This is a genomic window from Brucella cytisi (assembly GCF_038433355.1).
Taxonomy (GTDB): domain Bacteria; phylum Pseudomonadota; class Alphaproteobacteria; order Rhizobiales; family Rhizobiaceae; genus Brucella; species Brucella cytisi.
The window spans coordinates 57,672-115,342 of the sequence record NZ_JBCAUP010000010.1 but is presented as its reverse complement, the minus strand read 5'-3'; the positions used below and the strand labels follow the sequence as shown (position 1 = coordinate 115,342).

Sequence of the window (57,671 nt, the reverse complement as noted above, 5' to 3'; positions counted from 1 at the left end):
CAAGGAGTTTCTGCGGCGCGGCATTCACGTCATCTGCGACAAGCCGCTGACCTCGACGCTTGCCGATGCGAAGAAGTTGAAAAAGGTCGCTGATGAAAGCGGCGCCTTGTTCGTTCTGACGCATAATTACACCGGCTATCCGATGGTGCGGCAGGCGCGCGAGATGATCGCCAATGGTGACCTTGGTGATCTTCGTGTCGTGCAGGTGGAATATGCACAGGACTGGCTGACAGAAGCGGTGGAAGCGACAGGTGCCAAGGGCGCTGTCTGGCGCACCGATCCGGCGCAATCAGGGTTAGGCGGCGCGACCGGTGATATTGGCACGCACGCGTTCAATCTCGCCTCCTTCGTGACCGGCCTGACGCTTGACAGTCTTGCCGCTGATCTCGATAGTTTTGTCGAAGGGCGTCGCCTCGACGACAATGCGCACGTGATGCTGCGTTTTGCGGGCGGTGCCAAGGGCATGCTCTGGTGCAGTCAGGTTGCGCCCGGCAATGAAAATGCGCTGCGCCTGCGTGTCTATGGCACAAAGGGCGGCATTGAATGGGCGCAGGAAGATCCGAACTATCTCTGGTTCACGCCTTTCGGCGAGCAAAAGCGGCTCATCACGCGGGGCGGTGCCGGTGTTGGCTCTGCGAGCGCCCGCGTGACCCGCGTACCGGCTGGGCATCCTGAAGGTTATCTGGAAGCTTTTGCTACGATCTATTCGGAAGCGGCCAATGCCATCGAAGCTCATCGCAACGGCAAAAAGCCGGATAGCGCCGTGATTTATCCAACCGTCGATGACGGCTTGAAGGGCGTTGCTTTCATCGATGCCTGCGTGCGCTCGTCACAGAAAAACGGCGGCTGGGTCAAGCTTTAAAAACTGACATGGATTAAAGGAAAGGGCGCCACTGGCGCCCTTTTTGTTCACGCCGGTTTGCTGATTCAAACGTAGCGATTGACGACGTTTTCGAGATACTCCTGGCGGCCGGATTTCGGCTGCGGATTGATGTCCTTCGTTTCGACTTCAGCCGTGATCTGGTCCAGCGAGAGGCCAGTCAAAAGCTTCTTGCCGAAATCGCTGTTCCAGCCTGCATAACGCTCATCGAGCGGCTTGGACAATGCGCCGTCTTCAAGCATTGCGGCGGCTGCTTTCAGCCCGCGTGCACAGCAATCCATGCCACCGATGTGGCCGATCAGCAGGTCCTGCGGATCGAGTGACTGACGGCGCAGCTTGGCGTCGAAATTCGTGCCACCGGTGGTGAAGCCGCCTGCAAGCAGGACCTGATAATAGGCGAGCGCCATTTCGGGCACATTGTTCGGGAACTGGTCCGTATCCCAGCCTGACTGATAGTCATTGCGGTTCATGTCGATGGAACCGAAAATGCCAAGCGCACGGGCAAGCGCCAGTTCATGCTCGAACGAGTGACCGGCCAGAATGGCGTGGCCCTGCTCGATATTGACCTTTACTTCGTTTTCGAGGCCGTAACGCTTCAGGAAGCCATAGACCGTCGCGACGTCGTAATCATATTGATGCTTGGTCGGCTCCTGCGGCTTCGGTTCGATCAGGATCGTGCCCTTGAAACCGATCTTATGCTTGTATTCGACTACCAGATTGAGGAACCGCCCCATCTGGTCGAGTTCGCGTCCAAGATCGGTGTTGAGCAGCGTTTCATAGCCTTCGCGACCACCCCAGAGCACGTAGTTCTCACCACCGAGCCGTTTCGTCGCGTCGATGCAGCTTTTTACGGTCGCTGCGGCAAAGGCGAACACATCGGGATCTGGATTGGTTGCGGCCCCGCCCATATAGCGGCGGTTGGAAAAGAGATTGGCTGTGCCCCAGAGAAGCTTTACGCCGGTTTCGGCCTGCTTTTTCTCGAAGATATCGACAATTTCATTGAGATATCGCGTGTTTTCCGCAAAGTTGCGCCCTTCGGGCCGCACATCTGCATCATGGAAGCAATAATAGGGCGCGCCAAGCAGGGAAAAGAACTCGAAGGCCACGTCAGCCTTGAGCTTTGCCGCATCCAGCTCGTTGGAATACCAGGGACGGTCGAAGGTGCGTCCGCCGAACGGGTCGCCACCCTCCCAGGCAAAGCTGTGCCAGTAGGCGACCGCAAAGCGCAGATGGTCTTCCATACGCTTGCCCAGCACGATTTCATCCGGATTATAGTGGCGGAATGCCAGCGGGTTGTCGCTGTCCGGTCCCTCATATTTAACCTTCTGAATGTCGCCGAAAAATCCGGTGCTCATTGTGTCCTCCCGTTCGAATGTCGTCATGTCTAATTGTTTGCGGCAGCGTCACTAACCGGCGAGGGCGTGAAGTGCCGGATAAAGGGCGTGGTAGCGCTGATAGGCTTCCTCATAAGCCGGGAGCAGGGCGGCTTCCGGCTCTATCGTGCGCTCGGTGCGCGGCGGTGTGCAGATGGCAAACGGATCGGCACCGGTTGCCGCAATGAGGCCCAGTCGCGCGGCACCAAAAGCCCCACCGAAGTCGCCTTCTTCCGGCAAGGCAATCGGTACATTCAATGCGGTCGCGATTGCCTTCAGCCAATAGGTGGAACGCGAGCCACCGCCGACGGCGGTCAGCGACTTGATATCGGTGCCAGCCGATTGCAGCGCGGCGAGATTGTCGCGGATCGCGAAGGCGACGCCTTCCAAAACGGCTTGCGTTAATGCGCGCTGATCGGATTCATGCTCAAGGCCTGAAAATACGCCGCGTATTTTCGCATCGTTATACGGGGTGCGTTCGCCCGAGAGATAGGGCAGGAATGTCGCGCTGCCCGGTGCATTCAGCGTGTCGCCGAGTGCCTTGTCGAGTTCATGTGCCGTTTTGCCGACAAGCCGTGCATACCAGTCAAACGCGCTCGCTGCGGACAGGATGACACCCATCTGGTGCCATGTGTCGGGCAAGGCATGACAGAAGGCATGAACCGCACTTTCAGGCTTCGGCTGATAGGCACCATTTGCAGCAAAGAGTACGCCTGATGTGCCGAGCGAAACGAAGGCATGGCCGGGCTTGACCGTACCCATGCCGCAGGCCGAGGCCGCATTGTCGCCAGCGCCGCCCGCCACGACCGGTTGACCGGCAATACCCCATTCGGCGGCAAGTTCGGCCCGCAGCCGTCCGGTTGCGTCCGTGCCTTCGGCAAGGCGCGGCATCTGGCTCTCATCGAGGTTGGTCTTGTCCAGAAGCTCGCGCGACCAATGGCGTGCACCTGTATCGAGCCAGCTTGTACCTGCCGAATCCGACATGTCGGAGACGTATTCCCCGGTCAGCCAGAGGCGCAGGTAGTCCTTCGGCAGCAGCACCTTACGGATGCGCGCGAAAATCTCCGGTTCGTTATTGGCAACCCAAACCAGCTTCGGTGCGGTAAAACCGGGAAAGACAATATTGCCTGTGATGGCGCGAAACGCCGGATCGGCATCGAGTTTGGCCGCTTCGCGATAGCTGCGCGTATCGTTCCAGAGGATGCAGGGACGCAATACCTGATCCTGTTCGTCCAGCAGGGTAGCGCCATGCATCTGGCCGGAAAGGCCGATACCGGCAATCGCCGAAAACTCTTTCAGATGGGCCGCGCGCAGGCCATCAATTGCAGTGCGGCAGGCCTTGATCCACTGTGCCGGGTCCTGTTCGCTCCAGCCCGGATGGGGGCGGGACACGTCCAGTTCGCCATGGGCCGAAGCGATCACCGTCTGCGCGTCGTTGATCAACAGCGCCTTGACACCGGATGTTCCTAGATCGAGCCCGAGATACATATTTGCTCCTGTTGGAAAGGCGTTGTGGCCCGCGCGTCAGTCGAAATGCGGCAGGTTGTCTTTAAGGAAAATTTCGATGCGGATGTGTTCCTGTCCCGGAACGATCGCCAGACGATCCGCAGATGCTTTCAGAACTCGGATGGCGCTGCGGATTTCATGGCCCGCATCCTGCGCCAGCACCGCATGGATAATGCCATCTGTCAGCGCTTTCGAGGTCACGCTGTCGCGTTCATGCGCGATGACGAGCGGTCGATTGGATGTATGCTCAGCCAACGCCTTCACAAGACCGCTGTTGCCAGCGCCGAGGCTATAGATCCCGTCAATGTCGCTGCGCTCGTCAAGCAGCTTGCCGACAAGCTGTTCCACACGCGATCCTTCATCGAAACCTTCCAGAACGGGCAATATCTCGCGGCCCGGAAAGTCAGCTTTCATGGCTGCCGTAAAACCGTCGAAACGTTCCTGATGATCGCGGACTTTCAACGAACCGGCGACCACCGCAAGAGCCCCCTCCGTTCCGTTGGCAAAGAGCCCCAGAAGCCGCGCTGCTGTGCGTCCGGCTGCGCCGTTATCGACGCCAACATAATGCGTTCGCGTGGAATGCCCAAGGTCGGATACGAGCGTGACGGCATGAATGTCTTGCTCACCCAATCGGGCGCAGGCTTCACGCACGGGATCGGTATCGACTGCCACGAATGCAACGCCGTCGGGCTTGCGCGAGGCACATTCGTCCAGTGCTGCGACAAGTGCTGCTTCATCGAAGGCCGGAACGAGTACGACATTGACCAGCACACGCTCAGCCAAAGCCCGTTCTGTCGCGGATTGCAGTTCCGCGCGCAGGCTCAGCATGAAGGTATTTTCATTGTCCGGCAAAATAAAATCGAACTGATAAAGCCTGCCGCGTGCGAGGTTGGCAGCACCCACATCGCGCACATAGCCGAGCGTATTCATCGCCTCCATAACCCGGTCGCGCGTCTTCGCTCTCACACCTGGACGTTCGTTCAGCACACGGTCGACCGTGGCAAGGCTGACGCCCGCTGTTCTGGCTATATCATGGACTGTAGGTTTCATCCTCGCTCCTCGATGCGGACCATAAGATCAATAATGAGGTACGTAAATCAAAAAATACTTGCTAATCATTTTTCTTCACGTATCAATGGTTCCCGAGGATGGGGCGGTGTGTCTTTTGCATGCTGTCCCGATGGAGTGATCTTGGCGCACAGCGCCTTTGGGAGGATCAACCTTTCAAGGAATAAGCAGCTCTGAAGAGGGCTGTTTTGTTGTGCCGAACTCCGGGGGCGGAACACGTTCGGGGACGCGGTTTGGTATCAGCCGGTAGCACGCCGGTGTTGTTTGGAGGAGATGTGCATGAAACGTCGTTATTTTCTGACCGGCGCGCTGGTTGCCGCGGCTTTGGGTATTGGCGCTATGGCGTCCACGCCAGTCTATGCTTCGCCGGAAAACCCGGTCATTGGCTTTTCCATCGACGATCTTCGCGTCGAGCGCTGGGCGCGTGACCGCGACTATTTCATTGAAGCGGCAGAAAAGCTGGGTGCCAAGGTCAATGTACAGTCGGCTGACGGCAACGAGGAAAAGCAGGTCAAGCAGGTTGAAAACCTGATTGCGCAGGGTGTTGACGCCATCGTCATCGTGCCCATGAACTCCAAGGTTTTCGATGCGGTTGTGGCTGACGCCAAGGCATCCGGCATCAAGGTTCTGTCCTATGATCGTCTGATCCTCAATGCGGATATCGATGCCTATATCTCTTTCGACAATGAGCGCGTCGGCTTCATGCAGGCTGAAGCTGTCCTGAAGGCCAAGCCGGAAGGCAATTATTATCTCCTTGGCGGTTCGCCGACCGATAATAACGCCAAGCTTCTCCGTGCCGGCCAGGAAAAGGCTCTGAAAGAAGCTATCGATTCCGGCAAGGTGAAGGTCATCGGCTCGCAGTGGGTGAAAGAATGGAGCCCGACGGAAGCGCTCTCCATCATGGAAAACGCCCTGACGGCCGCGCAGAACAAGATCGACGCTGTTGTCGCTTCAAACGACGGCACCGCCGGTGGCGCCATTCAGGCACTTGCAGCACAGGGGCTGGCTGGTAAGACAGCCGTTTCCGGACAGGACAGCGACCTTGCCGCCGTCAAGCGTTTGATCGACGGTACACAGACCGTAACGGTCTACAAGCCGCTGAAGCTCATCGCGTCGGAAGCTGCCAAGCTGACCGTCCAGATGGTCAAGGGCGAAACGCCTGAGTTCAATTCCAAGCTCGACAACGGTGGCAAGCAGGTCGACACGCTTCTGCTGACGCCGACTGCCGTGACCAAGGACAATATCGACATCTACGTTCAGGACGGCTTCTACACCAAGGAACAGATTGAAGGGAAGTAAGTTTTTCCGGCGACTTATCCTTGAGAGAATAGTGGGGCCGGAAGTCTGGAAATCATGATCCAGCTTCTGGCCTCACCAACTTGTCGATGCTGTCTGTGACAGCGTTGTCCGGAGCATTTCCGCCAGGCGATGGTGTGGTTTGAAACCGGACGGCTCATTCTGCTGCGTTACTGCAAGGTCATATGCGATGTCCGAATATCTTCTAGAGATGCGCAATATCGGTAAGGACTTCAACGGCGTGAAAGCGCTTGACGGCATTTACCTGAAAGTGCGCGCGGGCGAGTGTGTCGGCCTTTGCGGTGAGAACGGCGCGGGCAAATCCACACTGATGAAAGTGCTTTCCGGCGTTTATCCCCATGGCACCTGGAGCGGGGAAATTTTCTGGGAAGGCCAGGAACTGAAGGCGACGGGCATCCGCGATACGGAAGCCGCGGGTATCGTCATCATCCATCAGGAACTCATGATGGTGCCGCATCTCTCGGTTGCGGAAAACATCTTTCTGGGATCGGAGCCGACAAGCGGAGGCTTCATCGATTATGACCAGATGAATGCGCGCGCGACGGAACTTCTGGCGCGCCTCAAGATCCACGACATCAATGTCGCGCTTCCGGTCTATCATTATCCGGGTGGCAAGCAGCAGTTGATCGAGATCGCAAAGGCGATCAACAAGAATGCGAAGCTGCTCATTCTGGATGAGCCGACATCGGCGCTGACGGCATCCGAAACATGCGTCCTTCTCGATCTCATCAAGGACTTCAAGGCGCAAGGCATGGCCTGTGTCTACATCTCCCACAAGCTGGATGAAGTGGCCGAAATTTCCGACAAGGTGACGGTCATTCGCGACGGAACGCATATCGCGACGAAGCCGATGGCGGAACTCACCACGCCAGCCATCATCACCATGATGGTGGGGCGCGAGATGAAAAACCTGTTTCCGCGTGAGCCGCACGATATCGGCGAGGTTGTTTTCGAAGCAAGCAATATCAACTGCTGGGATGTGACCAATCCAGATCGCAAGGTGGTCGACAATGTTTCATTCGCGCTGCGACGCGGTGAAATTCTCGGTATTGCCGGGCTGGTGGGCGCGGGGCGCACGGAACTGGTGTCCAGCCTGTTCGGTGTCTGGCCCGGAGCGCATGACGGGCAAGTCTTTCTGGAAGGCGAGGAGCTGAAAATCCGCACGCCGCGTGATGCGGTTCGACAGGGCATCTGCATGGTGCCGGAGGACCGAAAGAAGGATGGCATCCTGCCGATCATGCCTGTGGGCTATAATATGACGGTTTCCGTGCTGGATCGCTTTTCCTTGCGCGGATTGCTCGACAAGGAAGCGGAACTGGCCACGATCCAGCGCGAAATTCTGCGCCTCAAGGTGAAGACTGCCGATCCGATGCTGGAAATTGCGTCCCTGTCCGGTGGCAACCAGCAGAAGGCGGTGCTGTCGAAGATGATGCTGCCAGACCCCAAGGTGCTCATTCTCGATGAGCCGACGCGGGGCGTCGATGTTGGTGCGAAATATGAAATCTACAAACTGATCTTCGCACTCGCGAAACAGGGTGTCGCGGTGCTGATGGTCTCTTCCGAAATGCCGGAAGTTCTTGGCATCAGCGACCGTGTTCTCGTGATCGGCGAGGGCAGGCTGCGTGGCGATTTCCTCAATGAAAATCTTACCCAGGAGAAGGTGCTTGCCGCTGCAATCGGCAAACCTATGACCAATGCGGCCTGATCCTCGAATAACTCTTTGTTTTCACGCATTTTCCTTATGCAAAATCGTTTCACATCTTTGCTGGAAATGCTCAAATTTGACCGGTGCATAATATGACATTGACGGGCAAAAGCCTTCGAAGGTTTCTGGCGGATTATAAGATCGTCGCGCTGCTGATCGTGGTTGCGCTCATCTGGGCATTGTTTGCAGTCCTTACCTACGATCCCGAAATGGGACGTTCGCAGTTCCTGACGGCACGCAACTTTTCCAATCTTCTACGCCAGATGGCCATAACCGGAATGCTCGCATCGGCGATGGTTTTCGTCATTGTTGCCGGTGAAATCGATCTGTCGGTTGGCGCGCTTTTGGGGCTTTTGGGCGGCATCGCCGCCGTTCTCGACGTGGTCTACGGATGGCCATTATGGGCGACGATCAGCACGGTTCTGGTTCTCGGTGTGGCGCTTGGCGCTTTTAACGGCTGGCTGACTGCCTATCTCGGCATACCGTCTTTCATCGTCACGCTCGGCGGCCAGCTTGTGTTTCGCGGCATCGTGCTCGGCATCATGGGTGGCGTCACCATTGCGCCAATCTCGCCGGAGTTCAAATATATCGGGCAGGGCTATCTGCCAGGCTGGCTTGGCAATCTCTGTGCTATTGCCCTGTTCGGCGTGCTGATCCTGATGACGCTGCGCACGCGGGCCAGCAAGCGTAAGCACAATCTCCAGACACTTTCATCAGGGATGGAAGTCGCAAGGCTTCTCGGTATCGGTATCTTGATCCTCGGTTTCATCCTAATCCTCAACAGCTATCAGGGTGTGCCGGTTCCCGTCCTAATCCTGCTGGTGATCCTCGGTGTCTTCACCGTGACCGCAAAACAGACCGTGTTCGGTCGTCACATCTATGCGGTCGGCTCGAACACCGAAGCGACGCGCTTTTCCGGCGTGAACGTCAATTTCGTCAAGATGGCGGTCTTCGCTCTGATGGGGCTGATGGCGGCGGTGGCTGGTCTGACGACAACCTCGCGCCTCGCGGCAGGAACGCCATCTGCAGGCATGGGCGGCGAACTTGACGCCATTGCCTCCTGTTTCATCGGCGGCACCTCCATGCGCGGCGGCGTTGGTTCCGTGCTGGGCGCACTGGTCGGCGCGCTCATCATGTCGAGCCTCGACAACGGCATGTCCATGCTCGGCGTCGATACGTTCTGGCAGCAGATCATCAAGGGGAGCATTCTTGTTCTGGCCGTCTATCTCGACATCGTATCTTCCGGCACTCGGCGTGGATAAGTGCAGGTCTATATACTAGGCAAATAAAATATGTTGAGCCCTACCAATCAGCTGGCTAAACTGCGGCCATGACTATGCTCAAGGATATCGGCGGTCTGCTCGCTCTGACAGCCCGTCTTCTGGCACGGTTTTGGCCCCAGCTGCTGCTTATTGGCGCGCTGGGCTATATTGCGCGCGACTTGCTGCTCGATGCCGCGGTGAGTGCGGGTGGGTACTTTCCGCTCGCCGGAATGGTCGTTCTTTCGCTTGTCGTACTTGTGAAGCTGCTCGTCGTGGTGGCGATGTTCGCCACGCTGCGCCCCGGATTGCCAGCGCTTGCTTCGTTGCGCCAAACCGCTACGGTAGAAACCGCGCAGTTGCCCGACAATCGCAAGGCCGACCGAATGCTGATGGTGACGGCGGCTGTTATTCTACCTTTCTTCGCATATTACGCTGCATGGGGCTTTCTTGGCGACACAGTGCGCGAATATTCGCGGCTTGCTTTCGAGCGCACGGCCTTTGGCGAGAAGATGCACATATTCGATCTTGTGCGTTCCGGTAGCCTGGTCGCGGCAATTTTCGTCTGCTGGCTGATCCGCTGGGTTGCCAAGCGGGCGAATGAAAAAATCCATTCACCTTGGTTGCGGCTGTTGATTGTCGCCGCAGACGCAAGCTGGATATTCATCGGTCTGTTTGCACTCGATAAGTGGAAGGACGATCTGATTCGCTGGATCGGGGCCGGGTCGCTGCTCGACGGTTTCGATGACAGTGCTGCATGGTTTTCGATGAGCGCTTACGCCGCCGAAAATTTCGTACCGGTAGAGTTCCAGCAGCCGAGCTTCTGGGTACAGGTGCAGAATCTATTCTTCTATGCACTCCTGCCGATGGTCTGGTTGGTGATGGCCGCAATCATCTACGGCTATGATCTGTCGGCCAAGAAAGCACCGGTTCCGCCAGCCCCGACTCGCGGAACGACCTTCCGGAAGTGGTTGAGCGACTTCGCAGCACATTATCTGGGTGGTTATCGCAGCCGCTATCGACCGGTATGGACTTGCCTGAAACTGGTCGTCGGGGCCGGGCTTGGAACCCTGCTGTCGTTTATCGTTCTCTACCGCGCTATAAGTTGGATCGGTGCGTGGATCTGGTACAGCACGACCCATTATCTTGGACCATACGATATTGAAATCTGGCAGCGTATTGCCAGTGTTCTGGTTATTTTTATCGGCAGCCCCTCGGAGCTTGATGGCGGCATTCTGCTTGATGCAACACGTATTGCACTTCTGGCGGCGGTCCTCGAATATGCGTTGGTGAACCGGAAGAACAGAGCTATTTCAGAACCAGATGCTCAGGCTGTTTCCCAAGCATAGTAAGCAATAGCGAAAGGTTTCCGGCATTTGCGGGAACAAGGAAACTCTCGACAAGACGCACTGGGCCGCTGCCGTGCTCATTGGCGAGATCGTAACATTTTGGCTTGTCGGCAGCCTCGGGTTTCAGCTTCCGGATAGTTTGCGTCGATACATACAGGGTCGACCAGCGACGGCCCTCAGTGTCCGTCACGGTCATAAAACAGGGGATCAACTGTTTCAATTGATCGGCGTCCTGAATAGTCACGTCGACTTCAGCAAGCACAATATTTGTCTCCGGCAATGTGCCTGGAAACCTTTCCAGCGCAACCATTTTCCAGTTGCCGCCCCCATAAGCCTGCACATTGCCGCGCGGCACGACCATCGGCTCTTGCAGGTTCTGCTCGATCCATCTCAACAGACCACCATCGGAACCAACAAAAGCGGCAAGGGGTAGGGCGATAATCAGGAGGGCAAAGCATATCCAGAAGGATTTCCGCTCGCTAGAGGAGGTCGTTTCGCTCATTGGCTGACCTCCAATTGCCAAGGCATGATGGTCCCCATGCGTTTGATCGCGATTGATCGGCTGACATTGTCCTCTGCCGTGGAATTCATGCTGATCTGCATCTGTTCTGAGAGGGGAGTCAGTGAAGATTCGGCAATGAGCAGCTTTCCCCCTGCGATCTGGTCACGCGGCAATTCAAACACCATCAGGATGGGACGTGGTATCCCCGGCTCCAGCCGTTCGGAGCCCACTATGCCGGGTGCAAGGGTCGGACGACTGCTCATGGCATAACGGATACCGTTCGGCCCAAGCCATTCGACAGACCCAAGCCCAAGGCTTTCGATCTTTGCTTTCGCTGCGGCCTCGATGATCAGCCATTCGCCGTCCGTATCATAAGTGCGGGTGCTTCCGATGCCGGGTGTCGTCACTTGTCGAGTCCGATAGGAGTTCACAATGCCAACCACGAAACGGCTGGTTTCGACAGGCTTTCCCTGCTTTCCCTCAACGGTGACCGGGGAAAAAATATTGCTGTAATAAGGGGTGGAATGCTGCATGCCGTAAAGTGCTGCTATTGCTACACACAGCATGACGGCGCATTTGAGCCACCCCATCATCCTTCGCCCCAGGCGGATGACATATGTACCGGCAATTGAATGACGGCGATCGGGTCCCGATCGAGCCATGTAGAAGCCCCATAGAGATTATCCCGCTTCTTGTAGATTTCGCTGCCAATGAGGAGACGGATTTCCTGTGGCGGAGCTTCGCCTTTTGGCCATTCCCACACTACCGTAAGCTTTTCGGGCATGCCCGGATTGACCCGACCCGCAATCCACTTGTCTTTTACGATGTAAACGGTCGGATCTTTCAAGGCCGAATTTGGCGGGGCGAGGGTCAGAAGCCCTCGCGATGCATGGGCTGAAGATGCCGAACGATTATCTAAACTGATGTCGACCATGAGATAGTTTGTAGGCTCGTAAGGTTTCACACCGGTCGGTGGAACAGAGCCAAAGCGCGCGTCAGTTACCGCCACATGCCAGCGCCCGGTGTCGACCGTTTCGCCGGGGCTGAGTTCCCGCATGGGCTCGGGATTGGCTGCTTCATAGATTGCTGCTGCATAGGAGAATACGCTTGCGGCGGCCGTGCCGATACCCGCAATGACGATGGCAGCCAGTCGCTGCCGGAAGCTTCGACGCTGTTCGTCCGCCATGACACCTCCCTTTGTGCTGGCGATTCAAACGACAATACAGGCCCCCAGTTTCTTTAGCATATCAATGCTCCATCGTCATCTTTTAGCTTAATCTATGTTAGCTCTCTTCGACGAACACCTCGTCGCGCTTCTTGCGTACCGATGGAAGCAGCACGACGACGAGAACGACCGCAGCTATGGCGAGCAGGATGGCGCTGATCGGGCGGGTGAAAAAGGTTGCCGGGTCGCCGCGTGACAGGATCATGGCGCGACGCAGATGTTCCTCGAGCAACGGGCCGAGAACGAAGCCGAGCAGCAGAGGAGCCGGTTCGCAACGCAGTTTGGCCAGCAGATAGCCGATGAAGCCGAAGAAGGCGACTGCATAAAGATCGTACACATTCGAATTGACGCTATAAACGCCGATTGAACAGAAAGTCATGATAATCGGAAAAAGCACATAGTAGGGCACTGTCAGAAGCTTTACCCACAGGCCGATCAGTGGCAGGTTCAGGATGATGAGCATGAGATTGCCGATCCACATCGACGCAATCACGCCCCAGAACAAGGCGGGTTGTTCCGTTGCAACATTCGGGCCTGGCACGATGCCCTGAATAATCATGGCGCCGATCATCAAAGCCATGACTGGATTGGCAGGAATGCCAAGCGTGAGCATCGGAATGAAGGATGTCTGCGCACCGGCATTATTGGCGGATTCCGGTCCTGCAACGCCTGCAATTGCGCCCTTTCCAAATTCTTCCGGCGTATCGGAAATGCGCTTTTCCACCGTGTAGGAAGCAAAAGACGCGAGAATAGCGCCTCCGCCGGGCAGGATGCCGAGGGCTGAGCCGATGGCCGTTCCGCGAAGGATTGGCGCTGCCATGCGCTTGAAATCGTCGCGTGTCGGCATCAGTCCCGTGACCTTTGCCATCAGCACTTCGCGTGCATGTTCGTTTTCGAGATTGCGCAGAATTTCAGCGATGCCGAACACGCCGACCGCGACGGCAACGAAATTGAGGCCATCCGCATATTCTGTAATGCCCAGCGTGAAACGTGGTGTGCCGGTGTATATGTCAGTGCCGATGAGACCGAGCAGCAGCCCCAGTACAACCATCGCCAGAGCCTTAATGATCGAACCGTGCGCCAATGCCACGGACGACACCAGCCCGACGACCATCAGCGAGAAATACTCAGCCGAGCCGAATTTCAGGGCGATTTCTGTGAGTGGCGGAGCGAAGATCGCCACCAGAAAGGTGGAGACAGTACCGGCGAAAAATGAACCGATTGCCGCAATGGCAAGTGCTGCGCCGGCGCGCCCGCGGCGCGCCATCTGGTAACCGTCGATGGCGGTCACGGCGGACGAGGATTCTCCCGGCATGTTGATGAGAATTGCGGTTGTTGATCCGCCATATTGGGCACCGTAATAGATGCCAGCAAGCATGATCAGAGCGGAAACCGGATCGCCAATCTGGAACGTGATCGGAAGAAGCATGGCAATGGTCGCGGTGGCGCCGATGCCAGGCAGAACGCCGATCAACGTGCCAAGCAATACGCCGATAAGACAAAAGCCGAGATTGGCCAGCGTCGATGCTGTCGAGAAGCCAAGCGCGAGATTGTTGAAAAGCTCCATGCTTGTGCCCCCTTTAGAACGGCCACCAGGGCCCGAAACGCTGATAAGGCAGCGCGAGCGCGTAGCTGAAGACAATGACAGAAAAGACCGTGATCGCAGCGGCAAGAATGATTGCTGCGAGTGGTTTCATGCGCATCGAGGCGAAAGAGGCAATGAGACAGGTCAGGAACAGCGAGGGTACGAAACCGAGACCGCGCACTGTCAGACCGAAGAATATCGGTGCAGGCAAAATAAAGAACAGGCCGCGCCAAGCGATCGGGCCGATTGGCTCGCCGGAGACACGTGTAGCCTGGATAAGGATGACCAGTCCAAGAAGGATCAGGACACCAGAAAGGACAAGCGGGAAATACCCCGGTCCCATACGCAGCGAAGTGCCGAGGTCCAGACTAAGCGACTGATAGGCAAAAAAGGCGCCTGTCAGTGCGAGCAGCGCACCGCACAATCCGTTGGTCGGATCTATCGAAAATTTCCTTGAGGGCTCGTTCATGGCCAATCGTCTTTCGGATTTGCCGTTGAAAGGGCTATGCCGGAAGATCGGCATATGACATCGGTCGCGTATCCCGTAGACTGCAATTCTGATGTGCTGCAGCAGGGGAAACGACAATCAAGGCGCGTCAAATGACACGCCTTGATTGTTTCCTGTATGATCAGTCCGCGTATTGTCCGGCGGCTTCGATAATCGGCTTCCAGCGCGCGATTTCGGATTCGAGCTTGGCCTTCAACGCGGCCGGTGTTGCATCGGCTTCCGGTGACGGCTTTGTGCCGAGTTCGGCAAAACGGGCAACTACGTTCTGGTCTTTCAAGGCCACCTGAAGTGACTTCGACAGACGTTCGGTGATTTCAGCCGAAGTTCCCTTGGGCGCATAGATGCCGTGCCAGATGCCAACTTCCATGCCGTCCAGACCGGCTTCCTTGGTCGTCGGAAGGTCTTTCAACACGTCCAGACGTTCGGGCGAGGTAACGGCGTAAGCCTTGATCGTGCCGGCCTGAATCTGCTTCGTCGTGTTGGTGGTCTGATCACACATGATGTCGACCTGTCCGCCGAGAAGATCTGTCATGGCCGGGCCGGTTCCCTTGTAGGGAACTGTGACGAGCGGCGTTTCAATCGCGCTCATGAACAGCATGCCGCAAAGATGCGATGCTGCGCCTATACCGGCATTGGCGACCGTCGCTGTATCCTTGTTGGCCTTGGCATATTCGATCAGCCCCTTAAGATCGGTTGGCTCAAGGTCCTTGCGCGCAACAATCGTCATCGGAACTTCCGTGACAAGGCCGACATATTCGAACGCATTCAGCGTGTCATAGGCAAGCTTGCGGTAGAGCGTAGCGCTTGTGGCCATGCCGATATGGTGAAGCAGAAGCGTATAGCCATCTGGATCGGCGGTTGCGACCCGCCCGGCACCGAGTGTGCCACCTGCGCCGCCGACATTCTCGACGATAACCTGTTGTCCGAGATCCTTGGACATGGATTCTGCCACAAGTCGCGTGACAGTGTCGGTAGGCCCACCGGCTGAGAAAGGCACGACCATGGTGATCGTCCGTTCTGGATAATTCTGTGCTTGTGCGGTGAAAGCAGCGGTGGAAATAGCAAGTGTCGTCGCCAGAGCGGCGATAGCTTTCATCATAGCGTCCTCCCAGACTATGTTGCGACGGGGCAAGCCCGTGTTCTGAATTTAGTTCCCCACGTCTCTTTGGACGCTTCGGGCAATTAGATGCGATACTATCCAATGACTGCAATAGAATGCGTCTGCACCGTTGTTGCTCTTGAAGCGGCAGGATTATTCGGTACGCTTTAAAAAGAATGTAGATGTATCCCGTCGGCTTGCCAATGCCTGACCTTCAATGAAAGCGCTTGTACTACCAAAGTCTGGGTAGCTCGCTTGTCATGTTTTCGTTGTGCGCTGGCGTATCGTCTTGAAGATCCTTTCTGATCGAGGCTAAGCTTTTGCAGTTTTGATTGCGGGAAGTTCTGCATTCAAGACGAGGTGATCGACGAGGCTCCTGGCCGGTGCGGTTAGTTCTGCTATAGATTGCACTGCTATTACCAGATTTCTTTTTGCCCAAGCATCGGAAATAGAAATCGTTGCAATGGGGAGTGTGTTCCTAAGACGTCGGGCGGCAGCCTGCGGAATGATCGCAATGCCTACACTAGCAGCGACCATATTGCCAACCCCTTCAAAGGTGCGGAGTTTCGTCCTGATTTTAATCCTGCCGCCCAGCCGGGTTGCCTGAATTTCGACGTGCTCCTGCAGCGCGCCTGCTGACAGACCGATGAACTGTTCCTGCAGGATGTCCGAGAAACTCACGCGTTTATGTTCAGCGAGCGGATGATCTCTGGCAGTGATCAGTACCAACTGATCTCTAGCAAAAGGAACCAGTTCCAAACCCGTAGTTTCCACCGCATCCGATAGAATGCCGATTTCAACGAAGCCGCGCGAAATGGCGCGGGCGATATCGGTGCTTTGCCGTTCTTTCAGCTCCACATCGATGCGAGGATTTTCTGCCATCCATGCGGCGAGTTTTGCCGGAAGATATTCAGTGGCGGCAGCCGTATTCGCCGCGACGCGAATAGCGGTGCGTATAGCTTTGGCATACAAGCCCAGTTCACTATGCATGTCGGCCATCTGCCGCATGACCGCTCTTGCATGATGTACAAGGGCTTCGCCTGCTTCGGTAAGGCCAACACCGCGCCTTCCCCGCTCCAGAAGCAAAACTTGCCCTATTGCTTCCATGTCGCGCAGGCGTTCACTTGCTGCTGGAAGCGACAGGCCAATTTCAGCCGCACCGTGAGTGATGCTGCCCGTATCGGCTACCGCGAGGAACAGGCGAAGGTCGGTAAGATCAAAACGCATAAGTGATATTAGCGAGAATTCTGCCTATGGCAAATCCGAAGGCTGAATTAGGAGCTTCCGCATTTCGCCCGGCGCGCATGTTGCTATGACTGGGACATGATTTATTCATTACCCTTGATCCTGACGATTGCGGTAACGTTCCTCGGTGCTGGCTTTGTCAAAGGCGTGACAGGAATGGGGCTGCCCACAGTCGCCATGGGTATATTGGGCGCACTGATCTCTCCGCTCGCAGCTGCGAGCCTGCTGATTATTCCGTCCTTCATCACCAATCTTTGGCAGCTTCTGGCGGGGCCTAGCTTCGGGCAACTTATGCTTCGTCTCTGGAGCATGATGCTTGCCATTGCAGTCGGCACTATTGTGGGAACTGCGGTTCTGGTTGGCGGAAACATTGCAGTCACCACATCGATGCTGGGTTCCTCGCTTGTTATCTACGCAGCCTATACGTTGTTTTCCCGCCAGTTGCAGGTGCCAGAACAGCTTGAGCTTCTGCTGTCTCCTATCATCGGCCTGTTGACTGGCTTGATTGCTGGTGCGACAGGGATATTCGTCATCCCGGCTGTGCCCTATCTGCAATCGGTAGGGTTCAGAAAAGACGATCTTGTACAGTCGCTCGGACTTTCCTTTACTGTTTCGACCGCCGCACTTGCGGTCGGGCTTTCTAGCAGACAGGCCTATTCGTGCGATCTCCTGCTTGCATCCGTTGTGGCGGTCGTTCCTTCATTGGTCGGCATGTTTCTGGGGCAGGCTTGCCGCCGCAAAATCCGACCGGAAAACTTCCGTCGATGGTTTCTGATCGGCCTTATGATCCTCGGGCTTGAAATGGCATTGAGACCATTGTTCTCGTTCAGTTGATGAACTAAGAATGATTTTTCCGTTCCGCCACGCGGATACGGATTTGCTTTCTTGTTCGAATCCGGCAAGGGCAGGATATTGTCTCACCCCCAAAGAGAATAATCTTTTGCTTCATCGGGTTTTCGCTGAAGCGTCCCTATCATCGGCCTGATTGACGGAATGACCCAGAGAGATCCTGAACAACGCCAGTCGCTCGCGCTCCGACTGTTCAAACCGGTTCTTGCCGGTGCAACGCTGCGAGAACGTTCGATTGCTTGCCTCGGTGCCTTGATTGGTATCGCGCTGACCGGATTCATATCGAGCTTGTTGCTGGGAAACGGTCCGCATCTGCCTTTGATTGTAGCGCCAATCGGTGCTTCGGCGGTTCTGCTTTTCGCAGTTCCAACAAGCCCGCTTGCTCAGCCTTGGTCGATCATCGGGGGCAACACAATTTCAGCCTTTGTGGGGCTGGCCGTCGCTCAGTTTGTTGATGATCCAGCTTTGGCGGTCGGCCTTGGTGTGGCGCTTGCCATCGCGGCGATGTCCGTTACCCGTAGCCTCCATCCGCCCGGTGGTGCAGCGGCGCTGACTGCAGTTTTGGGTGGTTCGGCGGTTGCCAAATGGGGATTCCTGTTTCCGCTTGTGCCGGTTGCACTGAATTCGTGCCTTCTCGTTGGCCTGGGTGTCCTGTTTCATAAACTGTCGCGCAGGAAATATCCGCACGTGGCGGCCGCCGCACCGGTAAACAAGCACAGTACGGAAGATCTGCCACCTTCGGTTCGCATGGGTATCCGCGAGGAAGATATCGACCGCGCCTTACTTGCCTTGGATGAAAGCTTCGATATCGATCGCAACGATCTCGGACGTCTGCTGCGGCAGGTGGAGCTTGAAGTATCAGTTCGTTCCCACGGCGACTTGACCTGCGCCGATATTATGTCTCGCGATGTCGTCAGTATCGATGAAGATGCAACCGCCAGTCAGGCACGCGATCTTATCCTGCGGCATAATCTCATGACATTGCCAGTGTGTGGGACCGATGGGCGTTTGAAAGGCGTGGTCGGCTTGCGCGAATTGATGCATCCGGGCGACGATTTCAAAAACTATATCGTGGAAGCTCCCACCGCTGCGCAAGCCGATCCGGTGATGAGCCTTTTGCCAAGTCTTACCGATGGACTGGCGCATGCTGTCGTGGTCGTTGATGAAATGCGCCGCATTATCGGTTTGGTGTCGCAAAGTGATCTTCTGAGCACGCTTGCCCGTTCTCTTCCCAATGAAAAACTGGTGCCGTTAAAAGCGGCGTAAGTTGTCAGGTCGAGGCTTCTCTATTGAATTGGAATGGTTTTCCGGGCAGGGTTTCCTGACCCGGAAATCTGTAGCAGGTGATTATGTCCGTCCAGCGCGCGAGCTTTTATATTCTACTGGCACTGGTCACCATCGCCTTTGCATGGCTGCTGCTGCCTTATTATTCGGCGGTTCTCTGGGCAGTTATTCTCGCCGTGGTGTTCTCGCCAGTACAGCAGCGCCTGGAACGTCAGCTCGGCGGCAGAAAGAACATTGCCGCTCTGCTTTCCGTGCTGATGTGCATCTGCCTGGTTATCATTCCAATGCTCGCGATTTTCGGCTCGCTGGTACAGGAGGGAAACTCTCTCTATCAACGCCTGAGCAGTCGCGAGTTTGATCTGAACAGCTATATCTCACGCATTCTGGGCGCCTTGCCAGATTCTCTCGAAGAGTGGCTGACCCGGTTTGAGCTGGGCGATTTCGCGGAATGGCGTGCGCGCATATCGTCTGCGATCATGCAGGGCAGTCAGCTTTTTGCCGGAAAACTGGTTAGCTTCGGCCAGAATACGCTGCAATTCTTTATCGGCTTCGGCATCATGCTCTATCTGCTGTTCTTCCTGTTTCGCGACGGTGCTGACCTTGGACGGAAGATCAGGCAGGCCATTCCGCTCAACGACGATTACACGCGGCAGTTTCTGGAAAAGTTCATCGCTGTCATCCGTGCGACGGTGAAGGGCAACATCATCATTGCCATCATTCAGGGCACGATCGGCGGCGTGACTTTCTGGTCTTTGGGCGTCGAGGCAGCTCTGCTCTGGGGCGTATTGATGACGTTTCTCTCCATGTTGCCAGCGGTCGGCGCTGCACTTGTCTGGGTGCCGGCAGCGGCCTGGTTCTTTGCAAGTGGAGAATGGATCAGCGGAGGCATTCTGGTTTTTGTCGGTGTATTCGTGATCGGACTGGTCGATAATCTCCTGCGTCCGCCTCTCGTCGGCAAAGGCACCCGCATGCCTGATTATGTCGTCCTCATATCCACTGTCGGCGGTATTTCACTGATCGGGATCAACGGATTTGTGGTCGGGCCGCTGATTGCCGCGATGTTCATTGCTGCATGGTCGCTTCTGGCAGAGGAGCAGAAGGGCAATAGCTCCGCTCAACTGCCAAAGAACTAAATCTTACGCGACCTTCAACTCCGCGATGGGCAGTCCAGTTTCGGTCATCTTGTTGTCGATACCGTTTTCATCGAGAAACTGCTTCATCTCGGCATAGGTCTCGAACCATGCCCGGTTATATTTGTCGAACAACGACTGATCCCAATAGTCTTCCAGCCGGAAAGGCTTGTCGCTAAAGACGTCATAACTCGGTATCTTGTAGGTTTCGGCAAATTCGGCTGTACGGCTGTCATAAGTGAAGTAGATGGACGGCACGCCATTGGCCAGCGCCATCAGATTACCATGCAGGCGATAGCCAAGGACGAGCTGTTGCCTGCGCACCAGTTCCTCGTAATCGGCAACGACATCCGAATAGAACATACGATGGCGATAGAGGTTTTCTATTGTCTCGTCGAAATACCAGTCCGCTGTCCAGCGATGGTTCTTGAGCGCTGCAATGGCCTCCTCCTTCTGCTCCGCGTTACCGAAGACCATCTTCTTTTCATCGATCTCGCCTTGCGCCATCAAAGTTACGTCGAAGCGTCCGGCCATGGATTTGATAAGGTCGCGGTGACGCGTCAGATATTGCTCGATATCCTGCGCATAGGCTGGTGAAACTTCGCGGCGAACCGTGACGCCGACCTGTGCCACGTTTTCCAGTGGTGGCAACTTGATACGCAAATGCTGGTTGTTGCGGCGAAACGCAGTCGGGCAACCGACGATGCGCACGTTACGGATGCCGATATCGTTCAGCACCTGCGCCGTGTAAGCGCCACGCACACCGATGGACGTCGTGGATTCTGCAATGATGCGCAGGACCGCTTTGGTCTCTTCGGAAAGCTGTATTTCCCCTCTGACCGGCGCTTGTGCTCCGATACCGAACGCTATGACCGGCAGTTTAAGCCGTTGCAATACCGGGATCGTATCGCGCCAGTTCATATCCTTGTTGATATAATTCGAGCCGCGCAGGATCACATAATCAAATTCCTCACGCAGCTGGTCAATTTTCTCCGGTGAGAAATTGGTGATCGGAAGTTCTGAAGCCTTCTCATAATTCATCAGCTTCAGCGATGACTCGAACACGAAGGCATCGCCAATATTGTGATAGTGATTGATGCTGCCCTGCACATCGGTATGACGATACCAGCGGACATTGTCGTGATCGTACACTTCTCCCGCAGGGATCATGACGAGGGCGCGTGCCATACGTTCTTCCTTCTATTTCAATAAGGTCAAGCCAGGCTCAGCTTGCCTGAGAAAGAGCAGTTTGCGTAACTGCCGGTTTCTGTCTGCGGGGTTTTGACTCACGCAGACGATTATAAAGGTCTAGATGTTCCTTCGCGCAGTCGACATAGTGGACCGGATTGCGGATGGAATGATGCAGTCTGTCCCATATGCTCGGATCGCTGAGCACCTCTGTAAAGCGGTCGGCCAGATCCTCGGCGCTGCGAACACGGAAATGCAGGCCGTCTTGGCCATCGCGGATCTTTTCAGCCATACCGCCAATATTCGAGCAGATAACCGGACGGCGATGGTGCAATGCCTCCTGAATGACGATGGGTGAATTTTCCCACCAGATCGAGGGCATGATCACCCAATCTACCGACTGCATGAGGCGTGGCATTTCAGCATTCTGGTACGCGCCATAGAAACGCACGCGTGGGCCTGCCTCTTCAATCAGTTTCTGCATGCGCTCCTGAAAGGCGGGGGGTTGTTTTTCCAGATTGCCGCCGAAGATCATCAGGCGGGAATCCTCGCCCCAGACCTGTTCCGGTACACGCGATATGGCATCAACCAGAACGTCGATGCCCTTGAACGGGTTGATCTGGCCGAAAAAGGCAAAGCGGCTGCGTCGAGGGTTCGGGCCAGTCAGTTCTCGCGGAGGGGTAACATCGCGGATGGCGATGCCGTTCTCGATGACTGCCATCTTGTCGGGGTTGAGGCCCCATTCCAGATAGCGATTAGCCAGGAATTCACTCGGTGATACGAAAGCGTCCGCCAGTTCCAGCATGCCGCGCACAAAACGTTCGCGCTTGAGGAAACGCGCCGGCGGTATCTGCGGAAAACAGGCGTGGCAATCGATGGGGGACGCCTCGTTGCAGAGTTTGGATGTTCCAGCTTTGACCATCTGACCGTCATTGTTGCAGATCGACAGGAACTCATGAAACGTTACCAGAATGATGCGATCCGGCAGTGCCTCGCGGATGGCATAGAGCGTTTCGAGCCCTAGGCCGAGAACATGATGGAAATGCACGACGTCCGGGTCGAAGTCGCGGACAAAGCGCAGCAGGTCACGACGGATTTCATCGGTGTTCTTGTTCGATAGATAGAAATGATCATATTCGTCGGCATGGAACAGGATTTCGTCGCTGGCGCGCCGCATGCTCATAAGCGCGGTCGTGCCGTGCCGCGGGATCGGGTGAGCGGCTCGGGCCAGATAGACCGACTGCACACCGGGAACAGCGTTCAGCCCCTTATGCAGATTGTAGGAGGCGATTTCACCGCCACCGAGCGAGATCGACGGGTGAGCGTGTGAGATCACGAGAACACGGAGTTTATCACTCATGCGGGTTCCTCCACCTGTACCTTGCGTCTGCCAGCGAGAATGGAGGACCAGCGTGCGTCGAAGACCTGCCGGTCAATGCGCTCGATGAGCGCTATAGTTGATGCTCTGTCGGTTAGGGATGCGTCGTCCGCTCCCAGCATCTGTGCCGAAGGCAACCAGTAGGAGCGCAGGCCTGATTGTTTCAGTTTCAATCCGAGATCCAGTCCCTTTTCATGGGTGCCGAGATAGCCGCGCGTGAACCCTCCGACGGAAAACAGGGCTTCACGCGGAAGGATGCAGCACTCGAACGTGGCTGTTGCGACTTCCGTCAGGGACATTCCTGAAACGGCGTCGATGGGATAACCGGCATAGCGACTGATCAGAGCGCGATCCGCCGACATGCCGGATTGCGGCCCCGCAACCCAGGTTCCCGCCCAGCGAATTGAATCATCCTCATAGGCAAGTGTGGGAGACAAAACGCAGTCCTTGTGCGCTTCATAGGCGCTGACGAGCTTGTTCAGCCATCCGGAGCGGCGCGGCAGCAGTGATCCGGCCAGAAATATGACCTGATCCGTTGAAACCGTGCGGGCGCCGACTTCCAGTGCATCGTAGAGGTCTTCTGATCCTGTGGCCGAAACGAGCCGGATACGCAGGCGGTAGAAATCCGCAAGGCGCCTGATTTGTACACCGATACGGTCGATGATCTCTGTCGCTGCCGCAATCACAATTGGCGCGATGCGGGTTTCGGGATCGAGCGCAAGAAGCGCCAGCAAAGGTTCGATTTCCTCGACGCGCTCATCGATACCAATAATGATCGCAGGCCCTATCGCATCCTCGAAGGGGCCGAGATCGACCACGCCAAAGACTTCCGGCGCAGGACGGTTGACGCCGCGCAGCAACGGCACGAGCTGTTGGTCTACAATATGGCGCAGCGCCCATGCATTCGGATCGGTAGCGCGGATTTGCCGTACGATTGCGTCACGCGACGTGACGCGGGTTGGCGTCAATGGAAAGAAGGCGCGCCGTCCGTCGCTGATCGCAAGTTCAAGATAGAATGGCGAGGTGCTGTCACCGGCAAGCTCCGGCGCGAAGGCGACAAAACCATGGGCGTGACGGCTAGGGTCAAGGCCTGCATTGAATGGCGGTTGATTGTCGAATTCGCGGGTGACGTCTGGCCGGTCGACGCGGGTCCAGCTGGTATCAATCTGGGTTTCACCGCGATGGCGGCGCAGCTTTACGCTTTCCACGTGGCTATCGGGATCGAGCAGCCAGCCAGAAACCAGCATCCCGCTGCCTTCAACCCGGAAGACATTGTCTATGCCCATCCGGACAGGAAAGGGGAGGCTGGATATCGTGTCGGCACCATCGAAACGGTTTGCGGCGGAACGCATGCGCAGAAGAATGTCCGTCGAACTGCGTACTCGCGGCAGGATTGCCCGGATATGGCCTGGCGTTTCACGCGAGCCAGACAGCAGTCTACGGTCGTAGACTTCAGTAAAACGCCAGCCCCGTCGTCCGCGAAACAAAAGCCGTTCGATATCAGTCGGTTCGACTGGTTCGTTGGCAAGCAAAAGTCCTGCAAATCCAGAAGCTTCATCATTAAGGTCTGGCCGTGCGAAAACGCTGATTGCGCATTCCGCAAGTGAAGGGTTCTTGCCGCTGATCAGAAGCCGAGTTACGGCGGGCGTCAGATCCTGAGCCCAGCCCTGAACGAAAATCTCGCCTTCATCGCTGCCGCCGATGAGTTCGATGCAGCCGTCAGAACGGGCTCCCGCCTGCAATAGAACGGTGATGGCCGAAAGTTTCTTCCGGCTGATAGGACCGGAAATCAGACCTTCCACCAGTTCATCGATGACGCCCGGCAAGGTCGGTCCGGCAAGATCGCCGATCATGGCGACAAAATCGGCAATGGAGGCGGAACGCGACGCGAAATTGTAGCGAGCAACTTTTGCCCGGTGCTGAAACATGATCGTCTTGAGCATGCCGCGGCGCAGAGCAACCGTTGGCACGATGGCAACAAAGCCATGCGTTCCGGCAGGTGAAGGCTCCTTGAGCGGCCATGTGATCAGACTTGTCTTTACGCTCATGGCGGGGTCGCCATTCAGGAACGCTGTTACCTGATCGTTTGTCGCACTGCCGATGCCGAGCACCAATACCAGTGTGTCTTCGATAACACTGCCGACGACCATTTCGCCCTCCATCATCATGGGAGGGCGGTCAGGTGAACGGGCGGGTCTTGCCGTGGGCTGCTGTGTGATAGGTCTCTCGTCTTGCGCCATAAGGTTTTTCCTCAGGGCATGACCGCGAGGGTCAGCAGTGCGCCTGCGACGAAGCCCGTCAAGACGGCAGCCAGTAAGAACAAGAACTTGAGGTCGCCGCCGCTGCGCTTGCGCACGTCATCCAGACGTTGTTCCAGTCCTGCGACAACGCCGTCCATGCGCATGATGTGCACGTCAAGTTCGGTCATGCGCTGATGGAGGTCGGTTCGCAAACCATCGACGGAACTTGCAATATCAAGCAGTTCAGCGGGGGCGGCATTGCCGGATGCATCAAGGGTAGGCGCGACGCGTTGCAACGAACGCTGATTGACTTGCAACTGGCGCTGCGCTGCCATCAGCATATCGAGCTTGTCCAGAATGCGCGTCATCGGCGCGGCGATAAGCGCTTCGGCCGCCTGTTCGTCAGGCTTCGGTACACGTAGCTTCTGCTCCGCGCCAGACGCGTTGGCGGCGACGACAACGAGTTCGCCAGCGCGTGCTGCCGCAAACTGTGGCAACATCACTTCAAAAGCGTGCTTGCCATCGCCGATACCGTTGCGCTTAAGATCGGGGCGATCCTTGTCGGCAGGTGCTTCAGCGATAGGCTTGTCGTCCAGCAGGACGCGGATCAGAAGCCGCTCCGTCGGAACGGATGGATCGAAAGCCCAGCCATAGAGACGGCCTTCCTCTATGGCGTCAACGCGTCCTTTCATGGCTTCGGTCCTTTGAGGTCGGGCTGCAGCATTGGGGGCCGCTGCCTGCATTGTTTCCCCCTCAGATGGAACTTTGGTCGCGATGTTCATGATTTACCTCTTATGCTGCCTCGACACGCGCAATACGCAATGTCCCGATCAGATCGAGGTAGCGTGTGGCGGTCGTGTCGATCGTGTCCGGATGACGCGCATTCTCGCTGAGCGACCGGCGTAAGTCCGGGTTTTCCGCCATCCGACGCATCGCCTGGGCGAGCGCGAGCGGATCATTCGGCGGAACAGTGATGCCATTGACCTCGTTTTCAATCATTTCTGCCATTCCGCCGATATTACTGCATATGACAGGACGGTTCTGTCCCTGTGCTTCCTGAATGACGAGCGGAGCATTTTCCCACCAGATCGACGGCATTATGGCGCAGTCGACGGACTGGATCAGCTTGGCAATATCCTCACGACGATAGGCACCGCGGCGTTGGACGAACGGCGATGTCTCGGCAAAGAGCCGTTCGATTTCGCTGACGAAGCTTTCACTTTGAAATGGTGCTGCACCATGCACGCGCAATTCGAAATCGAAACCCTCGGAAATGAGCTGTTGTGCTGCTTCAAGCAGGACTGTTGCGCCCTTCCACGGATTGAGATTGCCGAAATAGCCGAAGACCGGCTTATTGCGTTCGCCCTGCAGTTCTTCCACAGAAGCGCGCTCCGGTTGACCATTGGGAATGACGCTGATCAGCTCTTCCGCAAGTCCCCATTCGACATAGCGTTGTTTCAGAAACTCACTCGGTGAGACGAATGCATCGACCGCGCTGAGGAGCGATTTGATATGCCGCTCACGCAGTACGAATTTATCAAGCGCGATGTCTTTGAAACAGGCATGACAACGGTCGGGACCAGCCCCATGGCAAAGCTCCTTGCCAGTAGTGCGGACCATAAGCCCGTCGTGGTGGCAGATTGGGTAATAGTCGTGCAAAGTAAGAACAATACGGCAATCTGGTAATGTTCGGCGCACGATATGCGGAAATTCGGCGCCCAGCAAAAGTAGATGGTGCAGGTGGACCACATCGGGCCGGAAATCCTGCAGTAGTTCGACAATGTCGGGAACAATTCCATAAAGGTCGATCTGGCTCATATAGAACCGGTCGAAATGGCCAGACCAGAGCAGGATTTCGTCCCCGCCGGTGCCGATGCTCTGGAAGCTCGTACCGGGACGGGCCTCACGATGCACCTTGTTGGTGGCTCCCATGAACATCGCCTCACAACCGGCGCGCTGATAGGCCCGGAACAGATCGTGTGCAAAAATCTCGGTTCCGCCGGGGTGGAGCGACGGATGGTTATGGGCCGCTATGAGGACACGCTGAGCCATCAGGCAGCACCTCGCGAGGCGATGAAAAGATCCTGATAGTGATCCCCTTCGATGCCGCGCCAGTGGCCGAATGATTTTGTTTCGAGCGTCAGTTTCGCGCCCGTAAGCGCGCGATCCAAGAAGCCGTTTTCAAACCCGACTGCCGCAAGCGGCGGCAGTTCCGGCACGAACCAGCAGGGTCCATTTCCATGGCGTTCAAATGCAAGTCGTTTGTCACGTTTACCGTGACGGTCGCGCGCGGCGACATCATCCACGACGAAAGCTGTCATGAACAATTTTCCACCGGGAGCGAGGACGCGAGAAATCTGATCGAGATAGGTTTTGACTTCATCTGACGTCAGATGCGTGACCACCGACGTCATGATGATGAAGTCGAAGCTCTTGTCCGCGAAAGGCAGGACGAGATTGAGTCCGCTGACCGCACCTTTGGGATTATAAAGATCGTGGGCGATATCGATGTGGCGGAACTCGAAGTTCGGATAGCGCGAGGTTATGTATTGTCGACACCAGTTAACACCGCCTGCTACGGGATCAATCCCGGAATAGCGGGCTTTTGCCGGATCGAGATATTGGGTCAGCGGCACGGCCATGCGACCGATACCTGAACCAATATCGAGCACATGGGCGTCGGGTCGAAGCCCGCCTTTGCGAATGAAATGACCGAGAAATTCGGCGCCGACTGCACGATAATCCCCATCGCCGACGAACACGTTGTTCGGGTCCGGGGAGGGCAAAAAGCGGTTCTTCAAAACAGACTGCATCAGCCAGTCGATCTGCTCATTCGGTATTGCTGGTTTGGCTTCGGGTTCTGGCTGTTTCAGCGCTACCACGTCCGTCAAGCGGCGCTCCTTTCAGATTTGGTCATGATCACATTGGACAGGTCGGCAGTGCCTTCTTGTTCTTGTGGCAGGACCATCAATTCAGTAATGTCGTCATCCCAGCGCTGTGTATGAAGCCAGGCATTATATTGACTGGCGAGGCCGCGCATGTAATCCGAGCTGCGACGGATCGAGCGGCGCTCGAAATGGTAAAGTGCTACGGAAGATTCATAGAATATCTGGAAGCCAAGTTGCCTGATCTTCAGGCACAGATCGCTGTCCTCATAGTCGCCGATGACGTAGTCTTCCGTATAGCCGCCTACGAGATCGAAGATATCCTTGCGTGTTATCAGGCAGGCACCGGTGACGCCCGGCACTTCCCGCGAGCGTCGTGCTGGCGGATAGTTGCCCGGCATACCCTTGTAATAATGGTGGTTCAGCCAGATGCCCTGACGGTCGCGGGCAAAATAAAGCCCGGCATGTTGAAGCGAGCCATCCTCGAACAAAAGGCGGGGACCGATTGCTCCGAGCTTCGGCTGATCAAACAGAGGCTGGATCAGTTGCTGCAGCCAACCATGTTCGGCAGGCACGACGTCGGAATTCAACATCACGATTGTCGTTCCTGTCGCAATGCTGGCGCCAGCATTGCAGGCACGCGCATAGCCGCCGTTGCGATTCATGATGGCGAGCTTGAATGGCATGTCGTGCAGAATGTGCAAGCCGCCCAGCATGTGTTCAGTGTCATCTTGAATCTCAGGGGAATCCAACACGAATATGAACTCTGCATTTTCGACGAGCCATGGGTCCGTCGCCATGGATGAGAACTGGAAACGCAGAAAGTCGAGATTGCGATAAAGTGGAATAACGATGGATGCGAGCGGGGAGGCAGGCGTCGTTCCGTAATCCTTCACCTCGGATATCCGCACCGTTGCAGCGAGCTTCTTCTCAACTTCGGTTAGAGCCGGTCCCAGAATATGTGAGAAGACATGCGGTCGGGCCTGTTGTGGTGGTACAGACCGCAAGATGCGATTGCGCTGCGCCGATGGCTCGAAGGGTTGCGGGGCCGGCACGAGCGGCGCGGTCGCGCCGGATGCAAGGCGCATCTGGAACCGGGGTTGCAAAAGCGGCCCAAGATTTTGCACTGAAGGAAGCCAGGCTACGAAGCCCGTTACATCCTGCTGCGGTGCGTCTTCCCGTTTGGCTATCTTGCCAGGAAATTTGTGAAAATTGGGCTTCAACGACAAAGCGCTTCCATTTTCCGGAAGATAGTCGATGTCTGCGAGCATGGCGGCCGGGTCATGCATCCACCCGCCCACGATCAACCCACCGTCAAGTGCCAATGCAAGATCGATTTCCGCTGCCGGATGGGTGGTTGACTGTGCGATCTGGCGAACGGGCAGCGGAGTGCGCGTTTGCAGGTCGATGGCGACTGCGGCGCCGGCAGAGCTTAACTTGCCGAGCTGGCGAACGAGAAACTCCCGCAATGCGCCATTGCCCTGCCATTTGGTCCACCATTTGGCGAAATCTGTTTGTTCGCCGGTCGATGCCGCAAGCTTGCGAACGGCAACGCCTTTCTGACCAGTGAGCACCAATAACAGCGATGACGGCAGGTTCTGCGCTGCTTCCAGCAGAAAATGACATGGCTGCCAGGCATTGCGAGCCTGCTTTCCCATCACAAACCTGGGTGGAACTACCATGACGCTGCCGGAAGTGATGCCATAGATAGCCGAAATCTCACCCAGCATCGGGTCGACCGCTGTTTCAAGAAGATGATGTCCCTGAACCGGTTCGCCGCAATGCTGGGCCTCACGCGGTTCCGGCGTCAACGCGAAAGTCAGGTCACGCACGAGGGATGCGAAAGTCTGGTTTCGGGAGAGCCGGAAAGTGCTACGCCACGTGGTCAGTAAATTGGTAAGAAGCTTGATATGTCCGGGCAAAGTGAGTTCGCTAACGACATATTCGACGTCGAAGGGAGCAAGTTCGTTGGCCGGATAGATGATCGCCTGAGCAGTGGGGCCAAGGGGGCCCGCAGAGAGCGAAAGTTCGACTGGTTCACTGCCGGTGCGCAGTGCCCAGAACATGCGTAGACCGCCATTTTCGAGCGGAATACCGACGCTCAACAGCGGGACCGGCTGAACCGGCATTTCAAATTTGCATTTGGTGGTTGTCCGAGCCGGGCCTGGGATATCCCAGATAACCACAGCGACATCGGCGCAGAGACGGCAAATGGAGAGGTTCTCGGTTTTGCTTTCAGTGTCCGCCGAATGGTCGAGGTTCAATGTGAGGCCCTTTCATTCTTGCAGGAATATCGGCTTGCAGGGATTCAGCTTGCCGGAGTGCCCGGGCACGCAAAGCTAAGGAAATGCGTGCCCGGTAAAGACGAAACGTGCCCGGCGGGAGGATTGCCGGGCACGCTCTCAATTGTTCAATTAGTGAACAGTGAAGTACTGGTCGGGATGATCCTGTACATCGTCTGCATTGGTGTTTACGAGGGTAACGGTATCGCCATTGCCGAGATCGACAACGACATTGCCACCAACCTGCGTGACACGGTCGGCCAGATCGTCTGCGGAAGAGATATCAAGACCATTGATGCCCTTCTGAATCTGCAGAATATCTTCGCCGGGATTGAAGTCGAGAATGACGTCGTTTCCGCCGCCACCATTGAACAAGAATGTATCGCTGCCATTTCCGCCGATAAGGATATCGTCACCGGCACCGCCATCGAGGATGTCGTTGCCGTTGCCACCCTGCAGGATATCGTTTCCGTCGCCGCCAAAGAGAAGGTCTGCGCCATTGCCGCCCTGAAGAACATCGTCTCCAGCACCGCCAAATAGCACATCATTCCCGTTGCCGCCGCTTAGGACGTCGTTTCCTGCATCACCGAACAGAATGTCATTGCCATTTCCGCCGAAAAGTAAGTCATCACCATTTCCGCCGAAAAGGGTGTCGTTCCCGTTGTCGCCGAAGATGGTGTCATTGCCATCACCTCCGAAGACGAGATCATCACCGCCATGGGCACGGATGAAATCGTCAAAGCGGGAGCCGAACAACACGTCGTCGTAGGCGCCGCCTTCTAAAGTGGCCATCTGCTTCTCCTTGTGTTCCTGTATGGGGTTTCCACAAGCCGGAATGCTCCGACCATTATGCTCTTAGTAGTCTGCTCTGCATTAATTGGAATTGCAACATTGGTAATTGGTATAATTGCGGCAACGTTAAGTAACAAATTATTACCATTAATTTATATTTCATTTATGTAAACAAAATTATGAAATATATTTGCTATCATTATAATTTATATTTACGTTGTAATTTTATCGAAATTAATTCGAAATTTGAACTTTATAGTTAGCAAGGCAGAAATTGAAAATTATTTCAATAAGATGACACCGCACATGAAATTTCATGTGCGGTGTTTCTGTCTTTTGGAATTTCAACCCAGGATCGATTTGTACTTAGGAATATTCCTAGCGCTAATCTTCGCGGAATGCCCGGTTCAAACTATCTGTGATAGGTGAAACCAAGTAATCGATAGCGCGACGTTCCTTGTGGACGATAATTATTTCGGCAGGCATGCCAGGGTAAAGCCGCGCAGTTGGGTTTGCTGCAAGTGACGCTGGAGTTATTTCGGCTCGCGCGACGAAGAATGCGGTATCTGTCTTTTCGTCGAGCGACTGATCGGCGGCAATATAGGTCAGTTTGCCGTCTAGCGGTGCCATTGAACGCTGATTGTAGGCAGTTAATCGGATCTGTGCGCCTGCGCCAACTGAGATACTGTCGATATCACGCGGGCTGATTTTCATTTCAACGACCAAAGGTTCGTTTTCAGGAACGATATCCATGATCGCTTCGCCCGGCGCGATGACGCCGCCCGGCGTGCGCAACCGGATGTTCGCAACAATACCATCCTGCGGCGAGCGTACTTCCACGCGACGCATCACGTCCTTGGCGGCAACGATACGTTCCTGCACATCGGAAAGTTCGACCTGGCTGGAGGTGATTTCGCCTGCGATTTCCGACTGGAGATCGCTTTCGATCCCCGTCAGGGCGAACTCTGCACCGGCTTTAGCCTGTTCGGCTTTAGCCTTGTCACCGCCATATTCGCCGCGATCACCCGCAAGCTGGCTAAGACGTGTATCGATTTCCGTGAGTTTCGATTTCTGCGCAAAGCCTTTTTCAACGAGGCTGGCAATCGCCTTTCGCTGATCGCTGATAAGTTCGATTTGCCGATCGGTGGCAGCTATCTGCGATGTGGAGGCCTTAGCCTGTTCCGTATATTGCTCGATGGTCTTCTGCTGGATGTCGATCTTGCTCAGTTTTTGTGCAAGTCGTTTTTGGAAAAAAATGTTCTCGGCACGAATGGCATTCTGGGCGTTCTCACCGCCATCGGCGAAACCTTCAGGAAAACTGATCTCCTTCTCGCCCGATTGTTCGGCGCGCAGGCGGGCCAGTTTTGCGATCAGACCTATGCGCCTGCTTTCCAGAGATTGGAGATCAGAGCGTGCCTTGGTGTCGTCAAGCCGGAGCAGGGGCTGGCCAACCTTGACTATGTCGCCTTCCTGCACGAGCAGGCGATCAAGAATGCCGCCTTCGAGGTGGCTGATCGTCTTGCGTTTGGAATCAACGATCACAGTGCCCATTGCGACCGCCGCGCTTCCCAGATTGGCGGAATAAGCCCAAGCGAAGAACCCGCCGAACGCGACGCCGATCGTGGCAAGGCCTGCTATGATGAGGCCGCGTAGCGGTGACCTTGAGTCCTCTCGTTCGAGATCGAGTGCCCATTCAGGTTTGACGCTGCCAAAACGGGTGAGGGTTTTGTGATCCGATGATTCTGCTCGTGGCGCGAGCAGGCTGGAAACACGACGAGGAATAACAGATTTACCCATCATGCGTTTGCTGCTCCCATTTGCGGGCCGTTATTGGCGGGTGTCAATGAGGCGACAACATCGGTGCGCGGGCCGAACTGCGAGATGCGACCGTTTTCGAGCACCAGCAGCTTGTCGGCGACCTGCATGATAGATGGCCGATGTGCGATCATAATTACAATCGCACCATCGTCGCGGGCATGTTCGACGGCTCGGATCAGTGCACGCTCGCCGACGGCGTCGAGATTTGAATTCGGTTCGTCGAGAACGATCAGGCGGGGGCGATTGTAAAGGCAGCGGGCAAGCCCGATTCTCTGGCGCTGGCCACCTGACAGTGTCAGGCGACCGTCACCAACCGGCGTGTCATAGCCGAGCGGCATGCGCCCGATCATTTCGTGCACATCGGCAAGGCGCGCGGCTTCGAGCACACGGTGCGGGTCGCTGTCACCCATGCGGGCAATGTTGTCCTTGATGGTTCCGTCAAGCAGCGAGACCGATTGTGGCAGATAGCCGGCAATCTCACCGAAAGAACCGCGCTCCCAGAGATAAACGTTATTGCCGTCGAGGAAAACGCCGCCTGACGTGGGTTTGACGATGCCGATCAACAGTCGGGCCAGCGTTGATTTGCCGGCAGCCGAAGGGCCGACGACGCCCAGTACTTCACCAGGCGAAATCGAGAAGGAGATGCCCTTGATGATCGGAACGTCGATGCCAGGAGCGGCATAGATAAGCTTGTCAATCACAAGATCGCCGTTGGGCCTCGGTGTTGGCATGGTTTGGCGAACGGCCAGATTCTCCGAAAGCAATGACTGAACGCGTTTCCAGCTGGCAATTGCACTGACCCACTGGCGCCAGTTTTCGACGATTCGGTCGAACGGCATCAGCAAACGCCCGATTATGATGCTGGTCGCTATCATGGCGCCAGGGGTGATTTCCTGCTGCATGGCGAGTAGCGTGCCGATACCGAGGGATCCAATCTGGATGATGAAGCGAGCCGTGCGGGCAATTGAGGAGAGGGCGCGGGCACGGGTTCCACCAAGGTCAAGCACCTCCAGGGCATGAACCTGCATCGTTCGCCAACGACGGGCGAGCGCCGGAAGCATGCCCATGGCTTCGATGACTTCAGCGTGGCGCAAGCTGCTGCCGATTTTGGAAACCGCTTCGATGTTGGCTTGATTCGCCTCCTGAATAAGATTTCGAGTCAGGAGGTCGGTGAGTAGGCCACACGCGACCAGAATGATGACGGCGACGAGACCGATCACGCCCAACATTGGGTGAAGCAGGAACAGAACCCCGAGGAAAATCGGCGACCATGCCGCATCGAGCGGGGCATTAATGGCGGGAGATGTAAGGAAACTGCGCAATTCGTTGAGATCGCGCAACGTCTGCGTTGCTTTCGGCATGCCTTGATTCACAGAGGCCTGTACCGCAGCCGTCAGAACCGCGAGGTTCAGGCGGCGCACGAGCGCGCTGCCCATGGCCTGGAAGGAAAGCGAGCGGATATATTCTAGCACGCCGAACACCAGCATCGCACCGATGGCGAGCACGGTCAGCATGGTGAGTGTATCCATGCTTCGGCTGTTCAGCACTCTATCATGAACCTGCAACATATAGAGAGGTACAGTGAGTTGTAGCAAATTGATACAGGCGCTCAGCAGCACTGCATAAAGTAGTCCTGACAGGAAAACGCGGCGGGCCTTGAAAATCAGGCCTTTGGGCGTAGTTACCGAATCGTCCTGCCCCTTTTTGTGTGCTGGGCTCTTGCCAATCGATTTGAATTCGCGAGTATCATTCATACGCTATCTGCCTTGGAATGGTCACAGGTGGCGGATATCCCTAAAAACTGTGTGCTAGTTCTCAATGTCAGTAAAGTAATACTGCAGAGAATGTGACAGAAAAAAGGTTCTTACGGCGGGGAAATGCGAAAGGAGAAAAGAAAATATAACTGCAAATTTCTTCAAAATTTGAAGTAAAACTGAAAATGGAGAGCAAAAGATGCAAAAACTTCTGCACGAGGGAGTGGAAGTCGAAACATCAGTCGATGGCTTTACTGCCGTTGATTTTCCTGAAGTTACCGCCGAAAAACAGGAACGCAGACATCCGGTCCATACAGTTGTTATCACGCATTTCGAACTGGCCCGGATGATAGAACGAGTGAACCGCCGCTTTGTGAGCTTGCTGAAAACCGAGCTGACGAAGTTAGGTGTGGAAGATATCGGTCCGGCCCAGACCCTGGTTCTGATGGCTATCGGCGATGTCGAGCTCACTGTGGGTGAATTACTGGATCGCGGACATTACGTCGGTTCCAACATTTCCTATTATCTTAAACAGCTTACCGATGGTGGGTATGTCGACCGCGTCGCCTCGCAGAGGGACAAAAGGTCTGCCCGTATCCGCCTGACGGATAAGGGTGAGCGGCTGTGTGCAAGCTTGCGGAATGCGAGCCGGGCCTACAACCATATCCTCACTCGCGATGATGACGATCTCAGAAATCTCGAGATCGCCTATCAGACTCTGCACAGACTGGAACTCGTGTGGGGTAACGCCGCACGATTTGGCATTTGATGTGTTGCGACGTTTTTCGGTCGTTAGCCGAGCACGTTTCGTAACATGCGTATAGCATTTGTGCACAGGCGCGGTTTTGGCCAGTTCGCTGCTTTAGCCGAAAATTTGGCTACCAGCGGTCATGATGTAAGCCTGATCTGCGAGACAGTGGACCGTCGCCTCCCAGCGGTCCGCGTCATCCGCCACAGAGTGGAATCTGGTCCTCGCACCGGCGGTGCGATGGCCAGATATCTCGAAGTACCCGATCATCATACGAGGATCGGGTACCGTGTGGCCGAAACCCTGGAAACCATGGCTCATCAAGGCCAGGCGCCCGATATTGTCATCGGTCATATTGGTTGGGGCAGCATGATGTTCGTCAAGGACGTGCTGCCCTCAGCACCAGCTCTTGGTTATTGCGAATTTTTCTACCGTGCCAATGGTGCGGATGTAGGATTTGCGCCCGGCGACCGACCAGATATCGAAACCCGCAAGCGTCTGCGTTTGCGCAACATGGCGCAGCTCGTTACCCTTGAAGGAATCGATGGCGGGTTTAGCCCGACACACTGGCAGAAAAGCCTCTACCCGCGTTCTGTGCAGAATCGCATCGCCGTGGTGCACGAAGGGGTAGATACAAAACTTTTCTATCCAGACCGTCACGCCACGATTCAGCTACCCGATGGACGCACGCTGAAGGCAGGAGAATCGCGCGTGATTACATTCGTCGCACGCGATCTCGAACCCTATCGTGGATTTCCGCAAGCGCTTGAAGCTGCAGCCAAGGTCGTTCGGCAGAACGAAGATGCGATCTTCGTTTTTGTTGGCGGTGATGGCGTCAGCTATGGCACGCCGCCGCCCGGTGGCGGATCGTGGCGCGAGCATCTGGTCAAGAATCTGGATCTGCCGCCGGATCGCATCGTATTTCCTGGTACAATTCCGCACGCCCAACTCCGTAAGCTCTACCAGATATCCACCGCACATATTTATCTGACATATCCGTTCGTCCTGTCCTGGTCGATGGTGGAAGCGATGGCCTGCGGCGCGCTTATCATCGGTTCGGACACGCCGCCCGTTCGGGAAGTGATCCGCTCAGGTCAAAACGGGCTACTTGTGCCATTTTTTGACTCGGATGTGTTGGCGGAAGTGATCATGAATGTCCTTCGCGACCCCGATGCATGCCTCCAGATGCGTGCAGCCGCACGCCGGACAGTCGAAAACCGGTTCAGGCTGTCGGATTGTTTACAGCAGCAAAAAACCTTGATCGATGCAGTATTGAACGGGAGATAATCAGTATGTGGCGACAATCGGGCGTGCAAACAGTGATAATGAAATATAAAATGCCGTATTTCTGCGTGTTTACGACGTAGGCGCAATATATACGCACATTGCTTCAAATTTTGAATTAAACTTGTTCCAAATATTCGCAATATTATCATACAGTTGATGCTATAAGGCTGTTGACAATACATTGACTGTATTTTCTCATTGCAAGTGCAGGCCGAGACTCCCAAGTCGGCCATCACACAATGGATGATTATGTTGAGCACACCACTTCCTGCGATCTCGGCGCGGAAATCCCGCCGATATGCCATTGCTTCTATGCGTGATCGTGAAGCGCTGGAAGCGACGTCTCTGGGCGGGCTGACCACTTTTGTTGAAGGGGATGGAAAACGTCTTCGGCTGGCGAATACATTTCCGCTCATCGCGATTGCTGCTTCGCAAGAGGGCGAGGACGAACTGAAGACGGTTCTGCAACAGGTTTATCGTCTGAGCACCATTCCGGAACTTCCCGTTGTGCGAATCGACGATGCGACGGCGGAAACCGTTCCCATGCTGGTCACCCAACTGCTTGAGAGCAGTTTGGATCGCCTTGTCGGCCACGTCAGCAAGGTTCACACCGAGCTCGCCATGCTGCGTCGCGAGCGTGAGACAATGTTTGAGAATTACCGGGCGATTGAAGACGCGTTTCACGCTCGCAACTGGGATTCCTCAACGGAAATCTTCAGCCATGCCCCTCTGGTCGACCCCAAGGATGAAGGCTTTGCGCGTCTGCTGAGAGAATCGGAGATCGAACAGCTTTTCCCGGTTTCGAGCTATGCCGTTTCCGGTTTTGCCCTGCATTTCCGTGATCTGCCAGTCAGTCGCAATGGCCAACTGATCGTTACGCTGGACTATCTTGAAAACGGCGAAGGGATTGCTGAGTGGCTGGTGCCTTACGGTGCGCTGCATTCGGAGTGGAACTTCTTCTCGCTTCCGAAGGCGTGCGATGGCAGCCATCGGACATTGCGTCTGCGCATCTCAGCTTCGGGCGGGGTTCCACCAGAATTGTCGTTGGGGAATGTGATCGCCAATGAGCGTTATGCGGCGCGTGCGCGTATTCCACATGCTGATCTTGATATGCGCCCTCTGGCATTGCGGATCTTCACCGGCCTGCCGGGTGTCCGTCCGGCATCGCTGCCGAATGCCATTGTACCGACTGCGCTGATCAATGGCCGCAAGGTTGATGATTACCGTCTGCCCGTTGAATTGCTGCGTAACGTGGCCAACGTGTCCGTCACACCTATTACGCCCGACTTTCCGACTGTGCGGTTTCTGGAACATGAAGATGCCATCGGCTGCCATCCGCTTGAGGAAGGGGTCACCGCAGCTGCAATCCGTCGTGTGGTCGCGCCGGGCACAGTTCGAGTTTCAGCGCGGGCTTTGATCGATCATCCCGAAGGCCAGCCCTGCGCAGTGGGACTGCTGCTGGTCAATCTGGCGTCGGATGTGAAGGAAGAAATCGATGCGATTTCCAGCCTCGACCGCCGCCGCCAGCAGGGGTTGTTCAGCGGCTGGTCGGAAGTTGCACCCAATCGTCCGATCGACATCAACTTCATGCTTGAGGAGCCGATCGACCGCACGATGGATCTCGTCGTCCTGAGCAAAGCCGCTGGAGGTTCCGTGGATTTTTCCTGGCTCAAAGTATTCAACTTCCGGCTGGTTAAGCACATTGAGGCGCGCGCCAGTCAGGAAATAACCAAAGAGGCCGCGAATGTACGATAGGTCGAAAGATTTGATCGTTGTCGCCATGCCGCTTTATGGTCATGCGGCGCTGGCTCTCGAAGCGCTGGAAACCGTTCTCGCGTCAGAAACGGTTTTCCGCACGCAAATAGTGGTGTCGGTCGATGGTGATCCGCGCCGCGAAGTGTTTGATAGCCTGACGCTTTATGCGGCGGCTCATCCAAACATTCACATCATCTTCGGCGAAAATGCAGGCCCCGGCGGCGCGCGCAATCGTGCTGTCGACTATATTCTCGAAGAGATGCCCGATGTGAAGGCGGTTTATTTCGTTGATGCCGACAACCGGGTACAGCCCCACACCATCGATACGCTCTATCGCAAGCTTTTGGCGTCGAATGCGGGCTGGGTCTACACAAATATCGATACCTTTTCGGTCAACTGGCGCGCTCATTATGGCGACAGCTATTCGCGCCTGATTCACTGCATCACTGATAATATCTGCGATACCGGATCGATGATTTCCGCGGAGGTTTTCCGCAGCGGTGTCCGTTTTGATGATGATCGTCAGAATGGTTTCGAGGACTGGGAGTTTTGGCTGTCGGCGATTGAGGCGGGTTTCGTGGGCGCGCCTTGTCACGATACTGGTTTCGAGTATCGCCTGCGCGCGGAGAGCCGTTTCAAGGAAGCTAATCGTGACCGCTCCGGCTCAATCAGTTTCCTGCGCAAGCGGCACAAGGCACTGTTCCGTCGCCCGACGCTTGTGGGTTTCGAGCATGAAGAATGTCCGCGCTATGGCGTGATCCGCGCAGGCGAGGGGACCGTCAGCCTTTTCACCGACCTCAGCCTTGGCACATCAGACCTTAAATTCGATGATGCCATTCGCGCCTTCTGGGGCAGTGTGTCTGAGCCGGACAATTTTCACTTCCCGCCGTTTCTTGCCTCGTCCAATACTGAGACGCTGAAACTTCTGGCGCGTTCACGACTGCTACCGAATATCCTGTCACGGCTCGAAAAGCTTTCTGAACAGGCCAATATCGTCTTTGTGGAACTCACCAATGTTGAAGACGAGCGGCGCATCGATACAGAGATCATGCCTTCCGGCACGCGCCAGCCGCACGCTGATCTGATTTTCGTCTCGACGAAACTGATCAAGGACATCATCGAAAACGATGCGCTGGATTGGTTTGCATCATTGGGCACGCAGCAATTATGGCCCACATCGGCGCGGATGAAAGTGCGTTTCCCGTTCCCGCGTGTGCGTCAGCGCCGGGCCTTGTCGCGGCCTGAACAATCGATGCTCAATCTGGTGACGTCGATTGCGACGAGCCCGCTCAAGCAAAGTGCGGCCATGCGCTGGACATGGCGTCCGCGTCGCCTGCCCGCACTTTCTGAAATGTATCTGGTGCTGCGCAATGAACTTGGTGGCGGGCCAGTGCTGCCGCTTGCGCATAATGCAGCAAGGAAGAAAACGGCTGCCGTTCTGGTGCCGAATGCCTCGTTCGGCGGGGCGGAGAAGGTTGCTTATGCCGCCGGGCGTGAGTTGAAAAACCAAGGATTTGAAACCCACCTCTTCGTGCTCGGCAATGAGCGGATGGACGTGCTGGACGAGTTCGACCAGTCCTTCGACTACCTGCATTTCTGGAAGGACGGCATTCCCGCCTGGGGAGACACAAATCGCTTCTTGGGGCAGGATTTTATCACCGACGATCATCCGCTTGATTGGAGCATCCTGCGTGGCCAGCTTTCAGGATTCGACCTTGTCGTGAACAATCACGTCATGGCGGCGCATCCTTTGATGGGGAAACTTCGCTCTGAAGGCACGCGCACCGCCTGCTATCTGCATGTAGTGGATGAAACGGTCTTCCGCCGCCAGGCGGGGCAGCCCTATGCCGCGATTGCCTTCGAACATGCCTATGATGCATTCCTGACCTGTTCGGATCAATTGAAAATCTATCTGCACAGCTTTGGCGTGCCGTATGAAAAAGTGTTCTCCGTGCCAAACGGAGCCAGTTTTTCAATCGATACAAAACTGCGTACGCAGGTCACCGCAGCGCGCAAGCAAGGCCGCAAGGGCGAACCGATGCGAATGCTCTATATGGGGCGTCTCGATCGCCAGAAGGGTATCGACAGGCTGCATGATGCAATCGTCAAGCTGAAAGAGCAGGGTATTCCCTTCGAAGCGCAGGCAATTGGCGGCGAAATCCTCTCCGACGATCCAAGTGCCTCTTGGATGACGCGCCTGAAGGATGCGGGTGTGAAAGTCTCGCCACCAGTCTTTGACGGCAAGGACATTGCGAACCATCTTGCATGGGCCGATGTTCTCTTGATGCCATCGCGCTGGGAAGGTGCGCCGCTGATGATTGCCGAAGCGCAGCAACTTGGCTGCGTGCCGGTTGCCACAGCCGTTGGTGCTGTCGATGAGCTCATCAATCATGGCCGCGATGGCATTCTCATCCGCAATGGCAACGATGCGCAGATCGTCTCCGACATGACGCGCATTCTGACCATTCTTGCGCAGGATCGCGAAGCCCTGATGCGAACCGCTGAAGGTGCGCTCGCCTCCGCTGCTCACCGCACATGGAGTTCGGCTTTCTCCGAATTTACCGATTGGGCGAATGAAATACGCCCCGCTTATCCGAAATCCCGGTCTTCCCAGCCGGATGTTGCAGATGCTGCCAGCACGATCGCCGCTCTTCCCGGCCGTGCAGTTGCCTGATTATACCAGAAAGGTCGACCTATGAGCCGCCCAACCAATCCAAGAATCCTCGTTACGGGCATTCCTAGCCATCTGACGCGCCTTATCCAACGTGCGGATAAAGCGCAGGTCCATTATTCGGAAAAACAGCGGGATTCCGAATCCAGGGATAATTTCATCCAGGAACTGAAGAATATCAGCAATACTGGCAATTATCTGATCGGCGAAGGTGCGATGACGGCGCTTCTGCCGAGCGCCAAGCACATTCCGTTCTGGCATCTCTATAATTGCGTGAACAATGGAACGGGTCTCGAAGAGGTCAACAAGGAATTCGATATCTGCGTCTTCACTTGCGCAAACCTTCTGCGCAAGGGCCTGTCTGCGGATGCGGAAGCCCTCGTTCTGTCCAAGCTCGACATGCCGGTGGTTATGCTCGGCATCGGCATCCAGAACCGTCCTGACATTGAAGGCGAAGACGGTCTGCCAGCGGGCACGAAGAAGCTTTTGGAGGTGCTCAAATCCCGCGAGCATTATTTCCTCACGCGCGGTGAAAATGCTGCCGGATATCTCCGCGATCAAGGCTTTTCCTATGTCCGTCCGGTTGGCTGTCCGTCGCTCTATTTCCGTCCCGATAATATGCGCAAGGCGATCAGCCGTCTGCCCGATGTGAAAGTGGGGGAGGGCCGTACCGTTTTCACCGGCTATATGGGTGCGGAACTTGAAACCATTGGCGATATGAACGCGCTGAGTTCGGATGACGGCCGTTCTGCCTATGTTGTTCAGGATGAGTTGCTGCACTTCGACATGCAGCTTGAATCCGATGCCAATGGCCGCGCCTACGACTCCACAACTGGCGAACTTGTCGGTCCGCTGACCTACAAGGGCTCGGACGATCTCAAGAAGAAGATCAGCGTTCACGCCTTTCTCGATACAAATCAATGGCGCGCCTGGTGCTCGACCATGGATTTCTCCTTCGGTCGCCGCTTCCATGGCAATGTTATTTCAATGCAGGCTGGTGTGCCGAGCCTGATGGTCGCCGTAGATGATCGTATGCGAGAGATGCTGAACTTCTCCGGTCTGCCGAAAATCGATGCCCGAGACCTCAACGCGGCCAATGACCGGCGGGCTTTCGTGAGCGACCACATCGCCGCGATGAATATCCCCGAAGTCATCGAAAACTACTCGGCGCGAGAACGCAATTTCCGAAGCGTGCTTTCAGAAATCGGCATTGGATAACTCCCAGTCCAACCCGGTCTGAAGCAGGATTCAGATTTTATTGTTCGCATGTCTTTGTCCCAAAACCGGTTCCCACTTTTGGGAGACATGCCTTAACTCCAGCGAAGATGGATCACCATGCGCATAATGATCACCGGCATCCCGTCCTATTTGATGCGGACCGTCGAAAGCGTTTCAGGGGCGAGTGTCAAGCATCGCCCCTATTTCGAACCCATCCGCACGAAGAAGGATGTGATCGATCAGGTCAAGAAGATTGCCAATACGGGCAATTATCTCATCGGTGAGGGTGCAGCCAATGCAGTGCGCGGCCATGATGTCACCTATGTCCCGTTCTGGCATCTGGCCAACAGCCTCAATTCACCCGATACCTATGCGAAGCTCAACGAAAGCTTTGATCTTTGCCTGTTTGCCTCAGCCAATCTTCTGCGGCCCGGCTATGCGGCAACGACGGAATCATTCGTCTTTGAAAAGCTGAACATGCCGATTGTAGTCATGGGTATCGGTATTCAGAAGAAGGAAAATCTGAAAGCGGAGTTGCCAGAAGGTACGCGCCGTTTCCTCGAAATTCTGCGCCGCAAGGAAAGTTTCTTCCTGACGCGCGGGCATTTCACCGAAGAATTCCTGAAAGATGCGGGCATGAAATATGTCCGTCCGACGGGCTGCCCATCGCTCTATTATGCACCGGATCAGATGAAGCTCTCGCTGAGCCGCCTTGCCGATCCTAGCCTTGCAGACGCGCAGAAAATTTCCTTCGGTGGCTATCTCGGCAGTGTGGCGGATACGATTGTTGATGCTCATGCGCTGCTCGAAAAGGACAGCGTTGCAAGCTACGTCATTCAGGACGAGGTCATCGTCTACAACATGAACATGACGGGTGAAGATCATTCCGAAGCCTATGATCAGGCCGCAAGCCGCATCACGGCGCCGGTCGATTACAAGCACATGGAAAAATGGCAGCGCAAGAACGAATTGCTGGTGTTCTTCGATACGCACAAATGGCGCAGCTGGATTTCTAGTCAGGATTTCGGCCTGAGCCGCCGTTTCCATGGCACGATCATCGGAATGCAGTCGGGTGTCCCGGGACTGATGATCGCTGTCGATGATCGCATGCGCGAAATGCTCGGTTTTGTCGGCTTCCCGCATATCGATGCGAGCGTCTGGAACCGTGAGCCGCAGAAGAAAGCCTATCTGCGCGATTTCCTTTCCAGGATCGATGTGCCAGCGGCCATCAATCGTTATTCGGAATGTGAAGCCAATTTCAACGGCGCGCTGAAGGATATCGGTATCCGATGATGGAAACGCGCAAGAGCATCGGGATTGGGGTGGTGGCAGCGGTGGCGCTTTTAGGCGGTATGTTGTTAGCAACCCAATCTGAGAGTGCTTTTGCCGATACGCGCTTTGGCGTCAACAGGGTCAACATGGCCTGGCTCAAGCCGGTAGAGCGCGAGAACATCTTCGAGCAGATGGTAGAGAACGGTGTGGTGGCGGTTCGGCTGTCACTCACACGACCGCTCGATCAAAGCATCGATGCTGTGCGCCTTGCCCATGAGAAGGGTCTGGCCATTCTGCTCGAAATATCGCTCAACAATGCAGACTTCTATCCTGAAGGAACGAAGCCCCGTTCCGGGCGCGGGCGTATCTGGGACATGTATCGGCTTTCCGACATATCTCCCGAGCACTTTCAGCAGGCTATGGGTGACGCTTTGCAAAAGATTGATGCGCTGGGTGTGCCGCTGGTTGCGGTTGAACCCGGAAACGAGATCAACTGGGGCGCTTACAATGGCGATCTTGCCATCCTGCCCAAGGAAAAGATGAAGACCGCACGCTCTTTGGACGAGATGGAAGAGCTTCCTCTGGTCGAAAAAGGTGCTGAAAAATATGTCGAACTCTTGCGCATCGTGCGTGCTGAACTGGTGAAAACAAAACACAGCGCCAAGGCAAAGGTCGTATCGGCGGGGCTTTCTGATATCCCCTTCATAGATGCCGACCGGCGTGGAATTGATACTGTCGAACCCGCCGCCTTTACCGATCTTCTCAAGAAATATGGTTTGGATGGCGCTGCAGACGGCTACGGCATTCACATTTATCCGGGCAGCAGTGGCACACGGGCTGCGCGTGCAAAGCACATCAGCAATGCGCTTTCGTTCTGTGGTGGGGTGGATGGCAAGCCTTGTTGGATCACTGAGTGGGGCTTTGCCAATACGTCCAAGGCTTGCCCGGCCAATGACAATAATCGCGAACAACTGGTCGAGAAAGCACGCGACCGCTTCCGCCGGATGATGGACAGCGGCCAGATCGCAGCCGCTTATTATTTTGATTGGGATGCAAGCACTTACGGTGTGTGGCGTTGCGGTTCGCTGACGCCAGCCGGTAAGGCTGCAACGGTGACGAAATGAAACTCAAGACTGTAATCATCGGTGGTTCAAACACCGTCATGCTGCCCGGTTATCTGCCGACGCTTTTATCGACGATGGCGAAACGCGGCGTGGAACTCGACATCGTCGCTGATCTCGCGGTTGGGGGCACGACGAGTGCTCTTGGCCTTTATCAGCTCAAGCAGTTCGAACAGCTCGAAGAGTGTGAGCTGTTGCTGATCGAATATGCGATCAATGATGCCTTCGTTTATGGCGATGAACGGCGTCCATTCCGTCATTGGGCACGGTTTTACGAAGGGATCATTCGTTACGCGCTTGAACGCAACCCAAACTTGCGTATTGCAACGCTTGTGTTCGGCGCACGCAATGGCTCATTTCTGAATTCCGTTCCCTCGATTGATGCAGGCATCAACTACATTTCGCAATGGTATGGAACGATCACGGTTGATGTTTCGCGAATGCTGATGCAGCAATACGGCCGCGATGTCGTAAGCAATCCGGCTTTCTATCTCGATCAGGGCCATTATGCGCGTCCAGTTTCGACAACCATCGTTGCGAACTTGATTGCAGATGTTCTCGAACCGGCCTTGTCTGTTCCACATCGTCCAAAAGCGCTGCCGTTCGCTATCGACCCGGACCATTTCGCCAATGCACGCGCTTTGAGCGGCGAGCAGCTTTGCAAGCGGCTGGGGCGCGTGCCGGTCCAATACAGCAATCGCCGTTTTTCGATTTCGGCGCTCGATCTTGGTGCGGACAGGATGCGCTTTGAAGTTGATAACGGACAACTGCTGGCGCTTGGCTATGTCTGTGATCCGCGCATTCCACCGCTCGATGTGGCGATGGGCGGGGAGGTGCATCGCGCGGCAATGATGAAGGGCGGCGTACGCGACGGAACCTACAAGTTTCTGGTTTCGATGCTGAGTTTCGAGTTTCTTTATGGCACTAAATTGCTGGAAGCACGCGGGAATGTGGCGCTTACTCTATCTGGTGCCGAAGAGGGCGTGGAACATAAGCTGCATGTTCCCAAAGATAGTGCCCATCACGAGGAACTGCCTGCGGAGCCGGTGCTTCCGATAACCGGCATGCTGTTTTCCGGCAATTTGAAAGTCATGTCGCTGGAGAAGAAGGCCGCTGTAAGCGCTGTTCTATCAGAAGCGGCCCAGTAGCTGTTATTCTACGAAAATGTTGACGCTGGCGGCCCGTCCGGCAGCGTCGACCACGGTCAACGTCGAATATCCGGTTCCGTCCGGTTGCCAGTTTGTTGTCCGCCGCCGCTCAATCTCAGCAATAGGCTTGCCATTGGCAAGCCAGCGAAACGGTGCGCGTCCGCCCTGTAATTTCAGCACCAGTGGCGAGGCATTATCGGTCAGGGCTTTCAATTCGACATGCGCGCCATCAGGCGGAAACACGATGCGCGGTGCAGGCTCAATCGTGGCTTTGAGAACCGGCAGAGGATCGCTTGCAGACGAAAAGCGTATCTGCGTCACAGGAAGATCGGCGCGTGCTGTGCGAAATGCGCCAGCGGGCGCACGCGGCAGCGGCACTGACGCAACGCCCGAACGCACAAAGGCTTCAAACAGAATGGGCGCTGCCGAAACATAACCGGAAAGGCCCGGCACCGAGCCCCCATCGGCTCGTCCGACCCAGACACCCAGCACATAACGCCCGTCATAACCGACCGACCAAGCATCACGATAGCCATAGGACGTGCCGGTCTTGTAAGCGAGGCCGAGACGTTTCGCGCCTTGCGGCGGCACGACACCGGCCAGAATATCGCCAATCTGCCACGATGCCTGTTCGCTCAGAATAGGAGCCGATGGCTGCACCGGCTCGGTACCTTCGGTGCCGTCACGAAGGGCTGCACCGCGACCGCCATTGGCAAGGCCTGTATAAAGCTGCACCAGATCACGCAGGCTGATGCCCGCGCCGCCAAGTCCGATGGCAAGGCCCGGCGCTTCACCTTTCGGCAATTGCAAATTGACCGCCGCCTGACGAATACGTGTGGTGAGCCGTGCAGGACCAATTGCATCCAGCAGGCTGATGGTCGGCACATTAAGCGACATTTGCAGCGCCTGACGGATGCTGACATCGCCCTGATAGCTCATATCGAAATTGCGCGGACGATAGCCTGCAAAATCCTGCGGGCGATCCTCGATGATGGTTTCCTGCGCAATCAGCCCCTGCTCGAAAGCCAGCCCATAGATGAAGGGCTTGAGCGTCGAGCCGGGCGAACGCACGGCGCGGGTCATATCGATCCAGCCCTGCCGCTTGCCATCAAAATAATCAGCGGAACCGACTTCGCCTAAGATATTGCCGTTGCGACTGTCGGCCAGCACCATGGCGACCGATACTTTTGGCCCAAGCTTCGCAGCAGCTTCGCGCGCCACAACTTCAAGCCCAGCCTGCACCGACTTTTTAAGCGTCAGTTGATGCCGGGCCTCGGTCGGTGCCTGTTTCAAAGCGAGATCGGCAAAGTGAGCGGCCAATGAAGGCAAGGGATGACGCGTCGCGGATATGCGCTCACGCGATGCGCGCTCGGCTTCTTCGCCTGTGAAAACATCAGATGAAACCATGCGTTTTAAAACGCGATCCCGCGCGGCAACCGCGTTCTTCATCTCGCGATCCGGGCGGCGGCGTTCAGGCAATTGCGGCAGAGCCACAAGAAGTGCTGCTTCCGAAGTGGTGAGGCGAAGCGGCTCCTTGCCAAAATAGGCAAGTGATGCCGACCGCACCCCCTCCAGATTGCCGCCATAGGGCGCAAGCGTCAGATAGCGCTCCAGAATTTCAGACTTGCTTAACCGCCTTTCGATCTGGATTGCACGCGCCAGCTGTCGGAACTTGGAGCCGAAGCTGCGGCTTTCGCGCGGCTCGATAAGGCGTGCAAGCTGCATGGAAAGTGTGGAGCCGCCGGAAACAATACGGCCGCTCCCTGCAAGCTGATAAGCGGCGCGCAACAGCGCCCAGCCATCAATGCCGCCATGATCGTAAAAACGCTTGTCCTCATAGGCGATCAGCATTTTCACGAATTTCGGATCGACATCCTCAATCCGCGTATTCAAGCGCCAATAGCCGTCCGGCGTTGCATAGGCACGCAGCAAAGCGCCGTCGCGATCCATAACTTCGGTGGAAATGGTCAGCCGTTCCGGCAAAGGCGGAGGATAGGCGCGGTCGAGCCAGTCAAGCCCGACCACGGTTCCGAGTGCAGCGATGCCGAGAAACGCGGCACCGCCAATCGCTATTTTCCAAAGCCTTTTCATTTGTTTGAGCGCATACTAAGGTGCCGCCACCTCCATCATGCCTGTCGCCGTGCGCGCTGCAAATTGCGGACGATACATGTCCTCAACCGTTGCTGCCGGATGGGTGTAAAGACCCGGCGTCACCGCACGCACCACATAAGCCAGCGTGATCGGCTTCTTCTCGCCTGCAGAGCGATCGAAAGCGGCCACAAAACGATCATTGCGGAATTCGAGATGCGCTGCCTGTGTGCTTTCAAGCCATGGGAAATTGCCAAGATCAGCACTGGAAACAAGGCCCGGATTGTCGATCTCGAAACCAGCTGGCAGCAGATCGGTCACAAGCAGACGCGACTGCCATTCCTGCAGGTCGTCGATTTTAAGAACAACCACATAGCGCTCATTCTGATTGACCCCGGTGACATTGGCCGGTTCCCCATCAAGCGTATAATAGGTGCGCTCGATTGCGAAACCTTCGCCACCGGCAGGTAGTGACTGCGCAGGCGGTGCAACTGCGGTCACGACCGCATCAACCGAACCCTGCCCCTTGTTGGTGACGACCAGCGGCTGTGCTTCAAGGGCTGCACCATTGAGACGCTCGGAGAACGCGCCCTGATGCGCTGTGCCATTGATGTCGAGGCTGATTGCGCCATTGTCGTCCTGAAGCCCGCGTGCTGCAAGCAGCATCCATGCCTGATCCTGCGTGCTGAGATAGCGTGCCTTTTCGCGCTGGAACTCGACCAGCGTAATCAGCGATGGCAGCACTTTCGGCGCAGGCTTGGTTTCCGAAGCAAGAGCCAGCATTGCCGCACCATCGCGCAAGGGCGAACCATAATCCGAGCGATTATAGTCATAGCTCGACTGGCTGGTTGCGAGCTGGAGCGACGCATTGAATACGCGTTCCGAACGCGGCTGCTCACCATAAAGAGCAAGTGCAGCACCAAGCTGGGCAACGGCCATCGGGCTTGCAAAGTTTTCAAGCTGGGTATCGGCAAAGTAACGCAGATCGCCAACAGAAGCCTTCTTGTTGCGTGCCAGAACATAGAGCGCATAGGCAATGTCGTTGCCGCGTTCCTTGACGTCGGTGGTATAGTCGAGCGCATTTTGCAGATTAGAAAGTGCGGACAGCATCGCCTGCTGCGGCACGTCATAGCCCTTCTCGCGGGCACGCGTCAGGAAGTCGGTCACATAGGCGTCCATCCAGAGATCACCCGATCCCGGCGACCAGAGGCCAAACGACCCGCTTGAAGACTGGTTGTTGAGGACGCGGAAGATGGAATCTTGTACGCGCTTTTTAAGTTCTTCCTGACTTTCCAGACCCGCTGCCGCTTCCGTACCTGCAGCCATTTCGCTCAAATAAAGCAGCGGCAGTGCGCGGCTGGTGGTCTGCTCTGTGCAGCCATAAGGATAGCGGTCGAGCGCCATCAACAAAGCTGGCACATCAAATGCCGCACTGCGCGTCACGCCAACGCTGACAAAAGCACCATCAAGCAGGCTTTCAGACAGAAGGCCGCCATCGACTCTCACACTTCCGCCATTGGCCGTGAGATTGACGACATGGCGGCTCGTGACCGGCAGATCGACCGGACGCACCGGCAATGCCAAGGCCTGTTCAACGTTAAGGCCTGCATCGTTGGAAAGCCGGATAGTCACACCACCGGCACCCGTTGCCACAGCATTGAGCGGAACGGTGATCGACTGTCGTTTGCCACCTTCAAGCGCAATGCTTTCAGGATAGGAGCCAACTTCAACACCGAGATTATCGGTGGTCTCAAGGCTCACACGATAATCGCCGTCCGGTGCATCCGTATTGGCAATATCGAAGCGGATATTGGCCTGATCGCCAGGGGCCATGAAGCGTGGCAGACCAGCGGTGATGACCACAGGATCGCGGATGATCACGTCGGTCACCGCGTGACCGACGGCCTTCTTGGTCCATGCCACCGCCATCACGCGCGCGGTGCCGTTGAATTGCGGTATGTCGAAAGTGATTGTTGCCTTGCCGTCGCTGTCGAGTTCAACAGGGCCGGAGAACAGCGCAACCAGCTTTTCGGTGGGCGGGCTGCCTTCCGCTGCCATATTGCCACCATCGCCACCTGTGCGCAGCTTGCCGGTGACGCCGAGCGAACCATCGATCAGGCGACCGTACATATCGCGCATTTCAAGGCCTAGCTGACGCTGGCCGAAGAACCAGTTTTCAGGGTTCGGCGGCTGATAGCGTGTCAGATTGAGAATGCCGACATCGACTGCCGCGACCATGACATAGGCCTGCTCGCCACCCGCATTTTCAACCGAAACCGGGATGGAAAGTGCGGAACGCGGCGTGATCTTTTCAGGCGGGGTCAGCTTGACTGCAAGCTGCTTGTCGGCAGGATCGACCTTCAGCCATTTAAGACCAATCGCACGCGCAGGCATACGGCTTTCAATCGCCTCACCCGGACGGAACAAAGTCGCCGTGACATAGGCACCGGCACCCCAATCCTCACCCACCGGAATATCGATGGTGGTGCCACCTTCCGGCACGCTTGCGGTGATTGTCTTAAGCAGCTTTTCTGCACCAATGGTGATGAGCAACTCACCGGCAAAACGCGGGGAGATTTTGAGTTCTGCCGTGTCACCCGCCGCATAATGTTCCTTGTCGAGCGCGATTTCGAGCCCGTCCGGTGTTTCGGTCGAGGTTGAGCTGACAAACCAGCCCGCATCGAATTCAGAGCTTGTGGCCGGGCCCGAAGCATCAGCTGTTTCGATTTCCAGACGGTAGCGACCCCAATCGACCGGCAGACTGATTTCAGCCTCGCTATCGGTTGTAAGGTCAATCTTGCCGTTGGCAATCGCCTTGGTGAAAGTCACTGGTTCGTAGTTCCAGCTGTTGCCACTGCGATACCACTGATAATTACGCTCGATCTTGACCAGCGACCATTGTGCGCCATCAAGCGCCTTGCGATCACCCTTGCTGTCAGAGGCGATCAGGCTGAACTTTGCAGTGCCGCCCTGCGGAACTTCATCACCAGCGAAATCCGGGCGAATGCCGATGAGATCGGTTTCCGGCTGAATGGCAACATCGATCTTACGCTCAACCGCACGACCGCCGGTTTCGCGCATACGAACGGTCACGGCTGCATTTACGAGACGCGTCGTTGACGGCATTTCATCGACTGTAACCGGGAAAGTCGCCTTGCCATTGTCATCGACTTTTGACAGGCCATCGAGCGGCAGGCGCGTGGCTTCGCCCTGTTCTTCATCGGCGAGGCCGAAGTAATACCCCTTGAAGCGGTCCCACAGACGCTTGGTCGAAAGCGTGACTTCGCCTTCAAGCGCAAGACCGGCGGCAGGCGCACCATAGAGGAAACGTCCGTCCACGGTGATATTGGCGGTTTCGCCAACAGCGATTTCCGGCTTGTCAGACGTCAGATCGAACTCGATCCGGTCCGGCACGAAATCTTCAACCAGGAACATCTGCGTGGCAATCGCTGGCTGCTTGGGATCGGTATAGACCGAAACATTCCAGGTGCCGCGCATGGCGTTCGACGGCAAGGTCAGGTCGATGGCATGACCACCGGCCAGTTTGCTATCGGAAACGAGACGGCGATCTTCCACGCCATCGGGACGCGTAAAGATGAAGGTGAGCGGTAGATCATCAATTGCGGTTGCGATGTCGTCACGCGCAAGCGCGCCTACATGCACAACTTCGCCCGCGCGGTAGATACCGCGCTCTGTCCATGCATAAAGATCAAGCGCTTTCGGCACGGCACGGCCCGTCACACCACGATCAGAAAGATCGAAACCGGCGCGAGCCATATCGAGGAATGTGAAATCCTCATCATGCTGACTTGCCATCAGTACCGCTGGCACCATGCCGTTTGTGCCGCGTGTCAGTCCCGGCGTAAACGTCGCACGGCCATCGCTGTCGGTGGTCGCTTCGCCCAGCACTTCATTGTTCCGTGCAAGCAGCGTCAGCTTCACGCCTTTAAGCGGCTCTGCGCTTTCCAGCGAACGGGCAAACACATTGATGCCGTCCTGCCCGGTATAGGTCGAAAGGCCGATGTCGGAAACGACAAACCACTGCGTTGCCTTGGTGCCATATTCATCATCGGACTTCTGAACCAGCGGCTCAGCAGTCAGCACATAGACGCCGGGCTTGCGTTCCGGCAGTGCTTGATCAACCGGAAAACTGGTCGTTGCTTCCTTGTTCAGCTCATTGCCTGCAACCTCGATCTCACCTTCCCAGACAGGCGCACCCATCTGATCGGAAACCGTGCTGATGTCGTAGCTGTCCAACTGGCGCAGGAACTGATAGCCGGAGAGAAGCTGTGCCAGCGAACGGTCGCCGACGCGGTAGAGCTTGACCTTGGCTGTGCTCAAATTGACGCTGACCAGCGGAATGCCGCGACGGGCTTTCGCAGGCAGCACGAAGCTGTCGCCGGTAAAGCGCACCGATGGCGCGCGGTCCTGCACATAGATCGAAAGATTGACCGGAGCTGGCAGCACTTCGCCAATAGCCGATGGCAGGCCCTGACGGAACGTCACCGTATAATTGCGGCCATGTTCCAGACCCTCGACACAAATCTGGCGGTCCTTGGCGTCAACGGCTTTTGGCGCGCCATTATCGAGCGTAACGAAGCTCGAATAATCGACACCGCTTTTCACCAGTTCTTCGGAGAACTGCGCGCAGATGCGCGGCGCGGCATTATCATTATCGACCGTATTATTGACGATGCGGAAGCCTTTGCGGGCCTTCAGATCTTCATAGGCGGCACGAACGGATGCGGAATTGACGAGATCAAGGCTCGCTTCATAAGCCTGCAGAGCCGGGCGCGATGCATCGCGCTTTTCGAGTGCCTGCGCCATGACGGCAAGCGCTTGCGCGCGCTCATCCTTGGTGCGTGAGGTCTGGTAGGCAAACCACGAGGCCGACGTCGCATCGCGCTGGAACTTGGAACGTTCCTGACCATTGGACGGCTCGGTCGCAAGCGCTGACAGTGCATATCCGGCCCAGATTTCGCTTTCGTCCGGCGACATGCTGGCAGCCAGTCGGAATTTTTCCATTGACGTGCGCGGATCGCCATTCATCCCAGCAGCGCCTGCTTCATTGCGCAGATCGCGCAGGCTGTCGGAGCTTTCAAGGCCGCCGATTTCGCGCTTGAGACGACGGGCTTCGTCAACCAGATTGGTGGCGAAGAACGAGATGGCAGGCGCGGCGCCAAGATCTTCAACTTCGCGGGCTGCAGCGGATTGCGTGACGACCTTACCTGCAATGGAGCCAACGGACTGATTGAGCTTGTTGAAATCGGATTTCAAGAAGCACCACTTGACCTTCGGATTGTAGGTAAAGGCGAGGCATGCATTGTCGCCCAGACAAATGCTTTTGCACTGGTCGAGCGAGACATTCTTCTCCGTACGCAAGTCGAAGCCGAAATAATCGCTATCTTTGGTGATCTCTATCCGCCGGGTTTCGGCAGCTTGTGTAGTGTGTGGAGCTGCCGACAGGCAAGCTGTTACTGCAAAGGCCCAGAAAAGCCGGTTGAAACCAATAAGCATTTGCATCCCCTCACGACGACCGGTGCCATTTCCAGTCTATTAGAAAAGGCGAAAAGAATCCGGCTCATGTGAAGCCTCACCGCGACAAACTGTCAAGGCGAATAGGGATTATCTACAACTATTAGGATAAGTTTAGGGAATAATACGCTCTACGAGGTAAACGCTCTCGCAGAGCGTGCACGGGTATTCTAGATGATCCCGCCATTGGCACGCAATGTCTGGCCATTTACCCATGCGCCGTCGGGTCCGGCCAGGAAGGCGACCACCCCTGCAATGTCTTCCGGCGTCGCCAGACGTTCGAGCGGGCTCATCTTGGCCATGCGTTTGACCAGTTCTTCGGATTTTCCATCGAGAAAGAGGTCGGTCGCGGTGGGGCCGGGCGCAACGGCATTGACGTTGATGTTTCGACCGCGCATTTCCTTGGCCATGATCGCCGTCAGCGTTTCGACTGCGGCCTTGGTTGCAGCATAAACACCGTAGTTTTCCAGTTTCAGGCCGACGACAGTGGTGGAAAAATTGATAATACGCCCATTGTCGCGCAGTCGTTTACCAGCCTCCCGCATGGTATTGAAGGTGCCCTTGAGGTTGACTGAAACGAGCTTGTCGAAATCTACGTCCTCTGTTGTGGCGAGAGGCGACAGGGTCATGATACCGGCATTGTTGACGAGAACATCTACGCCGCCGAAAGCGTCTTCGGCCGCATCGAACATTCTCTTTACTGCGGCAGGATCGGCAACATCAGCCTGTGCTGCTCGCGCAATGCCGCCCGAAGCCTCGATCTTGTTGACGACGGCGTCGGCGAGAGCGGCATTGCCTGCATAGTTGACGATGATAGTAAAACCGTCGTGGCCCAGTCTTTCGGCAATGGCAGCGCCAATGCCACGCGATGCTCCAGTGACGATGGCAACCTTGTTTTTCATATCGGACATTGTCTGCTCCGTTCCGGTGGTTTGGTTTTGTACAACCCACAGCAAGATCGCACTTTTCTAACACCGTTTAATCCGGCATTATTTGTCATTACTATCCGAAAGTAGCGAACAATCAGATGGACCGGTTTGATGCGATGCGGGTTTTTACCCGTGTACTGGAACGACGCAGTTTCACATTGGCGGCGGAAGATCTAGGGATCCCGCGTTCAACCGTCACCGACGCGATCAAGCAGCTCGAAAGACGATTGGGCACGCAATTGTTCTTGCGCACTACGCGTCACGTTAATCCAACGCTTGATGGTCAGGCCTATTATCAGCGCTGCATAGAAATCATAGCTAGTATCGAGGATGCCGAAGGCGGATTTTCTGGCGCAATGCCGAGAGGTTTGCTTCGGGTGGAAGTGCAGGGCACGCTTGCGCGGCATTTTCTGCTACCGGAATTGCCAGCTTTTCTGGAAAAATATCCGGATATTGAACTTTATATGACCGAGGGCGATCGGTTCGTCGATCCGGTTCGGGAAGGTATCGATTGCGTTCTGCGTGTGGGTCTCCTGCAGGATAGCGACATGATTGCCCGGCGTGTTGCGATGCTGGATGAGGTTACTGTCGCGTCTCCTTCCTATCTTGCACGATTTGGAGAGCCCCAGCATCCAGATCAACTGACTGATGGCCATCAGATGATCGGCTTCCGAGCCAGCGGCAGCATAGCCCGTATGCCCCTGGAGTTTATGGTCGACGGCAAGTTGCAAACAGTGACGATACCGGCTCCGGTTTCGGTCAATGCCGCTGAAAGCTATACGGCTGCGGCCAGCTTGGGCCTTGGGATGATTCAGATACCTCGGTATCATGCGATACGGCATATTGCGGATGGAAAATTGGTGCAGATACTCCACGCTTATCCGCCCAGCTCGTCACCAGTATCTGTTGTATATCCGCGCGATCGGCAACTTTCTCCTCGGGTCAGGGTATTTATCGACTGGATTGCCGTGATACTCGCCCGACAGAACAATTGAGGCTGTTAACTCCTCATTAAGAATTTGGAACAAAATGGCTTATTACGTGTTAGAATAGAGCCTGCAGAAATGCAGAAAGCACATCGCTACGCACCACGGGAGGGAGGGCAGAGATGAGCAACATTCTATTCTGGACCGCTTTGGTAATCGTACCCGTGCTTCTGGGCACAGCCTACGCCTATCTGCAATCGATACGGCATAGGGACGACTTCTAGAACGCAAGCGTAGCTGACGGAAAGCTGCTCTTATCTTGAAGCAGGCGAGTGGTCGCGTGCTTCAAGATAATTCTATTGCATAGAATTTTGTATCGACAGCCATCCGCGGAAAATCTTCCGGCAGATCTTTATGGGAGATTTCCACGAAGCCGTTCTTTTCATAAAACCGATGTGCGCCCAGAAACTTCTCGGTCGTTCCAAGCAATATTTTGGTAACGCCTCGTTCGCGAGCGTGCGAAATGAGCGTTGCAAGCAATTTGCGTGCAGTACCGAATTCGGAACCGCGATAAGCCTTGGCGACAAACATTTTCCGCAAAGCAGCCTGACCTTGCCCTATATCCTTGAGGGCTATGGTGCCAACGATGTGACCATCGGCTTCGGCTACCCAAAATTCGCCGCTTCCCTGACGATAGAACCCCTCCACGTCTCGGATATCGGGTTGGTCGTCTGCGCTGATCGGAATGTCGAACTCGCATTGTTGTATCGGTAGAATTACAGCAAAAACACTTCCGTCTCGCCCGTCTGGAATGTTCTAATTCTGATCAAGTCCGCTTTGCTCGTCATAGTGCTGCCGTTCATCTCGCCCGCGAATCTGCATTGATTTAGTTGTTAATCAATCCGCTTCTCGGATTCTGGGTCAAGAGACGTTCAGATCTGTCCGGTTGACCGGGCTTACGTAGATAAAGTTAATATTGGGCTCGTTTTGAAGGTTTTATCACATCCAGCTGGTGTTCGGTTGCTTACACCAATTTCAACCAGAGCGCGCTGTGTGCGGCAACGCGTGAATCCCCCTATTCAGGGGGATCAAGGCGAATATATGAGCAAAATTAGCAGTTTACGCTATAAAATATATTTCATGCTATTCTACTCGGAAGAAAAGGTGTCATATTTTGATAATCGATATGGTTGCTTTGAAATTTTGATTATCTCCGTTTTGTGGAAGTAGTTTCACTTTTGAAGTGATATTTTACGTTGCCTAATGAAAGAAAATACCCTTCTATTGTTGTGAGTAGAGCACTGCAAAGAGCTGAGGGGTTTCAATGCATTGTCGCAACATCGGCTCGCGCGCCATCCGTTTTCTGTCCAGCACAGCGCTCATATCCTTAGGAACGGTTTTGCTACAAAGCACTCCCGGCATGGCTGCATGTTCGTTTTCGCCGACGCTAGGTGATGACACATTCATTTGCGACAGCGGCACATCTCCCGGTGGTCTTACCGACCTCAATGGTAACAATACATTGCTTTTGCCGACTGGAGGGACAGGCACCGTCAGCGGAGATGTAGCGTTCGGCTCCGGTGTGGACCGCGTGGAAGTCCATTCCGGTTCGATTGTCGGGAATGTCAATCAGGGCGATGGTCTCAACAGCTTTCTCATTACGGGCGGAAGCGTTACAGGCAATGTTCGTCAGGGAAATGATATTGACGAGTTCCGTATAACGGGGGGCGAGATTGGTTCGCTCAATCAGGGTAACGGGTACGACCAATTTTTTATGTCGGGTGGACGTATCGTCGATGCCTTTGACGATGGTGATTATGCAGTGATGACTGATGGACGCATCGGACGCGTCAATCTCAAGCTCGATAATAATTATTTCAACATGTCTGGCGGAACAATTGACCGGAATCTGATTGCCGGGCTTGGTAATGATACGATTATCGTTTCTGGCGGTATGATCGGCGGCAATATAAGCATCAGTAGTGGAACCGACAGTGTAACCATGACGGGCGGCACGGTTGCGGGTGATGTTCTGCTCGGTTTCGGTAATGATCAGTTTTCATGGAGTGGTGGCGGCATAATCTATGGGAAGATTGATCTTGGCCCGGATAACGATACGGCCGTTCTTGCCAACCTTACCGATGCCAATATAGGCGCTACTGCGCGGCTTAGCGGCGGCGAGGGGAATGATGTTCTCACGTTCAATAATGTGAAAACAGGAAAAGTCTCCCGTTTTGACAGCTGGGAAACAATCAACCTTACTGACGATACGCGCCTTGTTTTCGACAGCGCTCTTACGTTGGGCGATGCCGGAACGGGAACGGGGACGCTCAATATCGATGCGACGAGTACCATCTATGGCGGTGCTGCAATGGGTAGTGTGAATCCGTTCGCAGCAAGCCAACTGGCTAGTGTCTTCAACGCCGGGCGTATTGACCTCACCAATGGAGGGACGAGCACTACTGACACATTTACGATCAAGGGTAATTACGTCGGGCAGAACGGTCTTCTGTTTTTAGATACCGTTCTGGCTTCTGATGGCGCTCCTTCGGACAAGCTTGTGATCGATACAGGTGTTGCATCAGGTAACACCGCTATTGCGGTTACCAATGCGGGTGGGGCAGGCGCTGCAACAAATGCGGACGGCATTATGGTCGTACAAGCATTGAATGGTGGTTCCACCAGTCAGAATGCTTTTTCGCTGAACGGTCGTGCTGCTGCCGGTGCCTACGAATATTTTCTGTTCAAGGGC

42 protein-coding genes (2 of these 42 cut by a window edge) are annotated in these 57,671 nt (G+C 55.6%); 18 read left to right on the top strand and 24 right to left on the bottom strand.

Annotated elements, in window-relative coordinates; genetic code table 11:
- Nucleotides 1–862: the 3' portion of a Gfo/Idh/MocA family protein gene (locus AAE521_RS10900; RefSeq protein ID WP_071630865.1), read on the top strand. The gene continues 311 nt to the left of window position 1, outside the view; the window shows 862 of its 1,173 coding nt (coding positions 312–1,173); the start codon falls outside the window, past its left edge; its stop codon occupies nucleotides 860–862.
- A gap of 65 nt (nucleotides 863–927) precedes the next feature.
- Here AAE521_RS10900 and xylA read toward each other — a convergent pair whose 3' ends face one another.
- The 3 genes from xylA to AAE521_RS10885 are packed head-to-tail and all read right to left on the bottom strand — an operon-like array spanning nucleotide 928 to nucleotide 4,809.
- Nucleotides 928–2,235, bottom strand: a complete 1,308-nt coding sequence (gene xylA / locus AAE521_RS10895; protein ID WP_342061320.1) for a xylose isomerase — start codon at nucleotides 2,233–2,235, stop codon at nucleotides 928–930.
- Between the two features lie 51 nt (nucleotides 2,236–2,286).
- Nucleotides 2,287–3,741, bottom strand: coding sequence for a xylulokinase (xylB, locus tag AAE521_RS10890; protein WP_342061319.1), 1,455 nt, complete (start codon nucleotides 3,739–3,741; stop codon nucleotides 2,287–2,289).
- A gap of 36 nt (nucleotides 3,742–3,777) precedes the next feature.
- On the bottom strand, nucleotides 3,778–4,809 hold the full coding sequence (locus tag AAE521_RS10885; RefSeq protein ID WP_071630862.1) for a LacI family DNA-binding transcriptional regulator: 1,032 nt from the start codon (nucleotides 4,807–4,809) through the stop codon (nucleotides 3,778–3,780).
- 297 nt (nucleotides 4,810–5,106) lie between these two features.
- Between AAE521_RS10885 and xylF the strand changes: the two genes are divergently transcribed.
- The 4 genes from xylF (at nucleotide 5,107) to AAE521_RS10865 (ending at nucleotide 10,457) form a co-directional block, all read left to right on the top strand.
- Nucleotides 5,107–6,126, top strand: coding sequence for a D-xylose ABC transporter substrate-binding protein (xylF, locus tag AAE521_RS10880; RefSeq protein ID WP_342061318.1), 1,020 nt, complete (start codon nucleotides 5,107–5,109; stop codon nucleotides 6,124–6,126).
- A gap of 187 nt (nucleotides 6,127–6,313) precedes the next feature.
- On the top strand, nucleotides 6,314–7,849 hold the full coding sequence (locus AAE521_RS10875; RefSeq protein WP_071630860.1) for a xylose ABC transporter ATP-binding protein: 1,536 nt from the start codon (nucleotides 6,314–6,316) through the stop codon (nucleotides 7,847–7,849).
- Nucleotides 7,850–7,941: 92 nt separating this feature from the next.
- Nucleotides 7,942–9,111 carry a sugar ABC transporter permease gene (locus AAE521_RS10870; RefSeq protein WP_342061317.1) on the top strand — a complete coding sequence of 390 codons (1,170 nt, stop codon included), beginning with the start codon at nucleotides 7,942–7,944 and terminating at the stop codon, nucleotides 9,109–9,111.
- A gap of 68 nt (nucleotides 9,112–9,179) precedes the next feature.
- The gene (locus AAE521_RS10865) at nucleotides 9,180–10,457 is read left to right on the top strand and encodes a hypothetical protein (RefSeq protein ID WP_342061316.1); all 1,278 of its coding nucleotides are present in this window, start codon (nucleotides 9,180–9,182) and stop codon (nucleotides 10,455–10,457) included.
- Here the strand turns inward: AAE521_RS10865 and AAE521_RS10860 are convergent.
- From AAE521_RS10860 to AAE521_RS10830, 7 genes are all read right to left on the bottom strand, one after another.
- Nucleotides 10,417–10,959, bottom strand: coding sequence for a hypothetical protein (locus tag AAE521_RS10860; RefSeq protein ID WP_071630857.1), 543 nt, complete (start codon nucleotides 10,957–10,959; stop codon nucleotides 10,417–10,419). The two genes, AAE521_RS10865 and AAE521_RS10860, sit on opposite strands and share 41 nt — an antisense overlap.
- Entirely contained in the window at nucleotides 10,956–11,552 is a 597-nt protein-coding gene (locus AAE521_RS10855; RefSeq protein WP_084094008.1) for a hypothetical protein, read from the bottom strand. Before AAE521_RS10855 ends, AAE521_RS10860 begins: the two co-directional genes overlap by 4 nt.
- Nucleotides 11,549–12,145, bottom strand: coding sequence for a hypothetical protein (locus AAE521_RS10850; RefSeq protein ID WP_071630855.1), 597 nt, complete (start codon nucleotides 12,143–12,145; stop codon nucleotides 11,549–11,551). Before AAE521_RS10850 ends, AAE521_RS10855 begins: the two co-directional genes overlap by 4 nt.
- Before the next feature lie 97 nt (nucleotides 12,146–12,242).
- The gene (locus AAE521_RS10845; protein WP_071630854.1) at nucleotides 12,243–13,751 is read right to left on the bottom strand and encodes a tripartite tricarboxylate transporter permease; all 1,509 of its coding nucleotides are present in this window, start codon (nucleotides 13,749–13,751) and stop codon (nucleotides 12,243–12,245) included.
- A 13-nt stretch (nucleotides 13,752–13,764) separates the two neighbouring features.
- Nucleotides 13,765–14,238: a tripartite tricarboxylate transporter TctB family protein gene (locus AAE521_RS10840; RefSeq protein WP_071630959.1), complete on the bottom strand. Its 474-nt coding sequence runs from the start codon at nucleotides 14,236–14,238 to the stop codon at nucleotides 13,765–13,767.
- A 160-nt stretch (nucleotides 14,239–14,398) separates the two neighbouring features.
- The gene (locus AAE521_RS10835) at nucleotides 14,399–15,376 is read right to left on the bottom strand and encodes a tripartite tricarboxylate transporter substrate-binding protein (protein ID WP_071630853.1); all 978 of its coding nucleotides are present in this window, start codon (nucleotides 15,374–15,376) and stop codon (nucleotides 14,399–14,401) included.
- A gap of 312 nt (nucleotides 15,377–15,688) precedes the next feature.
- Nucleotides 15,689–16,603 (bottom strand): LysR family transcriptional regulator, encoded by a 915-nt coding sequence (locus tag AAE521_RS10830; protein WP_071630852.1) that lies wholly within the window; start codon nucleotides 16,601–16,603, stop codon nucleotides 15,689–15,691.
- A 96-nt stretch (nucleotides 16,604–16,699) separates the two neighbouring features.
- Between AAE521_RS10830 and AAE521_RS10825 the strand changes: the two genes are divergently transcribed.
- The 3 genes from AAE521_RS10825 (at nucleotide 16,700) to AAE521_RS10815 (ending at nucleotide 19,887) form a co-directional block, all read left to right on the top strand.
- Nucleotides 16,700–17,455 carry a sulfite exporter TauE/SafE family protein gene (locus AAE521_RS10825; protein ID WP_342061315.1) on the top strand — a complete coding sequence of 252 codons (756 nt, stop codon included), beginning with the start codon at nucleotides 16,700–16,702 and terminating at the stop codon, nucleotides 17,453–17,455.
- Between the two features lie 159 nt (nucleotides 17,456–17,614).
- On the top strand, nucleotides 17,615–18,736 hold the full coding sequence (locus AAE521_RS10820) for an HPP family protein (RefSeq protein ID WP_071630850.1): 1,122 nt from the start codon (nucleotides 17,615–17,617) through the stop codon (nucleotides 18,734–18,736).
- Between the two features lie 83 nt (nucleotides 18,737–18,819).
- Nucleotides 18,820–19,887, top strand: a complete 1,068-nt coding sequence (locus AAE521_RS10815; RefSeq protein ID WP_071630849.1) for an AI-2E family transporter — start codon at nucleotides 18,820–18,822, stop codon at nucleotides 19,885–19,887.
- Nucleotides 19,888–19,890: 3 nt separating this feature from the next.
- Here AAE521_RS10815 and AAE521_RS10810 read toward each other — a convergent pair whose 3' ends face one another.
- The 10 genes from AAE521_RS10810 to AAE521_RS10765 form a co-directional block, all read right to left on the bottom strand.
- Nucleotides 19,891–21,072, bottom strand: coding sequence for a polysaccharide pyruvyl transferase family protein (locus tag AAE521_RS10810; protein WP_342061314.1), 1,182 nt, complete (start codon nucleotides 21,070–21,072; stop codon nucleotides 19,891–19,893).
- A 37-nt stretch (nucleotides 21,073–21,109) separates the two neighbouring features.
- A complete protein-coding gene (locus tag AAE521_RS10805; protein ID WP_342061313.1) occupies nucleotides 21,110–22,432 on the bottom strand; it encodes a glycosyltransferase family 4 protein in 1,323 nt (440 codons plus the stop codon).
- The gene (locus tag AAE521_RS10800) at nucleotides 22,429–24,690 is read right to left on the bottom strand and encodes a glycosyltransferase family 2 protein (RefSeq protein WP_342061312.1); all 2,262 of its coding nucleotides are present in this window, start codon (nucleotides 24,688–24,690) and stop codon (nucleotides 22,429–22,431) included. The genes AAE521_RS10805 and AAE521_RS10800 overlap by 4 nt, the downstream gene beginning before the upstream one ends.
- 11 nt (nucleotides 24,691–24,701) lie before the next feature.
- Nucleotides 24,702–25,472, bottom strand: a complete 771-nt coding sequence (locus AAE521_RS10795) for a hypothetical protein (protein WP_071630845.1) — start codon at nucleotides 25,470–25,472, stop codon at nucleotides 24,702–24,704.
- Between the two features lie 10 nt (nucleotides 25,473–25,482).
- On the bottom strand, nucleotides 25,483–26,742 hold the full coding sequence (locus AAE521_RS10790) for a glycosyltransferase family 4 protein (protein WP_071630844.1): 1,260 nt from the start codon (nucleotides 26,740–26,742) through the stop codon (nucleotides 25,483–25,485).
- Nucleotides 26,742–27,581: a class I SAM-dependent methyltransferase gene (locus AAE521_RS10785; protein ID WP_342061311.1), complete on the bottom strand. Its 840-nt coding sequence runs from the start codon at nucleotides 27,579–27,581 to the stop codon at nucleotides 26,742–26,744. Before AAE521_RS10785 ends, AAE521_RS10790 begins: the two co-directional genes overlap by 1 nt.
- Nucleotides 27,578–28,375: a glycosyltransferase gene (locus tag AAE521_RS26755; protein ID WP_371264611.1), complete on the bottom strand. Its 798-nt coding sequence runs from the start codon at nucleotides 28,373–28,375 to the stop codon at nucleotides 27,578–27,580. Before AAE521_RS26755 ends, AAE521_RS10785 begins: the two co-directional genes overlap by 4 nt.
- A gap of 1,614 nt (nucleotides 28,376–29,989) precedes the next feature.
- On the bottom strand, nucleotides 29,990–30,649 hold the full coding sequence (locus tag AAE521_RS10775) for a calcium-binding protein (RefSeq protein WP_071630841.1): 660 nt from the start codon (nucleotides 30,647–30,649) through the stop codon (nucleotides 29,990–29,992).
- A 384-nt stretch (nucleotides 30,650–31,033) separates the two neighbouring features.
- Nucleotides 31,034–32,449 (bottom strand): HlyD family type I secretion periplasmic adaptor subunit, encoded by a 1,416-nt coding sequence (locus AAE521_RS10770; protein WP_071630840.1) that lies wholly within the window; start codon nucleotides 32,447–32,449, stop codon nucleotides 31,034–31,036.
- Nucleotides 32,446–34,221 (bottom strand): type I secretion system permease/ATPase, encoded by a 1,776-nt coding sequence (locus AAE521_RS10765; RefSeq protein ID WP_342061309.1) that lies wholly within the window; start codon nucleotides 34,219–34,221, stop codon nucleotides 32,446–32,448. Before AAE521_RS10765 ends, AAE521_RS10770 begins: the two co-directional genes overlap by 4 nt.
- A 199-nt stretch (nucleotides 34,222–34,420) precedes the next feature.
- Between AAE521_RS10765 and AAE521_RS10760 the strand changes: the two genes are divergently transcribed.
- From AAE521_RS10760 to AAE521_RS10725, 8 genes are all read left to right on the top strand, one after another.
- On the top strand, nucleotides 34,421–34,990 hold the full coding sequence (locus AAE521_RS10760; RefSeq protein WP_010658636.1) for a MarR family winged helix-turn-helix transcriptional regulator: 570 nt from the start codon (nucleotides 34,421–34,423) through the stop codon (nucleotides 34,988–34,990).
- Between the two features lie 45 nt (nucleotides 34,991–35,035).
- On the top strand, nucleotides 35,036–36,256 hold the full coding sequence (locus AAE521_RS10755; protein ID WP_071630838.1) for a glycosyltransferase family 4 protein: 1,221 nt from the start codon (nucleotides 35,036–35,038) through the stop codon (nucleotides 36,254–36,256).
- 249 nt (nucleotides 36,257–36,505) lie between these two features.
- Complete coding sequence (locus AAE521_RS10750) at nucleotides 36,506–38,011, top strand: DUF6212 domain-containing protein (protein WP_342061308.1); 1,506 nt, start codon at nucleotides 36,506–36,508, stop codon at nucleotides 38,009–38,011.
- On the top strand, nucleotides 38,001–40,685 hold the full coding sequence (locus tag AAE521_RS10745; protein WP_342061307.1) for a glycosyltransferase: 2,685 nt from the start codon (nucleotides 38,001–38,003) through the stop codon (nucleotides 40,683–40,685). The genes AAE521_RS10750 and AAE521_RS10745 overlap by 11 nt, the downstream gene beginning before the upstream one ends.
- A gap of 21 nt (nucleotides 40,686–40,706) precedes the next feature.
- Nucleotides 40,707–41,900, top strand: coding sequence for a polysaccharide pyruvyl transferase family protein (locus AAE521_RS10740; RefSeq protein WP_071630835.1), 1,194 nt, complete (start codon nucleotides 40,707–40,709; stop codon nucleotides 41,898–41,900).
- 117 nt (nucleotides 41,901–42,017) lie between these two features.
- Nucleotides 42,018–43,193, top strand: a complete 1,176-nt coding sequence (locus AAE521_RS10735) for a polysaccharide pyruvyl transferase family protein (RefSeq protein ID WP_071630834.1) — start codon at nucleotides 42,018–42,020, stop codon at nucleotides 43,191–43,193.
- Nucleotides 43,190–44,296 (top strand): glycoside hydrolase, encoded by a 1,107-nt coding sequence (locus tag AAE521_RS10730; RefSeq protein WP_342061306.1) that lies wholly within the window; start codon nucleotides 43,190–43,192, stop codon nucleotides 44,294–44,296. The genes AAE521_RS10735 and AAE521_RS10730 overlap by 4 nt, the downstream gene beginning before the upstream one ends.
- Nucleotides 44,293–45,441: a hypothetical protein gene (locus tag AAE521_RS10725; protein WP_071630832.1), complete on the top strand. Its 1,149-nt coding sequence runs from the start codon at nucleotides 44,293–44,295 to the stop codon at nucleotides 45,439–45,441. Before AAE521_RS10730 ends, AAE521_RS10725 begins: the two co-directional genes overlap by 4 nt.
- Nucleotides 45,442–45,444: 3 nt before the next feature.
- On the opposite strand, the gene pbpC is transcribed toward AAE521_RS10725, so the two are convergent.
- The 3 genes from pbpC to AAE521_RS10710 all read right to left on the bottom strand — a co-directional run bounded on the left by pbpC (nucleotide 45,445) and on the right by AAE521_RS10710 (nucleotide 53,975).
- Complete coding sequence (gene pbpC, locus AAE521_RS10720; RefSeq protein WP_342061305.1) at nucleotides 45,445–47,532, bottom strand: penicillin-binding protein 1C; 2,088 nt, start codon at nucleotides 47,530–47,532, stop codon at nucleotides 45,445–45,447.
- A 15-nt stretch (nucleotides 47,533–47,547) separates the two neighbouring features.
- Nucleotides 47,548–53,052 carry an alpha-2-macroglobulin family protein gene (locus AAE521_RS10715; RefSeq protein ID WP_374864503.1) on the bottom strand — a complete coding sequence of 1,835 codons (5,505 nt, stop codon included), beginning with the start codon at nucleotides 53,050–53,052 and terminating at the stop codon, nucleotides 47,548–47,550.
- 182 nt (nucleotides 53,053–53,234) lie between these two features.
- A complete protein-coding gene (locus tag AAE521_RS10710; protein WP_071630829.1) occupies nucleotides 53,235–53,975 on the bottom strand; it encodes an SDR family oxidoreductase in 741 nt (246 codons plus the stop codon).
- Between the two features lie 116 nt (nucleotides 53,976–54,091).
- Between AAE521_RS10710 and AAE521_RS10705 the strand changes: the two genes are divergently transcribed.
- The gene (locus AAE521_RS10705) at nucleotides 54,092–54,988 is read left to right on the top strand and encodes a LysR family transcriptional regulator (protein ID WP_342061303.1); all 897 of its coding nucleotides are present in this window, start codon (nucleotides 54,092–54,094) and stop codon (nucleotides 54,986–54,988) included.
- Nucleotides 54,989–55,264: 276 nt separating this feature from the next.
- Here the strand turns inward: AAE521_RS10705 and AAE521_RS10700 are convergent, their stop codons facing one another.
- A complete protein-coding gene (locus tag AAE521_RS10700; protein WP_374864522.1) occupies nucleotides 55,265–55,732 on the bottom strand; it encodes a GNAT family N-acetyltransferase in 468 nt (155 codons plus the stop codon).
- A gap of 511 nt (nucleotides 55,733–56,243) precedes the next feature.
- Between AAE521_RS10700 and AAE521_RS10695 the strand changes: the two genes are divergently transcribed.
- Nucleotides 56,244–57,671: the 5' portion of an autotransporter domain-containing protein gene (locus AAE521_RS10695; protein ID WP_342061302.1), read on the top strand. Its footprint extends 1,302 nt past the window's final position; the window shows 1,428 of its 2,730 coding nt (coding positions 1–1,428); it begins with the start codon at nucleotides 56,244–56,246; its stop codon lies beyond the right edge, outside the window.

Excerpts from the sequence above, each read along its gene's own strand:
- AAE521_RS10750 (WP_342061308.1), top strand. The coding sequence starts at position 36,506 with ATGTTGAGCACACCACTTCCTGCGATCTCGGCGCGGAAATCCCGCCGA.
- AAE521_RS10825 (WP_342061315.1), top strand. The coding sequence starts at position 16,700 with ATGATTTATTCATTACCCTTGATCCTGACGATTGCGGTAACGTTCCTC.
- AAE521_RS10810 (WP_342061314.1), bottom strand. The coding sequence starts at position 21,072 with ATGGCACGCGCCCTCGTCATGATCCCTGCGGGAGAAGTGTACGATCAC.
- AAE521_RS10860 (WP_071630857.1), bottom strand. The coding sequence starts at position 10,959 with ATGAGCGAAACGACCTCCTCTAGCGAGCGGAAATCCTTCTGGATATGC.
- AAE521_RS10715 (WP_374864503.1), bottom strand. The coding sequence starts at position 53,052 with ATGCAAATGCTTATTGGTTTCAACCGGCTTTTCTGGGCCTTTGCAGTA.
- AAE521_RS10765 (WP_342061309.1), bottom strand. The coding sequence starts at position 34,221 with ATGAATGATACTCGCGAATTCAAATCGATTGGCAAGAGCCCAGCACAC.
- AAE521_RS10710 (WP_071630829.1), bottom strand. The coding sequence starts at position 53,975 with ATGTCCGATATGAAAAACAAGGTTGCCATCGTCACTGGAGCATCGCGT.
- AAE521_RS10755 (WP_071630838.1), top strand. The coding sequence starts at position 35,036 with ATGCGTATAGCATTTGTGCACAGGCGCGGTTTTGGCCAGTTCGCTGCT.
- AAE521_RS10725 (WP_071630832.1), top strand. The coding sequence starts at position 44,293 with ATGAAACTCAAGACTGTAATCATCGGTGGTTCAAACACCGTCATGCTG.
- AAE521_RS10820 (WP_071630850.1), top strand. The coding sequence starts at position 17,615 with ATGACCCAGAGAGATCCTGAACAACGCCAGTCGCTCGCGCTCCGACTG.
- AAE521_RS10800 (WP_342061312.1), bottom strand. The coding sequence starts at position 24,690 with ATGGCGCAAGACGAGAGACCTATCACACAGCAGCCCACGGCAAGACCC.
- AAE521_RS26755 (WP_371264611.1), bottom strand. The coding sequence starts at position 28,375 with ATGGCGACGGACCCATGGCTCGTCGAAAATGCAGAGTTCATATTCGTG.
- AAE521_RS10735 (WP_071630834.1), top strand. The coding sequence starts at position 42,018 with ATGCGCATAATGATCACCGGCATCCCGTCCTATTTGATGCGGACCGTC.
- AAE521_RS10740 (WP_071630835.1), top strand. The coding sequence starts at position 40,707 with ATGAGCCGCCCAACCAATCCAAGAATCCTCGTTACGGGCATTCCTAGC.
- AAE521_RS10745 (WP_342061307.1), top strand. The coding sequence starts at position 38,001 with ATGTACGATAGGTCGAAAGATTTGATCGTTGTCGCCATGCCGCTTTAT.
- AAE521_RS10760 (WP_010658636.1), top strand. The coding sequence starts at position 34,421 with ATGCAAAAACTTCTGCACGAGGGAGTGGAAGTCGAAACATCAGTCGAT.
- AAE521_RS10855 (WP_084094008.1), bottom strand. The coding sequence starts at position 11,552 with ATGATGGGGTGGCTCAAATGCGCCGTCATGCTGTGTGTAGCAATAGCA.
- pbpC (WP_342061305.1), bottom strand. The coding sequence starts at position 47,532 with ATGAAAAGGCTTTGGAAAATAGCGATTGGCGGTGCCGCGTTTCTCGGC.
- xylA (WP_342061320.1), bottom strand. The coding sequence starts at position 2,235 with ATGAGCACCGGATTTTTCGGCGACATTCAGAAGGTTAAATATGAGGGA.
- AAE521_RS10730 (WP_342061306.1), top strand. The coding sequence starts at position 43,190 with ATGATGGAAACGCGCAAGAGCATCGGGATTGGGGTGGTGGCAGCGGTG.
- AAE521_RS10865 (WP_342061316.1), top strand. The coding sequence starts at position 9,180 with ATGACTATGCTCAAGGATATCGGCGGTCTGCTCGCTCTGACAGCCCGT.
- AAE521_RS10840 (WP_071630959.1), bottom strand. The coding sequence starts at position 14,238 with ATGAACGAGCCCTCAAGGAAATTTTCGATAGATCCGACCAACGGATTG.
- AAE521_RS10845 (WP_071630854.1), bottom strand. The coding sequence starts at position 13,751 with ATGGAGCTTTTCAACAATCTCGCGCTTGGCTTCTCGACAGCATCGACG.
- AAE521_RS10795 (WP_071630845.1), bottom strand. The coding sequence starts at position 25,472 with ATGAACATCGCGACCAAAGTTCCATCTGAGGGGGAAACAATGCAGGCA.
- AAE521_RS10770 (WP_071630840.1), bottom strand. The coding sequence starts at position 32,449 with ATGATGGGTAAATCTGTTATTCCTCGTCGTGTTTCCAGCCTGCTCGCG.
- AAE521_RS10885 (WP_071630862.1), bottom strand. The coding sequence starts at position 4,809 with ATGAAACCTACAGTCCATGATATAGCCAGAACAGCGGGCGTCAGCCTT.
- AAE521_RS10850 (WP_071630855.1), bottom strand. The coding sequence starts at position 12,145 with ATGGCGGACGAACAGCGTCGAAGCTTCCGGCAGCGACTGGCTGCCATC.
- xylB (WP_342061319.1), bottom strand. The coding sequence starts at position 3,741 with ATGTATCTCGGGCTCGATCTAGGAACATCCGGTGTCAAGGCGCTGTTG.
- AAE521_RS10705 (WP_342061303.1), top strand. The coding sequence starts at position 54,092 with ATGGACCGGTTTGATGCGATGCGGGTTTTTACCCGTGTACTGGAACGA.
- AAE521_RS10870 (WP_342061317.1), top strand. The coding sequence starts at position 7,942 with ATGACATTGACGGGCAAAAGCCTTCGAAGGTTTCTGGCGGATTATAAG.
- AAE521_RS10790 (WP_071630844.1), bottom strand. The coding sequence starts at position 26,742 with ATGGCTCAGCGTGTCCTCATAGCGGCCCATAACCATCCGTCGCTCCAC.
- AAE521_RS10775 (WP_071630841.1), bottom strand. The coding sequence starts at position 30,649 with ATGGCCACTTTAGAAGGCGGCGCCTACGACGACGTGTTGTTCGGCTCC.
- AAE521_RS10875 (WP_071630860.1), top strand. The coding sequence starts at position 6,314 with ATGTCCGAATATCTTCTAGAGATGCGCAATATCGGTAAGGACTTCAAC.
- AAE521_RS10805 (WP_342061313.1), bottom strand. The coding sequence starts at position 22,432 with ATGAGTGATAAACTCCGTGTTCTCGTGATCTCACACGCTCACCCGTCG.
- AAE521_RS10835 (WP_071630853.1), bottom strand. The coding sequence starts at position 15,376 with ATGATGAAAGCTATCGCCGCTCTGGCGACGACACTTGCTATTTCCACC.
- AAE521_RS10815 (WP_071630849.1), top strand. The coding sequence starts at position 18,820 with ATGTCCGTCCAGCGCGCGAGCTTTTATATTCTACTGGCACTGGTCACC.
- xylF (WP_342061318.1), top strand. The coding sequence starts at position 5,107 with ATGAAACGTCGTTATTTTCTGACCGGCGCGCTGGTTGCCGCGGCTTTG.
- AAE521_RS10830 (WP_071630852.1), bottom strand. The coding sequence starts at position 16,603 with ATGCGTTTTGATCTTACCGACCTTCGCCTGTTCCTCGCGGTAGCCGAT.